Source organism: Streptomyces sp. NBC_00358 (genome assembly GCF_036099295.1).
GTDB lineage: Bacteria > Actinomycetota > Actinomycetes > Streptomycetales > Streptomycetaceae > Streptomyces.
On the sequence record NZ_CP107976.1, the window covers coordinates 802,419 to 859,114 of the forward strand.

At 71.1% G+C, this 56,696-nt stretch carries 52 protein-coding genes (2 of these 52 cut by a window edge); 8 read left to right on the forward strand and 44 right to left on the reverse strand.

Annotated elements, in window-relative coordinates; all coding sequences use genetic code 11:
* From OHT01_RS03260 to OHT01_RS03270, 3 genes are all read right to left on the reverse strand, one after another.
* Positions 1–987, reverse strand: the 5' portion of a protein-coding gene (locus tag OHT01_RS03260) for a hypothetical protein (protein ID WP_328551570.1). Its footprint begins 150 nt before the window's first position; 987 of the gene's 1,137 nt are visible here — the first part of the coding sequence; the start codon lies at positions 985–987; the stop codon falls past the left edge of the window.
* A 186-nt stretch (positions 988–1,173) separates the two neighbouring features.
* Positions 1,174–2,160, reverse strand: a complete 987-nt coding sequence (locus tag OHT01_RS03265) for a class I SAM-dependent methyltransferase (RefSeq protein WP_328551571.1) — start codon at positions 2,158–2,160, stop codon at positions 1,174–1,176.
* A 93-nt stretch (positions 2,161–2,253) separates the two neighbouring features.
* On the reverse strand, positions 2,254–2,847 hold the full coding sequence (locus OHT01_RS03270; RefSeq protein ID WP_328551572.1) for a helix-turn-helix domain-containing protein: 594 nt from the start codon (positions 2,845–2,847) through the stop codon (positions 2,254–2,256).
* Between the two features lie 392 nt (positions 2,848–3,239).
* Between OHT01_RS03270 and OHT01_RS03275 the strand changes: the two genes are divergently transcribed.
* Positions 3,240–3,881, forward strand: coding sequence for a tetratricopeptide repeat protein (locus tag OHT01_RS03275; RefSeq protein ID WP_328551573.1), 642 nt, complete (start codon positions 3,240–3,242; stop codon positions 3,879–3,881).
* Positions 3,882–3,984: 103 nt separating this feature from the next.
* Here OHT01_RS03275 and OHT01_RS03280 read toward each other — a convergent pair whose 3' ends face one another.
* The 8 genes from OHT01_RS03280 to OHT01_RS03315 all read right to left on the reverse strand — a co-directional run bounded on the left by OHT01_RS03280 (position 3,985) and on the right by OHT01_RS03315 (position 11,359).
* Positions 3,985–4,728: a methyltransferase domain-containing protein gene (locus OHT01_RS03280; RefSeq protein WP_328551574.1), complete on the reverse strand. Its 744-nt coding sequence runs from the start codon at positions 4,726–4,728 to the stop codon at positions 3,985–3,987.
* Positions 4,729–5,317: 589 nt separating this feature from the next.
* The gene (locus tag OHT01_RS03285) at positions 5,318–6,310 is read right to left on the reverse strand and encodes a patatin-like phospholipase family protein (RefSeq protein WP_328551575.1); all 993 of its coding nucleotides are present in this window, start codon (positions 6,308–6,310) and stop codon (positions 5,318–5,320) included.
* 323 nt (positions 6,311–6,633) lie between these two features.
* Positions 6,634–7,254, reverse strand: a complete 621-nt coding sequence (locus OHT01_RS03290) for a TetR/AcrR family transcriptional regulator (protein WP_328551576.1) — start codon at positions 7,252–7,254, stop codon at positions 6,634–6,636.
* 168 nt (positions 7,255–7,422) lie between these two features.
* On the reverse strand, positions 7,423–8,166 hold the full coding sequence (locus OHT01_RS03295; RefSeq protein ID WP_443043510.1) for an SAM-dependent methyltransferase: 744 nt from the start codon (positions 8,164–8,166) through the stop codon (positions 7,423–7,425).
* 169 nt (positions 8,167–8,335) lie between these two features.
* Complete coding sequence (locus OHT01_RS03300; RefSeq protein WP_328551578.1) at positions 8,336–8,566, reverse strand: DUF397 domain-containing protein; 231 nt, start codon at positions 8,564–8,566, stop codon at positions 8,336–8,338.
* Between the two features lie 708 nt (positions 8,567–9,274).
* Positions 9,275–9,466: a hypothetical protein gene (locus OHT01_RS03305; protein WP_328551579.1), complete on the reverse strand. Its 192-nt coding sequence runs from the start codon at positions 9,464–9,466 to the stop codon at positions 9,275–9,277.
* A 22-nt stretch (positions 9,467–9,488) separates the two neighbouring features.
* Positions 9,489–10,805 (reverse strand): alpha-amylase family protein, encoded by a 1,317-nt coding sequence (locus OHT01_RS03310; protein WP_328551580.1) that lies wholly within the window; start codon positions 10,803–10,805, stop codon positions 9,489–9,491.
* Positions 10,806–10,816: 11 nt separating this feature from the next.
* Positions 10,817–11,359: a MarR family winged helix-turn-helix transcriptional regulator gene (locus OHT01_RS03315; RefSeq protein WP_328551581.1), complete on the reverse strand. Its 543-nt coding sequence runs from the start codon at positions 11,357–11,359 to the stop codon at positions 10,817–10,819.
* A gap of 214 nt (positions 11,360–11,573) precedes the next feature.
* Here OHT01_RS03315 and OHT01_RS03320 point away from each other — a divergent pair, with 214 nt between their 5' ends.
* From OHT01_RS03320 to OHT01_RS03335, 4 genes are all read left to right on the forward strand, one after another.
* Positions 11,574–13,175 (forward strand): FUSC family protein, encoded by a 1,602-nt coding sequence (locus OHT01_RS03320; protein WP_328558010.1) that lies wholly within the window; start codon positions 11,574–11,576, stop codon positions 13,173–13,175.
* Between the two features lie 22 nt (positions 13,176–13,197).
* Positions 13,198–13,410: a hypothetical protein gene (locus OHT01_RS03325; protein WP_328551582.1), complete on the forward strand. Its 213-nt coding sequence runs from the start codon at positions 13,198–13,200 to the stop codon at positions 13,408–13,410.
* 85 nt (positions 13,411–13,495) lie between these two features.
* Positions 13,496–14,170, forward strand: a complete 675-nt coding sequence (locus OHT01_RS03330; protein WP_328551583.1) for an alpha/beta fold hydrolase — start codon at positions 13,496–13,498, stop codon at positions 14,168–14,170.
* A gap of 435 nt (positions 14,171–14,605) precedes the next feature.
* Positions 14,606–15,322 (forward strand): hypothetical protein, encoded by a 717-nt coding sequence (locus tag OHT01_RS03335; RefSeq protein ID WP_328551584.1) that lies wholly within the window; start codon positions 14,606–14,608, stop codon positions 15,320–15,322.
* A gap of 292 nt (positions 15,323–15,614) precedes the next feature.
* Here OHT01_RS03335 and OHT01_RS03340 read toward each other — a convergent pair whose 3' ends face one another.
* Together OHT01_RS03340 and OHT01_RS03345 are read right to left on the reverse strand one after the other, a co-directional pair.
* Positions 15,615–17,558 carry a glycoside hydrolase family 5 protein gene (locus OHT01_RS03340; protein WP_328551585.1) on the reverse strand — a complete coding sequence of 648 codons (1,944 nt, stop codon included), beginning with the start codon at positions 17,556–17,558 and terminating at the stop codon, positions 15,615–15,617.
* A 399-nt stretch (positions 17,559–17,957) separates the two neighbouring features.
* Positions 17,958–18,689, reverse strand: coding sequence for a TetR/AcrR family transcriptional regulator (locus OHT01_RS03345; protein WP_328551586.1), 732 nt, complete (start codon positions 18,687–18,689; stop codon positions 17,958–17,960).
* 62 nt (positions 18,690–18,751) lie between these two features.
* On the opposite strand from OHT01_RS03345, the gene OHT01_RS03350 reads away from it, so the two are divergent.
* Positions 18,752–20,212, forward strand: a complete 1,461-nt coding sequence (locus OHT01_RS03350) for a hypothetical protein (RefSeq protein WP_328551587.1) — start codon at positions 18,752–18,754, stop codon at positions 20,210–20,212.
* 165 nt (positions 20,213–20,377) lie between these two features.
* Here the strand turns inward: OHT01_RS03350 and OHT01_RS03355 are convergent, their stop codons facing one another.
* The 3 genes from OHT01_RS03355 to OHT01_RS03365 form a co-directional block, all read right to left on the reverse strand.
* Entirely contained in the window at positions 20,378–21,967 is a 1,590-nt protein-coding gene (locus tag OHT01_RS03355; protein WP_328551588.1) for a peptidoglycan-binding protein, read from the reverse strand.
* A gap of 540 nt (positions 21,968–22,507) precedes the next feature.
* Positions 22,508–23,110: a GNAT family N-acetyltransferase gene (locus OHT01_RS03360; RefSeq protein WP_328551589.1), complete on the reverse strand. Its 603-nt coding sequence runs from the start codon at positions 23,108–23,110 to the stop codon at positions 22,508–22,510.
* 205 nt (positions 23,111–23,315) lie between these two features.
* The gene (locus tag OHT01_RS03365; RefSeq protein ID WP_328551590.1) at positions 23,316–23,741 is read right to left on the reverse strand and encodes a Clp protease N-terminal domain-containing protein; all 426 of its coding nucleotides are present in this window, start codon (positions 23,739–23,741) and stop codon (positions 23,316–23,318) included.
* Between the two features lie 271 nt (positions 23,742–24,012).
* Here OHT01_RS03365 and OHT01_RS03370 point away from each other — a divergent pair, with 271 nt between their 5' ends.
* Entirely contained in the window at positions 24,013–24,477 is a 465-nt protein-coding gene (locus tag OHT01_RS03370) for a nuclear transport factor 2 family protein (RefSeq protein ID WP_328551591.1), read from the forward strand.
* A 90-nt stretch (positions 24,478–24,567) separates the two neighbouring features.
* Here the strand turns inward: OHT01_RS03370 and OHT01_RS03375 are convergent, their stop codons facing one another.
* The 27 genes from OHT01_RS03375 to OHT01_RS03505 form a co-directional block, all read right to left on the reverse strand.
* Positions 24,568–25,857 carry an MFS transporter gene (locus OHT01_RS03375; RefSeq protein WP_328551592.1) on the reverse strand — a complete coding sequence of 430 codons (1,290 nt, stop codon included), beginning with the start codon at positions 25,855–25,857 and terminating at the stop codon, positions 24,568–24,570.
* Positions 25,854–26,759, reverse strand: coding sequence for an alpha/beta hydrolase (locus OHT01_RS03380; protein ID WP_328551593.1), 906 nt, complete (start codon positions 26,757–26,759; stop codon positions 25,854–25,856). Before OHT01_RS03380 ends, OHT01_RS03375 begins: the two co-directional genes overlap by 4 nt.
* A gap of 17 nt (positions 26,760–26,776) precedes the next feature.
* A complete protein-coding gene (locus OHT01_RS03385; protein WP_328551594.1) occupies positions 26,777–27,334 on the reverse strand; it encodes an NADPH-dependent FMN reductase in 558 nt (185 codons plus the stop codon).
* The gene (locus OHT01_RS03390) at positions 27,331–28,407 is read right to left on the reverse strand and encodes a DMT family transporter (protein ID WP_328551595.1); all 1,077 of its coding nucleotides are present in this window, start codon (positions 28,405–28,407) and stop codon (positions 27,331–27,333) included. The genes OHT01_RS03385 and OHT01_RS03390 overlap by 4 nt, the downstream gene beginning before the upstream one ends.
* Before the next feature lie 63 nt (positions 28,408–28,470).
* Positions 28,471–30,243, reverse strand: coding sequence for an acetyl/propionyl/methylcrotonyl-CoA carboxylase subunit alpha (locus tag OHT01_RS03395; RefSeq protein WP_328551596.1), 1,773 nt, complete (start codon positions 30,241–30,243; stop codon positions 28,471–28,473).
* Positions 30,244–30,366: 123 nt separating this feature from the next.
* Complete coding sequence (locus tag OHT01_RS03400; protein ID WP_328551597.1) at positions 30,367–30,606, reverse strand: acyl-CoA carboxylase subunit epsilon; 240 nt, start codon at positions 30,604–30,606, stop codon at positions 30,367–30,369.
* An 11-nt stretch (positions 30,607–30,617) separates the two neighbouring features.
* Positions 30,618–32,183, reverse strand: coding sequence for an acyl-CoA carboxylase subunit beta (locus OHT01_RS03405; RefSeq protein WP_328551598.1), 1,566 nt, complete (start codon positions 32,181–32,183; stop codon positions 30,618–30,620).
* A gap of 86 nt (positions 32,184–32,269) precedes the next feature.
* Positions 32,270–33,238 carry an ACP S-malonyltransferase gene (gene fabD / locus OHT01_RS03410; protein WP_328551599.1) on the reverse strand — a complete coding sequence of 323 codons (969 nt, stop codon included), beginning with the start codon at positions 33,236–33,238 and terminating at the stop codon, positions 32,270–32,272.
* Entirely contained in the window at positions 33,235–34,143 is a 909-nt protein-coding gene (locus OHT01_RS03415; protein WP_328551600.1) for a 4'-phosphopantetheinyl transferase family protein, read from the reverse strand. Before OHT01_RS03415 ends, fabD begins: the two co-directional genes overlap by 4 nt.
* The gene (locus OHT01_RS03420) at positions 34,140–35,609 is read right to left on the reverse strand and encodes an MFS transporter (protein WP_328551601.1); all 1,470 of its coding nucleotides are present in this window, start codon (positions 35,607–35,609) and stop codon (positions 34,140–34,142) included. The genes OHT01_RS03415 and OHT01_RS03420 overlap by 4 nt, the downstream gene beginning before the upstream one ends.
* A 44-nt stretch (positions 35,610–35,653) precedes the next feature.
* On the reverse strand, positions 35,654–38,059 hold the full coding sequence (locus OHT01_RS03425) for an SDR family oxidoreductase (protein ID WP_328551602.1): 2,406 nt from the start codon (positions 38,057–38,059) through the stop codon (positions 35,654–35,656).
* A gap of 2 nt (positions 38,060–38,061) precedes the next feature.
* A complete protein-coding gene (locus OHT01_RS03430) occupies positions 38,062–39,003 on the reverse strand; it encodes an aromatase/cyclase (RefSeq protein WP_328551603.1) in 942 nt (313 codons plus the stop codon).
* 81 nt (positions 39,004–39,084) lie between these two features.
* Positions 39,085–39,870, reverse strand: coding sequence for a 3-oxoacyl-ACP reductase FabG (gene fabG, locus OHT01_RS03435; protein ID WP_328551604.1), 786 nt, complete (start codon positions 39,868–39,870; stop codon positions 39,085–39,087).
* 146 nt (positions 39,871–40,016) lie between these two features.
* Positions 40,017–40,289 (reverse strand): acyl carrier protein, encoded by a 273-nt coding sequence (locus OHT01_RS03440; RefSeq protein ID WP_328551605.1) that lies wholly within the window; start codon positions 40,287–40,289, stop codon positions 40,017–40,019.
* 125 nt (positions 40,290–40,414) lie between these two features.
* Positions 40,415–41,629, reverse strand: coding sequence for a ketosynthase chain-length factor (locus tag OHT01_RS03445; protein WP_328551606.1), 1,215 nt, complete (start codon positions 41,627–41,629; stop codon positions 40,415–40,417).
* A complete protein-coding gene (locus OHT01_RS03450; RefSeq protein WP_328551607.1) occupies positions 41,626–42,897 on the reverse strand; it encodes a beta-ketoacyl-[acyl-carrier-protein] synthase family protein in 1,272 nt (423 codons plus the stop codon). The genes OHT01_RS03445 and OHT01_RS03450 overlap by 4 nt, the downstream gene beginning before the upstream one ends.
* Positions 42,894–43,223 (reverse strand): TcmI family type II polyketide cyclase, encoded by a 330-nt coding sequence (locus OHT01_RS03455; protein ID WP_328551608.1) that lies wholly within the window; start codon positions 43,221–43,223, stop codon positions 42,894–42,896. The genes OHT01_RS03450 and OHT01_RS03455 overlap by 4 nt, the downstream gene beginning before the upstream one ends.
* A 76-nt stretch (positions 43,224–43,299) precedes the next feature.
* Entirely contained in the window at positions 43,300–44,790 is a 1,491-nt protein-coding gene (locus tag OHT01_RS03460; protein WP_328558011.1) for an FAD-dependent monooxygenase, read from the reverse strand.
* Positions 44,791–45,182: 392 nt separating this feature from the next.
* Complete coding sequence (locus OHT01_RS03465) at positions 45,183–45,887, reverse strand: O-methyltransferase (protein ID WP_328551609.1); 705 nt, start codon at positions 45,885–45,887, stop codon at positions 45,183–45,185.
* Positions 45,884–48,205 (reverse strand): tetratricopeptide repeat protein, encoded by a 2,322-nt coding sequence (locus OHT01_RS03470; protein ID WP_328551610.1) that lies wholly within the window; start codon positions 48,203–48,205, stop codon positions 45,884–45,886. The genes OHT01_RS03465 and OHT01_RS03470 overlap by 4 nt, the downstream gene beginning before the upstream one ends.
* Positions 48,206–48,633: 428 nt before the next feature.
* Positions 48,634–49,293: an antibiotic biosynthesis monooxygenase family protein gene (locus OHT01_RS03475; protein ID WP_328551611.1), complete on the reverse strand. Its 660-nt coding sequence runs from the start codon at positions 49,291–49,293 to the stop codon at positions 48,634–48,636.
* Between the two features lie 186 nt (positions 49,294–49,479).
* Complete coding sequence (locus OHT01_RS03480; RefSeq protein WP_328551612.1) at positions 49,480–51,072, reverse strand: MFS transporter; 1,593 nt, start codon at positions 51,070–51,072, stop codon at positions 49,480–49,482.
* Between the two features lie 66 nt (positions 51,073–51,138).
* Complete coding sequence (locus OHT01_RS03485; protein ID WP_328551613.1) at positions 51,139–52,116, reverse strand: DUF6081 family protein; 978 nt, start codon at positions 52,114–52,116, stop codon at positions 51,139–51,141.
* Between the two features lie 2 nt (positions 52,117–52,118).
* Positions 52,119–53,276 carry an acyl-CoA dehydrogenase family protein gene (locus tag OHT01_RS03490; RefSeq protein ID WP_328551614.1) on the reverse strand — a complete coding sequence of 386 codons (1,158 nt, stop codon included), beginning with the start codon at positions 53,274–53,276 and terminating at the stop codon, positions 52,119–52,121.
* A 48-nt stretch (positions 53,277–53,324) separates the two neighbouring features.
* On the reverse strand, positions 53,325–53,909 hold the full coding sequence (locus OHT01_RS03495) for an NADPH-dependent FMN reductase (protein WP_328551615.1): 585 nt from the start codon (positions 53,907–53,909) through the stop codon (positions 53,325–53,327).
* Between the two features lie 224 nt (positions 53,910–54,133).
* On the reverse strand, positions 54,134–54,598 hold the full coding sequence (locus OHT01_RS03500; RefSeq protein ID WP_328551616.1) for a nuclear transport factor 2 family protein: 465 nt from the start codon (positions 54,596–54,598) through the stop codon (positions 54,134–54,136).
* Positions 54,599–54,802: 204 nt separating this feature from the next.
* A complete protein-coding gene (locus tag OHT01_RS03505; RefSeq protein ID WP_328551617.1) occupies positions 54,803–55,486 on the reverse strand; it encodes a response regulator transcription factor in 684 nt (227 codons plus the stop codon).
* A gap of 435 nt (positions 55,487–55,921) precedes the next feature.
* On the opposite strand from OHT01_RS03505, the gene OHT01_RS03510 reads away from it, so the two are divergent.
* Positions 55,922–56,488 (forward strand): TetR family transcriptional regulator, encoded by a 567-nt coding sequence (locus OHT01_RS03510; RefSeq protein ID WP_328551618.1) that lies wholly within the window; start codon positions 55,922–55,924, stop codon positions 56,486–56,488.
* An 85-nt stretch (positions 56,489–56,573) separates the two neighbouring features.
* On the opposite strand, the gene OHT01_RS03515 is transcribed toward OHT01_RS03510, so the two are convergent.
* On the reverse strand, positions 56,574–56,696 hold the final stretch of the coding sequence (locus tag OHT01_RS03515; RefSeq protein WP_328551619.1) for a ScbR family autoregulator-binding transcription factor. The gene runs 555 nt beyond the window's last position; 123 of the gene's 678 nt are visible here — the last part of the coding sequence; the start codon falls outside the window, past its right edge; the stop codon is at positions 56,574–56,576.

Genomic DNA, 56,696 nt, shown 5'->3' on the forward strand with positions numbered 1-56,696 from the left:
GTCGATCGCCACATGCAGCATTTGACTCGCCAGGAGTCCCAGCACGGTCGCGCAGACCGTGCCCATCGCCATCGCCGGCACCGTGGTCCGGGTGAGCAGACCGGGCAGATGCCGCAGCGCCCACCACACCACGGCCAGCACGACCACGTCGGCGGCCCGGTACAGCAGCCAGTCGCCGAGCGGTGCCGTCGCCGGAGCCGACCAGCCACCGAGCAGCAGCCACTCCCGGAGCAGGTCGCCCGGCTCGGACAGCAGTCCTCCGCCGCCGGACGAGCTCTGGATCCGGGCCGCCACCGATTGGTACGACAGGATCACCAGCGACAGCGCGATCACCGCGGTTCCGGCGCTCGCGGCCAGGCGGGCCGCGCGTGGCGGCACGCTCTGCCGGGGCGAAGGGTCCTCACCCTTCGCGCTGATACGCGCCACGAGCACCGTGACCGGGGCGGTCAACAGCGCCGCGAACACCGGGACCGGCCCGCTCGACGCGATCACGGCCGCCAACTGCGACAGCACCCGGTAGTTGCCGTACCCCAGGGACGCGATCAGCCACGGCGCGGAAACGGTGACGGCCAGCGTCGCGGCCACCGGGCCCCACGCCCACAGCGCGAGCACCGTGGCCGGCGTACGGCCCTGGGTCGGTGGAATCCTGCGGATCAGCAGCAGCGCGCCGGCCAGGAAGAACACGGGGACCGCGACGAATCTGACCCGCATCGCGGTGCTGTAGAGCCCGGCGTTCTGGGTGCCTCCACTCAGCGCCGTCTCCCCGCCCGTGACAGCGCCGGCAGGTCCGCCGGGCGACAGTGCCGACGCGGGGTGATACGACCATGGTGCGAGCCATCGCCGAAGTTCGGCCGCGGACTGGGCGTCCAACACGCCTGTGGCCCCGCGGAGTTGCAGTGCCTGGGCGTTCACGCCCGCCCACCACAGCAACAACGTGATCAGCAGCGCTCCGGCCAGTGCCGGTATCACCGCCCGCCGGTACGTCATGTGCCTTCCCCCGCCTCCGCTGTATGCGTGAATCCCGATCAGCCGAAGAGTAGGGGGTGTTGATCGTTTACGGCAGACATCCGGTCACCCCGCGGACGCCGCCGAAGGTGAGCGGCGGTACGGGGGAAGGCGTCGGGCGCCGCCGTCATGGCCCACCGCGTCGACCGCTCGCGGAGGCGACGGGGGTCACGTCCGGCGGGCGGCCCACACCATGCGCTCGGTGCGCACCCGCAGGTCGGTTCGGCGCAGGACACCGTGCGGGCTGTCGGTGTCGAGCAGTCGGTCGAAAGCCGCCAGGTCCTCGCCGCTCAGGACGGATCCGACGCCGCCCCGCAGACGACGCAGACTGCCGAGGGCGTAGCGGCCCACCGCGTCGGTGTGGGGTGGCCCGATATCGACGGTGACGGTGCGTTCGCCCGCGACGGCGAAGCCCGCTTTCGTCAGCTTGTCTCCCCAGTCGGCGCCGCGGTGCGGCATCTCCTCGGCGTGCCGGTGGTCGAGTGCGGCGTGGCATCGCTCCTCAAGACCGGGCGCGCCATCCGGAGCGCCGTCGGGCAGGAACCGGGGGAAGCCGGCCAGCTCGACGACCGCGAAGAGCCCGCCGGGTGCCAGCAGGTCGTGGACCTGTCGCAGGGTGCGGTCGGGGTCGGCCATGTGGTGCATGGAGGCCGATGCCCACACCAGGTCCGGCGAACCGAGTCCGGGCCATGTCGGCGCGTCCAGATCGGCCTGGACGATGCGCACGCGGTCGGTGGCTCCGGCCGCGGCCGTCTTCTCCCTCAGGCGGTGCAGGTGGTCGGCGGAGTTGTCGACGGCGGTCAGCTCCGCGTCGGGGAAGCGGTCGAGCAGTGCGAGGGTGCCTGCTCCGGTTCCGCAGCCCAGATCCACGATCCGTCGGGGGGCGATCGCGACGGGCAGCCAGGCCGTGATCGAGGCCGTGTGCTCGGCGAGTACCTCCGCGTCCAGGTCGAGGATCTCCGCCTGGTCGCCCGCCTCGCGCCCGTGAGCGTGACCTTGGTCTTGGTCTTGGTCGTGACCTTGGTCTTGGCCGTGGCCTTGGCCGTGGTTGTGCTCGTGGATGGGGCCTTCCTTGTGGCCGCGATCGTCGTGGTGCCCGTGGTCGTGACCTTGGTGCGTGCCCTGGTGGGCCGTGTGACGGAAGGGGTGGTTCATGTGCCCCACGCTAAGCGGGTCGTCGGCTGACGGCGTGGCTCGTTCCGGAATGCGCAAGACGATGGCTGGTCCGGCTGCCGAACGCGCAAACGGTCACGGTGCCGGGCGGTCCGCCTTCCCGGCATCCTCGCCGCGCTGATGACCGCGGCGGGCGTCGCGGTCGAAGATGCCCAGGATCTCGCACGGTCCGCGCTCGGCGCCGATGGCGTGCGGAAGCATCGTGGGGAACTCCGCCGCCTGGTTGGTCTCGACGCGGAAGCGCCGGTTGCCCAGGAGCAGGATCGCGGTGCCGGAAAGGACGACGAGCCATTCGCGGCCCGGGTGAGCGCGCATCCGCGAGGGATTGTCGGGCGGTGGGTCGGTCATGCGCTGGCGTACGACGGTCATGCCGGGCTCGGCTTTGATCGGCCATCGCATCTGCCCGTGGGCTCCGTCGATCATCGGATTCGAGACGACGTCGTCCGTGGCCGTCTCGACCAGTTGATCGAGGGAGGTGTCCAGGGCGCGGGCGAGAGTGACGAGCTGGTCCAGGGCCAGGCGGCGCTGTCCCGTCTCGATGCGGCTGAGGGTGGACTGGCTGACCTGGGCACGGGTGGCCAGCTCCTCCAGGGACCAGCCCTGGGCCACGCGCAGGGCCCGGATGCGTTTGCGTACCAGGCTGTCCAGCTCGTCACTTTCTTGCGTCATGGGCAACAGCGTATGCCGTCACGGCAGCAGTGGTCGGCGTCGCAGGTGTCCGGGTCGCCTGCGGACCCTCGGCACCGTGGCTCAAAAAAAGGGGCCCTGCCCCGCAGAACGCGGGGCAGGGCTTCGACAGAGCGCCGGGCAGGCCTTGCACCTGCATCTCCCCGCAGGAAGCGGGACGTCTTTCCTTGGGCCACCAACGCATCGGGCACCGGCGCGACTTCCGCCGATCGACTCAAGATCAATACCGACGTACGGCTCCGCGGGCACCCCACACGAGCCGGGCCGGGGCTCTTCGAGACGAACTCGGCCACCCCGGCCGGAATCGCGAGGTCGCCCGACTACCTGCCGGTAGCCTCGCCGTTGGAGTCACACGACAGCGGGAGGGACAGCGGATGCCGGAGCACGACCGGATCGAACGGGCCCGAGAACTCTACGAGTTGGCGATGTTCGGCGGAGACACCAGCGCTCTGGTCACGGCCGACCACGAGCTGGACGCCGTCGAGGCACCGCTCGCCCTGGAACGCGGGAAGGTGCTGCACGTACGTTTCCTCAGCGATCGTCACGAGAACCCGCAGGAACTGGTCGACTTCGAGCGTGCCGCCGAGCTGTACCACCGCCTGGATGATGTCCGCGGTGAGGCCGACGCGCTTTTCTGGATCGGCTGTTGGCATCAGGTGGTGCGCGACGACAGCGCCACCGGAAGACCGTACTTCGAGAAGTCGTACGCGCTGGCACGGTCCGTCGGCGACCGGAAGGTCATGTCCTTCGCGGCACGCCATCTCGGTTTCGCCGAGAGGGAGGCGGGGCGGTTCGACCGAGCCCGCGAGCTGCTGACCGAATCGGTGACCCTGCGCCGCGACATCGGGTTCATGCCCGGACTGGCGGCGGGTCTGGTCGCGCTCGCCTACCTGTCCGCCGAGACCAACGACCGCGATGCGGCCCTCCGCCACCTCGACGATGCGCAGACCACCGCCGAACAGTGCTCCGCGAAAGCCGTGCTGGGCTGGATCGAGCAGGCGCGCGCCCAGATCTGACCCGAGCCCTGCACCGGCGCCGTGCCGCGTGGACCGCCTCGCGAGCGTCCGCCTGTCGTCGAGGGTCCGATGTACTGGCCGGGGGCCCGCGTACCGGCGCGGGTCAGGAGTCCGTCACCAGGAGTCGATAGCCGACGTCGATGGTGTCGAGCGCGAGCAGATCGGCGTGACGTCGGTGCCATCGGCCGGTCGCGAGGTCGTCGGTGAGCGCCGCGAGTCCGGGAGCGAGGGCGTCCGCTCCAGCCTGGGCGAACATGGAGATTCCGGCCCGCACTTGGGGGTCGAGGTAGGCGTGGGGACGGCGCCAGTACGCGGCGCCGAAGCCGTCGGTGCAGTCGTGCGGGACGTGAACGGGCTCCTGACGTGCCCCGCCGAGGAGAGCGGCCAGCCGGTCGATCGGGACGGCGCGGGTGTCGTCGAAGGCGGCGGCCTGTGGGAGGTAGTCGCGCACGAGCCAGAACTTCTCGCGGAAGATCTGCTGGTCCCAGGTCAGGATGACGATGCGGCGACGCGCGACCCGGCGGAGTTCGGCGATGCCGGCCGCGAGGTCACTCCAGTGATGGACGGTCAGCAGGGCCATGACGGCGTCGGCGGCGTTGTCGCGCACCGGAAGCTGTTCGGCGACCGCGCGCACGGCGGGCGCGGACCCGGGCGGTCGCTGGGCGAGCATGATCCTGCTGGGCTCGACGGCGAGAACCGTCCGGGGCGGCTCGTAGGAACCGGTGCCCGCACCGACGTTGATCACATCTACGGCGTCCCCGAGCGCGGCGTGGATCTGCGCGGTGATCCGCGGATCCGGCTGCCGGGTCCGGCCGTACGTAGCACCGAGCGTGTCATAGATGGCCATGCCCCTCAGTATGCGATCAAGCAGCCGGGCCGGGGGCCACCGCGCACAAGGGAGCCGACGGCCCGGCGGAGAGGGAGCGTCGCGTCCGCACCGCTGGAGGCCGGACAGCGGAAGACCCTGTCCCGCGGATAGCGGGACAGGGTCTTCATGGAGCGCCGGGCAGGCCTTGCACCTGCATTTCCCCGCAGGAAGCGGGGCGTCTTTCCTTGGACCACCAACGCATCGAGAGAGTCGGTGCGATGTCCGCCGACCAGCTCAAGATCAATCGTATCAGATGATCACCCTGGCTCCCGCGCATCGAGCGGGCAGGCGATGTCAGTGGGCGATGCGATGCTGACACCGGCAACAGCGATGACAGTGACCAGAAGGAGTCACTTGCCTGATGAACGATCAGGGCCCGACCTGCCCCCGGTCGTCGTCGACTCCGCGTCGAACACCGCTGGGCGTACCGGAACGGGCGGGGCGTACTCACCCGTCCCGGCGCTGAACCTGCTCAAGGAATTCGGGGACCGACTCGGTCCGGTCCACTACTACGGAGGGCTTCGAACTGCGGCCGACGGGCCTCGCCGCGGGCCGCCTCGGGCCGGCTTCAGGCAGGCGTTCCCGTGCCGTACAGGCTGGTGTACGTTCCGTGGACGGCGGTTCGGCCGGCTTCCAGGGCGGTTTCGAGGAGGTCGCCCTCGCGCGCCAGGCGGCCTACCGGCGGTGAGTCCGCGGCGGGGCGGATCGAGACCATCGCCGCGTGGTCGGCGAGAAGTGCGTCGTCCTCGGCCAGGCGGGTCTCACGGTCCAGGAACACCTGGCGCAGGGCTTCCGGTTCACGGCGCAGGAAGGTCCTGGCGATGAGCGGGGCGGAGCGCGACGGCCGCGCGACGTCGATCGCACGCCGGGACCGCAGCACCATGACATGGGTGGCGCCCTGAGCCAGCGCGGTTCGATACGGTACGGATTCGGAGACGCCCGCGTCGTAGAACCGGCGCCCGCGCAGCGTCACGGGTTCGCCCGCCAGGAGCGGCAGTGCGGCGCTGGCGCGCAGGGCGAGGCGCAGTTCCGCGGCGTCGTCTATGAAGGGCCGCAGGTCGATGGATTCCCCGGTCGCGGCGTCGGTGGCCAGGGGGTGGTACTCGACATCACTGGCCAGGATCGAGTCGAAGTCCATCGGAGCGCAGTCCTCGTCGCCGTAGCGGTAGAGCACCTCGTAGAAGGCGTGCAGGTCCACGAGCGGCCGGCCGCGCAGCGGGTTCGAGCGCCGGATCAGCGTCCTGGCGTACTTGGGGACCGCCCAGAAGCGCAGCGACTGCGGGCTCGTACTCAGCAGCCACGCTCCGGAGGCTGCGCCGGCCGAAGCCCCGTAGACGGCGTCGAAGCTGTTGGTCAGTCCGAGTTCGTGGAGCGCCAGGGCCATGCCGCCGGCGATGATGCCGCGCATCCCGCCGCCCTCGATGGCCAGGGCGACGCGGTGTCCGTCGGCGCGTGCGCCGGGGCGACTGCCGGCCCGCGCACGCTCGGTGAGCACGCGCCAGACCGGGTGCGGTTCGCCGGGCTCGGGCGTGGCGGCGGAGGTTGCGGCGGTCGTCGTCATCGCGGTCAGGGCTCCAGGGGACTGCTCGGGAGTGGAATCCGCACGCACGGGGTGGACCGGGGCGGCGCGAGCGTCCGCATCCTCGGATCACCTTCTCGCCGTATGGATCTACCGATTATTTTACCAGTCAACAGCCACTCACTAGCCGATGGCTAGTGAAATACGTGTCACATCCAGTCACATCCGGAAGGAGCGAGCCCGCACGGAGCGTGACCGCCCGGAGAGCGCCCGCCGGAGGGCGCCCGGCGCACCCGGACGAGGGCACGACCTCCGCCGACCCGGCCGCCGGTCGCCGGCCGACAGCGGCTGCCACGGACGACGGATCAGGTCTCGTCCGTCCCGGCGGCGCCCGGCACGGCCAGCAGGGCACGGACGGTCAGAAGGAGCGTGGCCCTCAGTTCGTCGTCCGAGAGATCGGAGAGCTCGCCGAGCCCTTCCAGCATCCACACGCACATCACGTAGGCCATGCGTTCCGCCGGCGTGGGCGAGCCGCCGAACAGCACCCTCAGAACGCGACGCCTTCGCCCGTCGTTCTCGGCGTAGACGCTGGCGGCCCTGATCTCGGGATCGTGCAGGAGCATGGTTCCGAGCTCGCGGTTGCGCACCAGGAAGTCGACCCAGCCGACCGCGTACGCCTCCAGCCTCTCCTGGCGGGATGCCATCCCCGCCAACTCGTCCAGGAGCACGGTCATTTCCTCCACCGCCGGATCGAGCGAGGCCTGGAGGATCTGCGCCTTGGTCCGGAAGTGGTAGTAGACCGCCGCTTTGGTGATGCCCATGTCGTTCGCGATGGCCTGCAGCGAGGTCGCTTGGTAGCCGTGGCCGGCGAACAGCCGCTGAGCGGTTTCGACGATCTGCTGCCGCGTCGCCGCCGCCTGGGCGGCTCGGCCGGCCGCCGGGGGATGCGGCTCTCGCTCGCTGACCACGCTCGCTCGCTCCCGCATGGATCGTGCCTTCGTCGGACCCTGGTGACCAACCCCTGAACAGCCACTTTACGCGTGCTGTCCGCCGCCCGGCCATCGGCCGGCCGACCGGCACCGGTGTGGGCACGGGACCGTACCGATGACGGGGCGGGCGCTCCGCCCGGTCCTCGGCGCCGGGAGCCGCCACCTCTACGGCTTGCGGGCGACACCCACGTACAGCGGGATCTGTTCGCTCTGGTTGTAGTGGCCGCCTCTCTGAGGGTGCCAGCGTGCTGCGAGTTCGATACCGGGGTCGAGAAGCTCAAGTCCCGTGAAGAACCTGGCGAATTCGGCGCGTGACCGCACCTGTGCCGTGGTTCCCCCCTTGCGGTAGACCTCGACGACCCGCTCCCACGCTTCGGGGTCGAAGTCCCCTGTCGCGTGGGAGAGAGCCAAGTGGCTGCCGGGAGCGAGGGACTTGAGAAATTCCGACACGATGCGGTGAGGGTCGTCCTCGTCGCCCACCAGGTGCAGAAGCGCCATCATGGAGAGGGCGACCGGCTGACTGAAGTCCAGGGTCTCGCTCGCCGCCGCCAGGATCTTCCCCGGTTCCTGCACGTCGGCCTGGATGTACGCGGTACGCCCCTCCGGGGTGCTGTGCAGAAGCGCCTCGGCGTGTCTGAGGACGATCGGATCGTTGTCGGCGTACACCACGCGGGCGTCGGGGGTGACGGCCTGGACGATCTGGTGAAGGTTCGGGGCGGTCGGAATTCCGGTACCGATGTCGAGGAACTGACGGATGCCCTGTCGCGCCAGCATTCGGGCGGCACGATGCATGAAGTCCCGGTTGGTACGCGCCATCTCCTTGACCGCGGGGAAGAAGGAGATGACCTGCTCGGCGGCCTTCCAGTCGACGGGATAGTTGTCCTTGCCGTCGAGGAAGTAGTCATACATGCGCGCCGACTGGGGTTTGCTGGTGTCGATGTCGTCGGCACCCGTTCCTGCGTGTGTCACTTAGGCCCTCCGCCACTACGGCGTGATCGTTGGAGTTGATTTCGGGTGTGCCGCGGCCGCTGTCGTCGTCCGGGTCCCGGGTCCGGTCACCGGCGTCGACGCCCCGGTCTCAGGTGATGAGGAAGTCCGCCCGTCCCTCCTTGGCGGCCCCCACGAACTCGGCGATGACCGAGGAGGCGCAGATGAGGGCCGGGCCGTCGGGGTCCGTCGACTGTCTGACCGCCACGATGCCGCCGCCGAGTTTCTTCATCTCGACGCAGGTGCCGTTGGCGCTCCCGCCCCACGGCTTGCGCCACCCGTGGGGCCCCAGTTCCTCGGCGGCGTTCATGGCGTGCTTCATCGTTCTGTCTCCTTGCGGACGTCTGCCAGGGATTCCCCGGCACGTCGTGCGGACATGACCTGGGTACTCGTCTGGTCGAACATCTCGGGGTACAGAGCCACGCGTCGGTCCGGCTCGACCCGGCGCGGGCCGGGGCGGTTCGGGCGCAGGGCGTCGCGGGCGGAGTCCTCGGCGGATGGAAACACCGGAACCGCACGGGTTCGTAACCGCGGATCCGGGCGGCCGGGTCCTTCGGAACGGAGTGCGCCATGGATCGCTGCGGCAGGACGTCGCGGTAACTCCGCCGCCGGCCGGGCTCGTCGGCGCGGCCCTTCGGAACGAGGGATTCCTGACGCGGTCCTCAGGGAACGTTCCGGGCCAAGAGGCGCTTCGCTCACGGCAGTTGCCGCAGCCGCCTGCCCGGCACCACCTGAACCACGGTCGGAGCAGACCGCGGTGCGCTCATGTCTCACGCCTCATCGACCCCCTGGACGCGCAGCAGTCTGCCATGCCCCTCGTGCTCACGGACAGCCCTGGTGATCACCACAGCGCGCGACGAGCGGAACTCCTCGCGCCGCCCGGGGCGGAATGGGCGGGTCGTCGGCATGTCGTCCGATTCGAGGGGAGAACCAGGTCCGCGGTCACGCGGACGAACGCGTGCCGGCCGGCTGAGGGCAGCCGGCCGGCCTCCGAACGTCCGGCCCTCGCGTCCGGCCGACCGGGCGGGTCCTACGACAGTCGGGCCATCGCGTCGATGCTGACGGTGGGCCGGCCGGAGGTGGCCTGGTTGACGGGTGCCACCCGCCAGGCGGCCAGGTTGAGCTTCTGCCAGGGCAGCATGGTGACGCCGGAGGGCGGCACACGGATCTTCCCGGCTGTGACCGTGTTGTAGTAGGCGTCGGTCCGACTCCGGGGAGTCACGGCCGCCCGGGAGACGACGGAGTCAGGAACGGCTTCCCGATGTCGTGGCCACGAGCCAGCCCATCGCCGGGAGCGAGACGGAACCGGTCGCGGAATCGACGGAGGCGTCACCCGCGGCAGGTCGCCAGGAAGCGGCCGGGACGCCGGCGGTGGCCGGAGCGGAGCCGAAGTTGAGGGCGACCGCGAGGGTGGCGTCGGACTCGGGCGCGTCGAGGGTGTAGCTGAGAACGTTGTTGTCGAGGGTGTGGACGCGGGTCCGGGCCCGTACGAGCCAGGGGTGGCGGCGCCGCACGCCCACCAGGGTCTGGTGGAGCCGCTGGACCGCCAGTCCGTCGGGGCCGAGACCGGACGGGGAGAGGGGAAACGCGGGGCGGACAGCGTCGTCCCCGCCCGCGCGGTCCTCCTTGACGCCCTCCCAGGCACGCTCGTCCCCCGCGTAGACGGAGGGGATGCCCCCGACGGTGAACAGCACGGTGAGCGCGTGCGCCACGTGACGGGGCTCGCCGAGCCGGCTGGCGAGGCGCGTGACGTCGTGGTTGCCGACGAACGTCTGGGGCGCGAAGGTGTCGATCATGGCGTTGTGCCGCTTGAGCGCCCAGGCCAGTTCGTGCGGGTTGCCGTCGTTGAGCGAGCTCCAGATCGCCTTCCACAGCTCGTACTGCGTCACGGTGTCCAGGCCGCCCTCGACGACGTACGACGCGTAGTCGCCATGGATCACCTCACCGCTGAACCACGCCTCGGGGTGACGGGACCTGACCCGGTCCGTGACGGTGCGCCAGAAGGGGCGGGGCACCGCGTAGGCCGCGTCCAGCCGCCAGCCCGCGATGCCGCGGTCGAGCCAGTGGCCAAGGACTTCGACGACATGGTCGGCGACCGCGGGGGACGCGTGGTTCAGGGCGACGAGATGACGGTGCCCCTCGAAGACGCGGAAGTCGTCGCCCTCGGGGACGAACCAGTCCGCGTACGGGGACGCGGTGCCGCGCCGCACCACGTCGGCGAAGGGGGCGAAGGACCTGCCGACATGGTTGAAGACGCCGTCCAGCAGGACCCGGACCCCGCGCGACCCGGCACGCTCGACCAGGTCGAGCAGGTCGGCCTCGGTGCCCAGGCGCGGATCGACGCGAAAGGGGTCGGCCGTGTCGTAGCCGTGGCTCTCGGCGGCGAAGACCGGCCCCAGGGCGAGGCCGTTGCAGCCGAGGCCGACCAGGTGGTCGAGCCAGTCGGCCAGCACCGGCAGACGGTGCCGCACGGGCGCTCCGGCGGGCAGCGCGGTCGGCTCCGCGCCCAGGAAACTCAACGGGTGGACGTGCCACCAGATCGCGTGGTCGGGCCAGGACACGGGCGCCTCCGTCAGTCGGATCGGGTCGTGGAGCCGGGCACGGTCGCCGGGGCGTCGGCGAGGCGGTTCATCAGACGGGCGGCGAGCAGCAGGACCTGACGCTCCGTCTCGGTGAGGTCGACGAGGGCGATGTCGAGCCATGCGTCGCGCTGCGCCATGTCGCGGGCGAGTGCCTCGCGCCCCGCTTCGGTCAGTTCCACCACGCGTTGCCGCCCGTCGTACGTGTCGCGCGTCCGGCTGATCAGGCCGTCCTGTTCGAGGTCGGCGAAGACCCGCGTCAGGGACTGCGGCTGCTGATGGTCGGCGGCGGCCAGCGCACCGGCCGACATGGGGCCGTTGCGGCGCAGGTGACCGAGGACGCTGCTCTTGTTGAGGCTGAGCCCGTCGGCGGGGCGCTCCGCGCTCAGCCTTCGCGCGAGCCGGATGACGCCCTGGCGGATCTCGGCGGGCGCCCGGTCGTGCCGTCCCTCGGCCGCGGGGGCCGGCCCCTCCCGCTCCTCGGCCCCGGAGCGCCCCGCGTCCCGACGCTCTGTTCGCTCTGTCTGCTCGCTCATCACTGCTAAGTTATCACTTACGATAACGATGCGAGCCGTATCGGTCGACGACTTGCTGCAGGGCTTGTTCAGAGCCATTTTGGAGCCATTCCAGAGCCCGCTCAAGGAAGGGTCTTGGCGGTAATCCTACGTGCTGCGTAACTTTTCGAAATCGACGTGTCGTGCGTTGCACTTCGATCCGCGAGGGGTACGCCTGCGCGCCGCGGCCGTGAGCATGGCCACCGTGCTGGGCGTGTACGGCTGGGCGCTGCTCGTCGAACACGAGGCCGGGCTGCGCGTGGACAGTGTGGTGCGGGCCGTGGTGATCGCCTCGGCGCTCGGTCGCGTACAACGCCTCCTCGACCGCACCGACCGACTGTCGGCCTGCGTCGTCCTGCCCTGCGCCGCGGCGACGGCCACGGAGTTGAGCACCTTGATCCAACGTCAACCCCTGGCAGGTGACGCGGTGTTCGTCCTGGGGGTCGCGGGATCGATCTGGGTGCGCCGTTTCGGAGCGCGCGCCGGCCGGGCGGGGACACTCGTGGTTCTGCCGTTGACAGCGGTGCTGGTGGTGCCCGCCGGGGCGACGCCCATGAGCGGACACGCGCCCACCGTCTGGGCGGCGGTGACGGCGCTGGCCGCGGTCGTCTGGGGAACCGTGGTGACGTGGGCGGCGCGGCGCACCGGTTTCGTAGCGTCGCCGCCTTCCGCGCGGGTGACGGCGCCGGCCCGCGACACGGGCCGCCACATGCCGGCGAGCACGCGGATGGCCCTGCAGATGGCGGCGGCACTGACCGCGGCGTTCGCGATCGGCCGGGGCCTGTGGCCGGACCACTGGGCATGGGTGGTGCTCACGGCGTTCCTCGTGTGCAGCGGCGCGCGCAGCCGCGGCGACGTGCTGGTCAAAGGGGTCTGGCGCACGCTCGGCGCGACCGCCGGCACGGTGGTGGCCGCGGCGGTCTCCGGACAGTTCGGACCACGGTCGGACACCGCGGTCGCAGTGATCTTCATGGTGCTCGCCGTGGCCACCTGGCTGCGCGAATTCGGCTACGCGTACTGGGCGGGCTGCGTCACCGCCGTACTCTCCCTGCTCTACGACTGGTTCGGGCAGAGTCCCGGAGACCTTCTGCACACCCGGCTGGCGGGCATCGGGGTCGGGGCGATTCTCGGTGTGGCCGCGTCCTGGCTGGTTCTGCCCGTCCGTACCGAGGCGGTGATACGGGCGCGCACCACGGCGGCGCTGTCGGGCCTGGGCGAGTTCATGGAGGCCGACTGGCGCGACGGCGGGGCCGTGAGTTCGGCGCAGGCCCGATTCGCCCACGGCGTCGAACAGTTGGGGGTCGCGACGGCTCCGATGCGGACTCTGGCGGCCCTTCCCTCACCCCGGACCCTGGCCACCCTGCCCTGCCTCCGCACCTTGGCCGCCCTGCCCTCACCCCGGATCACGGCCGCTCCGCCGTCGCCCCGCGCGCTACCCGCCCGACGCCGCCAGGACCACTTCTCGCTCCACTCCGTGTCGGCGCTGCGGCGCTGCGGCGAGCGCGTCGAAGACCTCGCGGGAGCGGTCAGGACCGCAGCGGACGCACTCACCGCCGATCCGGCCGTGCTGCGACGGCGTACCCAGGTCGCGGCGCACACCCGTACCGTGCGCCGGGCGATCGGCCGCCGCCCGGCCCAGCCCGCCACAACGGGATCGGCGCCGACCGAACAGGCGGGAACGACCGGACCGACCGCGTCCGCGCATCGGTCGGTCCTCGCCACCCTGGACGCGATCGACATCCAACTCGCCATGCTCGACGCTTTGTTCACCCTCTCACCCGACCCGCCTCGACCGTGACCGGAGCGCGAGGAGGGGTCACTTGTCGACCGGATACTGCCCGGACGTCGGCTCGTGGCCCTCCGTCGCGGACGCGCTGGACCGTGCCGGGGTCGAGCGTCCCCGTGCGTTCACCCACCCGGTCGTCTTCCGTCGTTGTGTGTCCTGCCAACAGGTCAATGTCGTGCGTGAGGGGGACTTCGTCTGCGTGTTCTGCGACGGCGCCCTGCCGTCCGGCTGGAACATCGACCGATGACGGTGCCGGTTCGTCACCGCGACCGATCACTTTCGTCGCTCGCGGCGGTCTGTCCGTCGTGAGAGCGCAACGGACGGAGACGAGGATGAGCGTGTTTGTCTTGATTCCGGGGGCCGGTGGTTCGGCCTGGTTCTGGCATCGTGTGGTGCCCGAGTTGCGGGCGAGGGGGCACGAGGCCGTCGCGGTGGATCTGCCGGGCGCCGACCCGTCCGCGGGACTGCCCGAGTACACCGACGCGGTGGTCGCGGCGATCGGTGATCGCGAGGACGTGGTGCTGGTGGCCCAGTCGATGGGCGGCTTCACCGCGCCCATGGTCTGCGCCCGCGTACCCGTAGGAGCGCTGGTGCTCGTCAATGCGATGGTGCCCCTGCCGGGCGAGACACCCGGGGGGTGGTGGGGCAACACCGGATCGGAGCCGGCCCGACTCGCAGCGGCCGAGGCGGGCGGATACGGCGCCGAATTCGACCTGGAGACCTACTTCCTGCACGACGTACCCGCCGAGGTCGCCGCCGACGGGGCGGATCACGAACGACCAGAGGCCGATGTCGCCTTCGGTCAGGCCTGCGACATCCGACGGTGGCCCGATGTGACCACGCGCGTGCTGGCCGGCGCCGGGGACCGGTTCTTCCCCCTGGAGTTCCAGCGCCGAGTGGCCCGCGACCGCCTCGGGATCGAGGCCGAGTCGATTCCCGGTGGGCACCTGGCCGCCCTGTCGCACCCGGGCTCGCTCGTCGACCGGCTCGTCGATCAGCTCCCCTGAACCCGCGCATCGGCTTGGGGTTCCATGGCGCCGCGGATGGCGATGGGGTGCTGACGACCTGCTCGCAGCTACCTGGCGCGCGGCACCGGTGGCCGGTCGCCCGCGCCCCCGGCCGGTCCTCCCGGCCCGGCCCGCCCACGACCTCACCCGGCCCTCCCGGGCCCTGTCCGCTCTTCCCGTACCCTCTCCGACCTCGCCGACCCCCGGTCTGCGGCCGACTCGTTCCTCATGCGCGGTACCCGTCGTCCGAGTGCCGAGCGACAGATCGTATCCCTCGGGCACGGAGCTCGTTGAAGTGGTCAACGCGCAAACGCCCCCGACGGATGCGCGTTCACGTGAGGGCCCGAATCCCTGCCCGGTCTCGGGCCCTCACCCCTCTCCCCGGTCCCCCGCTGACGTGGGGGACGCGGGCGGGCCGTGCCATGATCCGCTCTCATGAAGACGTCGCACCCGTCCCTGGTCCGGGCCGCCGCCCGCAACAACGCCGAGTGGTGTGCGGCGATGAGCCGATCGCACGGTGTGGCGGGCGAGTTCGGGGAGCAGGCGTGGACCGCCCCGGCCCGCACCCCGCCGTACTACCCGGACGTGGTGACGCTGGTGCCCGGCGCCGATCCGGCCGCGCTGGTGGCCCGGATCGACACCTCCGTGCCCGGCGCCTCCGTCAAGGACAGCTTCGCCGACCTCGACCTGACGGGGTCCGGATTCCAGGTGCTGTTCGACGCCCAGTGGATCCACCGCCCGGCCAACGGTCCCGGCAGCCCCTCGGGCCTTGTCTGGGACGTCGCAGGCGACCCGGACGCGCTGCGCGCCTGGGCGCTGGCATGGGACGACGGGAACGGCGACGCGGATCTGTTCCGCCCAGGGCTTCTCGACGACCCGGCCACCTTCGTACTCGCCGGGCACACCGCCGACGGACAGGTGGTCGCCGGAGCGGTGGCGAGCTGCGACCAGGTGGTCGGAATCTCCAACGTCTTCGCACGCGACGGCGGGCCCGACACCGCCTGGCCGGCCGTCCTGGACGCGGTCCACCGGCTGTTTCCCACCGTGCCGGTGGTCGGGTACGAGCACGGTGACGACCTGGCGGCCGCCGTGCGGCACGGCTTCGAACCGGTCGGCCCCCTGCGGATCTGGACCCATGTGGGACGGGACTGACCCAGGTACGTCGGGTCGGACGGCCGGTCTGTCCATCGGCCGGTCTGTCCGTCGGTCGGCCTGCCCCCGGCCGTCAGGTGGAGAGGGGACAAGGGACAGGGGACGAGGGACGGGGGACGAGGACGAGACGCGGTCGGGACCCCGGCCGACCGGTGAGTGCGGGCTCGGTCGGCCGGGTCCCATGACGGTGACGTTCGCGTGGCGGTACGTCGGTCACGGCACGGCACGGCACGTGCGGGGCGTCCTTCGCCCCGGCGCGCGAACCGTGTCTGTGCCGCTCGCCGAAGGGTGATCAGTTCAGCTTGCGGCACAGCAGGGCGGCCGGTCCCTGACTGGCGCCCAGGCGGGTCGTGTAGGCGATCCCGGCCGCGTACTCGTCGTCGGCGCACTGGCCCTTGTAGTCGCCGTTCGCGAAGTCGCCACCGGCAGCGCCCGCGGGACGGTTGTCGGACCGGTCGAACCAGACGGTTCGCCCGGCGCCCGCCAGGGATGAGCCGGCCGGAACGCACAGGGCCGCCGACATCCGGCCGCCCCGGCGGCTGTAGCCGATGAGGAAGTTCCCCGCGGGACACTGCACCTTGGTGTATCCGGAGGCCCAGTCACCGCCCGAAGGAACGTAGCGCTCGTCGGTGACGACGGTCTGGGTGTTGCCCGGGGAGCGAAGGTCACCGGTGGAGACGTCGCTGCACAGGGCGCGCACACCGCTGTGGCCGAGCCCGATCAGTCGCTCACCGTCGGGGCAAGTGGCCTTGGACGCACCCGAGTTCCAGTCGCCGCCCGCGCGGACCCGGAGCGACTGCACGTAGTCACCGTGATCGGTGGCGAGCATGTGCCAGCTCGGGACCGGGGCAACGGACCCGGTGCGGGCCGGGGCGGTCATCAGCCGGTTCCACGCGGTCCCGCGCCAGTCGGACGGGTCGAGGATGCCGTACCGGTTGCCCGAGGTGTCGTAGCGCAGCAGGGACCAGTCGTCGTGGCCCTCCCAGCCGACGAGCGGCCAGTAGGCGAAGTCGACGTCGTGGTCGGCGAAGTAGTCGGTGATGTTGCCGAACCAGGTGCGCGCCGCGGTGCCCGTCTCGCCCGCCCCGATGCCGAACTCGCTGATCCACACGGGCGCGGTGAAGTGCTGGTTCTGCTCCGAGGAGACGAAGAACGCCTGGTCGTTGAGGACTTGGTAGAGCTGGTCGCGGGTGAGGTCCTGGTACCGGGCGTCGTGGGTCTCGCCGACCCCGGTGGCGCCACTGTGGTTGGGGCCGGTGTAGCCGTAGAAATGGGCGGAGTACACCAGTTTGTGAGCGGCAAGGAGGGTGTGCGAGAGGTTGCGCACGGGGGTGAGGGTGGGGCGGCCGTGCGGCAGCCCGTCGACGGGCAGACCGGTCCAGTTGATGCCCTCGATGACGATGAGGAGGTCGGGATTGGCCTCGGAGAGGATGCGGTCGGCGGCGAGCTGGGCGGCCGCGTACCAGTCGTGGGCGTCGCCCAGGCCCCAGTTGGGATCGTCGAGCACGTCGCGGCGGACTTCGTTGTAGAGGTCCGCGCCCACCACCCGCGGATCACCGGCGTAGCGGCGGGCCATGAAGACCCAGTCGTCCGCCCACTGCTGGGTCGACTGGCTGCTGTTCCAGCGCTCGTTGCCGTCGACGCCACAGCACCAGCGGGAGGTGTTGGTGTGGTTGTTGAGGATGACCGCGAACCCGTCCTGGGTGAGGGCGGCGACCACGGCGTCGTAGACCTGGAGGGGGGTCTTGCCGCGCAGACCCGGGTTGGCCGTGACGGCGACGTCCGGAACGGGCGACGTCGCATGGATCATCTCGTTGGAGAAAGGCAGCCGGATGCTGTTGATGCCCAACTGGTGGAAATCACTGAGCAGTTGAGGCAGGGAGGCGCGGTCGAGGCCGAGGGGTATGCCGTAGGAGTCCTGGCCCGCGTGGTGGTTGGCCGGGTCGGCGGCGCTGCCGCTGCCCGCCCAAGAGCCCTGCGCACCGTCCCAGTTGGCCGACTTCAGCCGGAAACGGTTGCCTGCGGCGTCCACGATGTACCGCCCGCGGGTGGACAACGGCGGTTGCCAGGTCTCGGCCGCCGGAGCGGCGACGGAAGCCGTCGGTGCGGTCATGGAGGCCGTCGGCGTGCCGCCCGCCGGATCCGCGGTGGCGGCGACCGCCCCGGGAGCCGTGGCCAGCAGCAGGAGGGCCGCCGTCGCCAATGTCAGGTACTTGCCAAATCTGAGGGTGGGCATCGGACCTCTGTGAGTGGATGTCGGCGGCTGCGCCACGGGGGTTTCGTCCTTCCCGCCGATCGCAGGAAGGGACCCGAGCGTAGCGGGAGGGCCGGGCCCCGGGCGAGGGTTCCGGACAGGCGCGACACGCGGCACCGAAGAGGTCCTCCAGGACCTCCAGCTCGTGTCAACTGCCCATGATTCAGGCGGGGTTCGGAGACTCGCCGCCGCGAGGAGCGGGGCGGCCCGCGGCTTTCGGGCGGGGTGGATTCCGGCGCTCACGCGACCAGCGGCGCGCCGTCGCACGTCCCGGAGGGTGGCGCCGCCGCCCCCGGAGGCCGCACCGCCCGGAGGGTGGCGCCGCCGGCCCGGAGGCGCGCCCCCGCCTACGCGGGCGGCGACCCCGCTCCCCGGGGAGTCTCAGCGGCTCAGCTCGGCCTCGATGCCGTCGAGCAGAAAGGTCAGGCTGATCTCGAACTGCTCGTCCATGTCCGGCCCCGTCGGTGCCTTCATCCAGCGGGCGAGCAGTTCATGGCCGCCCTGTTCCGCGAGCCCTTGGGCCGCGGTGACGGCCTCGGTGAGCCTCTGCGGGGTGTCCAGCCCGAGCCGGCGCCGCATCGCGTGCTCCTCCGCCACTTGCTGCGCGCTGCCCAGGACATGGCGGTCGAGGAGTGCCGCGAAGGCGACGGCCCGTCCGAGATCCGCGCCCCGCTCCACCAGCAGGCGGAGCAGGAACTCGGTGCGGCGCAATGCGTGCGGGCCCAACGGAGGCCGGGTCGGGGCCAGTTGGGCGTACCAGAGGTGTCGCTTGGCCATCGCCCACGTCTCCATGGCCACCGCCCTCAGGTCCGGCCATCCACCGCTCCCCGACGCCTGAGGCAGCGGGATCTCCGCGGTGGCCGCGTCGAGCATGAGATCGACGAGTCCGTCCTTGCTGAGCACATGGCGGTAGAGCGCCATGGGGGTGTACGGGCCCAGCCGTCCGGCCACGGCAGACATCGTCAGGGCTTCCGCGCCGCCCTCGTCGGCGACTGCCATCGCCGCTCGCACGATGTCGTCGCGCTCCAGCGGGCTCTGCCTGCGCCGGGGCTCGGACCGGGTCCAGATCAACGGTACGCCGGTCTCCCCGGCCGGTCTCCGCGCTTCGTCCACAGGCATAGTTTATATCATCAGCTACAGTTTATGACGTATACGTAAGCGTGGAGGGAAGCATCATGGAGCGGGAAGCAGACCCGGCCGGCATCCGGCTGGGGATCGGCCGGGGCATCAGCTACGGCCTGTTCGGTGAGCCGGACGCCTTCGTGCCGCAGATCCGGGCACTCGGCGGCACGCTCGTACGGGTCTACGTCTACTGGGCGCAGGTCGAGCCCGAGCCCGGCCGCTACGACTGGACGGCGGTGGACGCGGTCCTCGGCCAGTTGGACCCGGCCGCCGAGACCTGGTTCACGGTCTGCTCCAGCTCGCCGTGGGCCACGCGTACACCGTCGGGCTTCCTGCCGTCGTCCCCGGCGAACGACGACGCACGGTACGCGGAGTTCGTCGGCCGCCTGGTGTCCCGATGCCGTGGCCGTGTCCTCTACTGGCAGTGCGACAACGAACCCAGCAACACCGGTCTCCTCTGGGCCGGCACCGCGCCCGAGTACGCCGCACAGCTCGCCACGTTCGCCCGGACCGTGCGGGAGGCGGACCCCGCGGCCCGCGTGGTCCTCGGCGGCTGCGGCTACGACGTACTGTCCAGCCCGCAGGGCAGCCCCGCCAGGGCGTTCTTCGACCATGTGGTGGAGCGGGCCCGCGACGACTACGACCTGTTCTGCGTGAACCTGTACGGCGATCCGCACGACATCCCGGTGTACGTCGAAGAGGCCCGCGCCATGATGCGCGGTCACGGCTACGAGCGGCCCGTGGTGGCGGGTGAGTACAACGGCCCGACGCTGTTCGAGTTCCCCGAGGCGCAGGCCGCGTTCCAGCGGGAGATGACAGCGGTCTTCACCGCTCCCTCCCCCGGTCCGGAGGCGGAACCGCCGGACCGCCGAACGATGCGCGCGCTGTACGACCATGCGGCCGAACTCCCCGACACCCTGCGGATGTTCATGGAGGACTGTCCGCCGGAGCTCGGCGCACGACGGGACCGGATCAACCGCCGGCAGATCGTGACCCGCAACATCCTCGCCCTGGCCGCGGGTGTCCGCCGCACGGTGTGCTGGAACCTCGCCCCGGAGATCCCCGGCTACCGCGACCGGCTCAACCTGATGGGATTCCTCTTCGGCAAACTGGCCCTGCTCGACTACGACGGGACCGAGCTGACCGTCCGCCGCCCTTCGGCCGACACGTTCGCGCTCCTGACCGCACTGCTGGACGGTGTCGATCGCGTGCGCCGCATCGGTGCCGGGCACGGTCCCGGCCGCTACGTCTTCGATGTGGAGCGGCACGGGCGCGGCGCCCTGGAGGTCATGTGGACCACCGGTGACGTGTTCGCGGGTGAGGAAGAGCCCGCCGTACGTGTCGAGCGGCCCTGGCCCCATGCGCAGGCCCACGCGGTCGACGCGTTCGGCGCACCCGTGCCGGTGGAACGCGACGGCGCGGTGGTCGCCCTGCCGGTCTCGGTGACACCGGTCTTCCTGTCCGCCGAGCCCGTACCGGTAGCCGAGGCAGCACCCTGGCGGGCCTCGACGTGACCGGGTGCCCCGTCCCGATGCTCCGGGGGCCGGCCGGCCGTGACTCATCCGGTGGTGACCGATGGATCATGGCCGGCCGGTTCGCCGGCAGAACCGCCTCTCCCGGCGGGATCCGGCGTCAAAGACACGGACTCCGGCCGCCGGGCACCGGTCGCCGGCGCCCGCTCAGCGGACTCGGATGAAGATCACGTCGTATCCGCTGCTCGTGCCGCGGGTCTTGACGTAGACGCCGTCCGATCCGCCGTTGGGGTTGCCGGTGTTGCCTTCGACGGTGGTGAAGCTGGAACCGCCGCTCACCGTCCGCACGATGCCTATGTGCTCATGGCCGCCGGTGTAGTTGTTGCCACCGTCCCAGTCGAAGGCCACGATGTCGCCCGGCTGGGGGTTGGTCGTCACCGAGAGGTGGTAGTTGCCGGCCCGTGCCTGGTTGACCCAGCCCGAGACGTAGGTGTTGCGGTAGGAGGTGGCGCCCGTCTGCTTCGCCACCCAGCTCACGAAGGTCGCGCACCATGCGTAGTTGCTGGTGGACATGGACAGACCCACGGCCGAACCGTAGCTGTTCGCCCGAGCGCTGCCCTCGACCGTGCCGACCTCGGCCGCGGCCACATCGAGGATCTTGCTGTAGCCGCCACCGGGCGCGGGCGACGACGGCGGGGTGACCGCGCCGTACAGAGCGGCCTTGGTGTTCGCGCCCACCTGGCCGTCGACCGACAGACCCTTCTCGGCCTGGAAGTCGCGTACCGCGCTGTCGGTCATCGACCCGAAGTCGCCGTCGACGGCGAGGTCGGCACCGTGGTGGTTGAGCAGGCTCTGCAGTTCGGTGACGCAGCCGCTCTTCTGGCCCTTCACGATGTTGCTCGGGCACGAGCTGGAGTTCAGGTTGATCGGTGCCGGCGCCCCGCTGCCGCCGCCGGTGCTGATGTTCGAGTAGAGGGCGGTCTTGGTGTTCGGGCCGACCTGTCCGTCGACGGAGAGGCCCGCCGAGGACTGGAACGCCTTCACGGCCGTCAGGGTCAGGGGCCCGAACTGGCCGTCCACGTCGAGGTGTTGCCCCTTGCCGTTGAGCAGGGCCTGCAGCGTGGCGACGCAACCGCCGCTCTCCCCCTCCACGATGTTCGAGGGGCAGGACGCCGATCGCAGGTCCAACGCCGTCGACGCCGACTCGTCGGTGTTGTACAGCTCCCGCTTGGTGTTCGTGCCGACCTGTCCGTCGACCGACAGGCCGTGCGAGGACTGGAAGCTTCGGACCGCGCTGTCCGTCCCCGACCCGAAGTCGCCGTCCACGTCGATGTCGTAGCCGAAGTGGCGGAGCAGCCGCTGCAGTTCGGTGACGCAGCCGCTCTTGTTGCCCTGGACGATGTTCGCCGGGCACGACGAGGAGTTGAGGTTGATCGGCGCGGGCGCCGAGCCCCCGGTCGCGTACAGCTTGCCCTTGGTCTGGGGGCCGACCTGCCCGTCCACGGCGATCGCGACGGAGGACTGGTACTCACGCACCGCGTAGAGCGTGTTCGCCCCGAAATTGCCGTCCACCGTCAGCCCGGCGCCATGGGCGTTGAGCAGGTTCTGCAACTCCGTGACACAGCCGCTCACTTGACCCTGCAGGATCACGCTGGGACAGGACGAGGAGGTCAGCTTGATCGCCGCCGGCGCCGCCGACGCCGGATTGGCGCCGAGCAGGGTGCCCGCCGAGAGGAGCGCTGTCGTGGCGGCGAAGACCCCGACGCGGACTCTCCATCCCGATCTCGCGCTCATCATGCCCGGATGCGGGGTGTGCGCTTTGTCGGCGTGAACACCAAATGAACTCTTTCTCATGACTGCGAAACATCTCCTTCGATGGATCTGCGGATTACCGTCGGCCCGGAAGGCCGCCCCCGAACCCGCACCGTGCCGGGATTTTCCGTTCATGGAAGGGGTCGCCCACCCCGCACAGACGCCTCCCCCAGGCGCGGATCCGGTAAATGGCGGAGAAATTGGCATTTCGACCGCGTCGACGTGTGTGGGCACCAACGGCCGTACGTGACAACGAAGTTGAGGTTCGTCGAATGTCATGATCGGGCTGTCATTCCGCGCACGACGGTGACAGTTCACGCCCCTGCGCACAATATCGCGCCACACAACTGGCTGGATTCGACCGATACTCGTGGCCGGTAAAAATGCTCGCTCGACACCCTCAGAGAATTGGGTCCTTTTCGGCGGTGTGTCTCATTGAGACCTTTCCCACCTCATTTTGTGCGGCCCGAACGGAAGGCGAGGGCCGCCTGGACTCCACCCGGTTAGCGCGCGTTCGCCGTGCGGTCAGGCGTCCCAGGCGCGCGGGCGGGTCAGCGCTTCCCACTCGGGACGGAGCAGGGAGAGCACCGCGATGTCGTGGCGCCGGCCGCGGTGCAGGCAGGCGGCGCGGCTGACACCCTCACGCACGAAGCCTGATCCGGCGAGGACGGCCAGGGCCGGGGCGTTGTCGGTGTGCGTCTGTGCCACGAGCCGGTACAGCGGGAGTTCACCGAACGCCAGATCCACCAGAGCGTCGAGGGCGGCCGTGCCGTGACCGTGGCCCCGATGACGCGGGTCCAGCATCAGCTCGACCTCCGCGGTGCCGTCGACCATGTCCTGACCGGTCAGGGCGATGTGGCCGATCGGGGTGCCGTCCGGGAGGAGGACGAGGTAGTCGTCACGACAATCGTCGTCCGCGTCGCGCTCGACCCGCTCGCGGAGCGCGGTGAGCGAGCTCGGCCAGAGGCCGAATTCATGAGCGGCCACCGGGTCGGACCGCCAGCCGTGCAGGAGCTCGGCGTCGTCCACGTCGACCGCCGCGAGGCCGACGGACTCTGCGCGCCACGCGAGCCGTCTTTCAGGCTCCTCGTCACGCTCGCCCTCCGCGATCCCCGAGTCCTCGTTCATGATCGGATCCTACGGACGCCTCCGGACCGGAACCAGCGGATTTCCCTGTTCGGCGGAGCGTCGGGGCGTGAGCGGCGAGGGTGTGGTCGCCGACGGAGTTGGCGGGACGGGCTCGGCGGTTCCGAGCCCGCTCCGGGGAGCCGTACGGCGCGGCGGTCATCCGGGCGGCGGCGGGTGGCACGCCGGCCGGACGACCGGCGCGGGGTCACACGGCCGAGTTCTTCCTCAGCGAGTCGAGACTCTTGCGGACCGGAGCGTAGGAGAGCCCGAAGACGGACCAGGCACCTTTGCCGGGTCGGTACTTGAGCGCCGCGAGCAGCAGATGCTCGGTGCCGAGCCGGCTGTCGCCGATCTCGCCCATCTCGGCGACCGCGCCCTCCAGCAGGGCCGCGTGCTCCTGACTCGGCCGGAGGTCGTCCGCGGACGTCCGCGACACCGGCGGAATCATCTGCTTGCTGCGGTTGGCGGAGAATTCGTGGAACGCCTTCAGATCCACGCCGTTGGCGACCAGCAGCGCCGAGAAAGTGGAATCATCCTGCGCACTCAGCGTGGTGAGCAGATGGATGGTGAATAATTCGGGACTGCGCTGAGCGGCGGCAAGTTCGCTCGCCGTCCGCACGGCAGCCGCCATACGATCGGTGTACTGCACCGTCATAAGGAATTCCCTTCACTCCGTGTCGTCTTTCCGACGGCCGCTAGGTCGCCGCTTCGCCCCTCCGACGCACGTTGCCGAGCTGGTCAAGCACCGTGCGGCAGACCGGATATGACGTCCTGTCGGCCATGGAAGCGCGTTGTGATCATAGACCGCATTCCGAGCCTACTACCAATCCCACCTGATCTCGACAGCCGCTGACCAAATAGTCACTTGACGGTTCATCGGTCATGAGTGGCAGTCTTTACGCATGACCACTCAAGACGACGCCAGCGCAATCACTGTACTCATCAGCCGGTTTTTCCGTACGCTCAATGAGCGGCGCTTCGAAGGGGATTGGGGCAAGGAATACTTCACTGACGACGTAAAGGCCGAGAGCCCGCACGGAACCGCCGTGGGCACCGAGGCCGTACGGCAGTCGCAGCAGGCCGTCGAGGACTGGGCCGTGATCCAGTACATGAACACGGACATCCTCGTCGACGTCGACGTCGACACCGACAGCGCGACGGCGTCGTGGAACTCGCTGATGACGCACATCCATCACGAGTCCACCCTCAAGAAGCTCGGTGAAGGTCTCGATCCCCTGTTCACCGTGGGCGGTGTGTGGGACGTGGACCTCCGCCGCACGGCCGACGGCTGGCGCTTCTCCCGGACCTCGGTCCGGCCGATATGGATGTCCGGAACGGCACCCCAGCTCCCGGCCGCGGCCGAGTGAGCCGGCGGATCCCGGCGTCCCCGTCGGGGCGCCGGGATCCGCTCCCACCCGTCGATCGGAGCCCGCCACCGGGACCGCACCTCCAGGACGTCACCCGTCGCGCGCACGGGCATCGTCCGTTCCCGGCCGAGCAGCGCGGATCGTGAGAAAGGCCAGCGCGGCGAGGCCGGTGGCCAACGAGACCAGACCTCCGGCCACCAGAGCCGCACGAGCCCCGTACCGGGCGGCGAACCGGCCCGTCAGAAGCGCCCCGAAGGGCGTCGATCCCTGGAGGAGCAGGGTGTAGAGCGCCAGGATCCGGCCGCGGAGGCCCGGGGCCGAGCCGAGTTGGACCCGGTGGTTGACGGCCTGGGTGAAGTAGAGGGCCGTGAAGCCCGTGACAGCCAGCAGGACCAGTGCCCCGCCCTGCCCCGGAGCGAGCCCGGTCAGCGCCTCCGCCGTACCGAAGGCGACCGCCGCACCGGCCACCAGCGGTGCCGACGGCCGACCCTCGCGTCGCGTGCCGGCCAGGGCGCCGAGCAGCGATCCGGCGGCGACGGCGGAGGTGAACAGCCCGAACGAACCGGCGTCGGCGTGGAAGACCGTCTTGGCCAGGAGCGGCAGGGTGAGCTGGAAGTTCAGGCCGAACAACGCGACGAGGGCCACCGTGAGGAGGGGCAGGAGCAGATCGGGGCGGCCGGCGACGTAGCGCAGGGCATCGCGGGTACGCGCGTCGCGAACGGTGCCGCTGCCCCGCAGCAGTTCCGCGGGACGCATCCTCAACAGCGCCGCCACGGTGGCCAGATAACTGACGGCGTTGAGCACCGACACGGGTCCGATGCCGAGCCAGGTGATCGCGAGACCGCCCAGCGCGGGTCCGAGGATGCGCGCCAGGTTGAAGTAGGCGGCGCTCAGGGCCGAGGCGTTGGGCAGGAGTTCGCCGCCGACCATCTCGTGCACGAAGGACATCCGGGTCGGTGTCTCGATCGCGTTGACGACGCCGAGGCAGAAGGCCAGGGCGCACACGTGCCACACCCGTACGGCTCCCGTGATCACCAGCGGAGCCAGGGCCATCGACAGGGCACCCGAGACGAGGTTGGCCACGACGAGGATCGACCGCTTGTCATGACGGTCGGCGAGCCGGCCCCCGTAGAGCGACAGAAACAGCATCGGTGCGAACTGCAGAGCGGTGACCAGGCCGAGAACGGTGGCCGAGTCGTCGGACAGGGACAGCACCAGCCAGTCCTGCGTGACGATCATCATCCAGGTGCCCATCACCGAGATGAGCTGGCCGGTGAAGAACAGCCTGAAGTTGCGTACGGCCAGGGACCGGCCGATGGCCCTGACTCCGGCGTCGGGCCCGGCGATCCGGGCGGATCGCCGGGCCGCCTGCCGGTTCACGCGCCGACCTGCCCGCGCCGCGCGAGCAGTTCCTCCAGGAAGGCCAGGACCCGCAGATGGTAGGAGCGGGCGGCCCATCCGAGGCTGATGTTGTGGCCCGCGTCCGGCTGCCTGTGCACGGTGACGGTGGTCTCCCGCAGATGGCTCATCATGTCCGCCAGGGCCTCGGCGTCGTGCAGCCACCAGTTCTCGTACTCGGCGAAGGTGAATCTGACCGGGACCCGGACCCGCGCGGCGACGCCCGGGAAGGACTCCGACCACTGCCGCAACTCCTGCTCCTCCACGGCGGGCATGGGCGCCAGCAGCGGACGGCTGAAGCGGAAGCTGTTGGGCGGGTAGAGCCGCAGGGGCCCCCAGTGCCACTTCCAGGAGTCGCGGGCGAGGACGCCGGGCGGCTCCCTCGTCTCGGTGGCGTAGCGATGCCCGCAGCCGGAGATGTCGAGGCCGATGAGCCGGCCGCACACGTCGTCGGCCGCCGCCGTCAGCGCCACCTTGCCGCCGAAGGAGTGCGCCACCAGCAGAAAACCGGCGCCCGTCGGGAAACGCCGCGCGTAGTCCTCCAGGGCCGCGTGCAGGGTGGCCGACTGCTCGGTGAGGCTCTGGCCGAGGGGTATCTCGCGGGCGGACCGGCCGTAGCCGGGCCGGTCCAGACTCAGCACGGCGAAACCGAGGCTTGCCCCGAGACCCAGCAGCGACACACTCGGATGCGCCTGCCCGTCGAAGTACCCGGCCGACATCCCGCCGCCGTGCACGGCCACGACGACCGCCCGGGGCGACGGACCGGGCGGCTCGATGTGCAGTCCCGACAGGGTGATGCCGCCCGCGTCGAGGGTGACGTCCGTGACCCCGGACGTCCTGGTCGCGCACGTCCGCTCCATACCCGGGGTCTCCCGCCTTCCCACCGTCTCCTCCTCGGCGTTCACGCCGCGTACGGGCGTCGCTCGCGCGCCTGTTGGAGCGCGGCGGCCCACCACACCAGCTGTCCGAACATGGTCTTCACGGCCGCGTCGAGACCGGTGGCGTCCCTCGGGTTGCCGTCCTCGTCGAAGTGGCCGCGCGCGTCCGCGAGGCTGACACCGTCGCGCAGGGTCGCCACATGGAGTTCGGCGAAGGTCTGCCGCAACTGCTCGACCGCCCGGAGTCCTCGGGAGCGGCCTCCGTACGAGACGAAGGAGACCGGCTTGCCGCGCCACTGCGTGGGATGCCAGTCGATGACGCTCTTCAGGACGGCGGGGCAGCCGTGGTTGTACTCGGCGGTGACGATCACATAGGCGTCGGCCGCCTCGATCCGCGTCGCCACGTCATCGAGCCGGTCCCGGGCCTGCGCGGCGCGGGCCGGGGAGACCACCACCGGCAGATCGGCCTCGACGGCGTCGATCACGTCGACGCTGAACACGCCGAACTGCTCGGCCTGTCTCGTCAGCCATCGGGCCACGACGGGACCCGAACCGCTCTCCGGTGGACTGCTGGTGATCACTGCGAGACGTAGGGGCTCTTCGTGCATGACCGGCCTCTCGTGGCATCGGGACTCTCTCTTCCATGGGCTGACAGGCAGGGCACGCGCTCCCCCGGGGAACCGCGCGGCACCCTGGCCTCCTCGGGCGAGGGCCGCGGCACACCGGCCGCCCCGGCCTCCCCCACCGCCACGGGAGAAGCGCGCGGCGCCCCGGCGGCCATGAGGACGGACCCCCGGGGGCGCTCGGTGCCTTCACGGCCGGCCCTGTCCCGGACCAGCGCCACCAGTCCGACGGCCGCCGTCGTCGCGGCCACCGCCACCAGCACAAGTCCGGGGACCCCGTAGCGGAAACCGTCGTCCATGGCGGCGACGCCGATCAGGGACGCGACGACCGGATTGACCAGCGTCGCCGTCACCAGCGGCACGCTCAGACCCGCCTCTCGGTACGAGGCCTGGGACGCGGCCAGTCCGGCCACGGCCAGCACCGCCGTGAGGCACAGGCCCACCGCCTCGGCCCCGGTGCCGAGGACGCCCCAGCCGTCCACGACCGCCTTGATGTGGAACGAGGCCACACCGAAGGCCACACCGGCGGCCGCGGCGAGCAGCGCGCTCCGCCCCACGGCCCGCGTCACCCGTGTCGCGGCGACGGCCAGGAGGACGACACCGGCGATGCCCAGTGCGGCGATCACCGGCTGGTCCCGGACGGGCAGCGCGCTGTCCGGTCCGGTGTCGACCATCGCGGTGAGCACGGCCAGACCGCCGGCGACGAGCCCCACCCCGGCCCACGCCGTCCGCCCTGCCCGCCCCGTCCCTCGGCCGGGGCCCAGCGCGGACAGCGGCAGGGCGAACACGATGGTGAGCGCGCCCAGCGGCTGGACGAGGGTCAGCGGCCCCCAGCGCAGGGCGAGTACGTGCAGCAGTCCGCCCCCGCCGTTGAGCGTGAGCGCGGTCCACCAGAGGCCGGAGCAGAGCGTCGCGTGCACGGCCGGCCGCCGTGCCGCGACGGCCACGCGCTCCTGGAGCATCGCCCCCACGGCGTAGCAGAGAGTCGACACCAGACACATCAGCACCGACAAGGTCAGGGCACTCGTCACCCCCGCCTCCGATACCGCTCGGGCGCTGTGCCCCGGACCTCGTGATGGGACGTCGTCATCCGTTCAGTCCTTGATTTCGCAGATGGGGGCGCCGGAGGTGACGGAGGCGCCGACCTCGGCGGTGAGGCCCTTGACGGTGCCGGAGCGGTGGGCGTTGAGGGGCTGTTCCATCTTCATGGCTTCCAGGACGACGATCAGGTCGCCCTCCTTGACCTCCTGGCCCTCCTCGACGGCGACCTTGACGATGGTGCCCTGCATCGGGGAGGCGAGGGTGTCGCCGGTGGCGGCCGGGCCGGACTTCTTCGCGGCGCGGCGTTTGGGTTTGGCGCCCGCGGCCAGGCCGGTGCGGGCCAGCGACATGCCCAGCGAGACGGGCAGCGAGACCTCCAGGCGTTTGCCGCCGACCTCGACGACGACGGTCTCGCGGCCGGGCTCGTCGTCGGTGTCGGTGTCGGCCGGGGCGGTGAAGGGCTTGATCTCGTTGACGAACTCGGTCTCGATCCACCGGGTGTGGACGGTGAACGGGTCGCTGGAGCCGGTGAGTTCGGGGGCGAAGGCGGGGTCGGTGACCACCGCGTGGTGGAAGGGGATCGCGGTGGCCATGCCCTCCACCTTGAACTCCGCCAGTGCGCGGGCGGCCCGTTGCAGGGCCTGCTCGCGGGTGGCGCCGGTGACGATCAGTTTGGCGAGCAGGGAGTCCCAGGCCGGGCCGATCACAGACCCGGTCTCGACGCCCGCGTCCAGCCGGACGCCGGGGCCCGTGGGGGGTGCGAACAGGGTGACGGTGCCGGGGGCGGGCAGAAAGCCGCGGCCCGGGTCCTCGCCGTTGATCCGGAACTCGATGGAGTGTCCGCGCAGTTCGGGATCGCCGTAGCCGAGTTCCTCACCGTCGGCGATGCGGAACATCTCGCGCACCAGGTCGAGGCCGGCGACCTCCTCGGTGACCGGGTGTTCGACCTGCAGGCGGGTGTTGACCTCCAGGAAGGAGATCGTGCCGTCCGTGCCGACCAGGAACTCCACCGTTCCCGCGCCGACGTAGCCGGCCTCCTTCAGGATCGCCTTGGACGACGCGTACAGCTCGTCCACCTGCGCCCGGGACAGGAAGGGGGCGGGGGCCTCCTCGACCAGTTTCTGGTGGCGGCGCTGCAGCGAGCAGTCCCGGGTGGAGACGACGACCACGTTGCCGTGGCTGTCGGCCAGGCACTGCGTCTCCACATGGCGGGGCTTGTCGAGGTAGCGCTCCACGAAGCACTCCCCGCGCCCGAACGCCGCGACGGCCTCACGCACCGCCGACTCGTACAGCTCGGGGACCTCTTCGAGGGTCCGGGCGACCTTCAGGCCGCGGCCGCCGCCACCGAACGCGGCCTTGATCGCGATCGGCAGCCCGTGCTCCCGCGCGAACGCCACGACCTCCTCCGCACCCGAGACCGGGTCCGGGGTGCCCGCGACGAGCGGGGCGCCGGCGCGCTGCGCGATGTGCCGGGCGGCGACCTTGTCGCCCAGGTCACGGATCGCCTGCGGCGGCGGGCCGATCCAGATCAGTCCCGCGTCCAGCACCGCCTGGGCGAAGTCCGCGTTCTCCGAAAGAAAGCCGTAACCGGGGTGGACCGCGTCGGCCCCGCACTCGCGTGCGGCACCCAGCACCTTCTCCGCGTCCAGATAGCTGGTGGCCGGAGTGTCCCCGCCCAGCGCGAACGCCTCGTCCGCGGCGCCGACATGCACGGCGTCCCGGTCCGGCTCCGCGTACACGGCGACGCTCGCGATCCCGGCATCCCGGCACGCCCGGGCCACGCGGACAGCGATCTCACCGCGGTTGGCGATGAGCACCTTGCGCACGATGATCCATCCTTTGCTCACTCGAAGTCGGGTCGTAGGTCGATGGTTGGTCGGTCGTGGTCGGTCGGTCGGCGGCCGATGGTCGACAGCCGATGGTCGACGGCCGGTCGGACGCAGGCCGGTTCAGGGTCGGCGGGCGTCCTCCCGTCCGGGTGCGGAGCGCCAGCTCAGCGGGCTGCCCGCCATGGGACGGGTGCCCGCCCTGCTCCAGCGCGGGGCCTGCGTCCGGCACTCGTCGGCGCGGACGTCGCACGCGGCACGGTGGAGCAACACCGCGGTGAGCGCGGCCAGTTCACTGGGGCCGGCCGAGCCCTTCTCGACGCGGAACAGCGGTTCGGGGGATGCGAAGGGGGCGGTGGTCATCGGAACACTCCTCATTGCGGCGGATTCCCGTGCTTGCGGGAGGGCAGGTCGGCGTGCTTGGCCCGGAGCATCGCCAGGGACCTGATCAGCACCGTTCGCGTCTGCCGCGGGTCGATGACATCGTCGATCAGGCCGCGTTCGGCGGCGTAGTAGGGATGCATGAGCTCCGACCGGTATTCCTCGATCTTCCGCTGCCGTACGGCGTCGGGGTCGTCGGAGGCGTTGATCTCCCGGCGGAAGATGACGTTGGCGGCACCTTCCGCGCCCATCACCGCGATCTCGTTGGTGGGCCAGGCCAGGGCGAGATCGGCGCCGATGGAACGGGAGTCCATGACGATGTACGCGCCGCCGTACGCCTTGCGCAGGATGAGGGAGATGCGGGGCACGGTGGCGTTGCAGTACGCGTAGAGGAGCTTGGCGCCGCGCCGGATGATGCCGTTGTGCTCCTGGTCGACGCCGGGCAGGAAGCCGGGGACGTCGACCAGGGTGACCAAGGGGATGTTGAAGGCGTCGCAGAGCTGGACGAACCGGGCCGCCTTCTCCGAGGACTCGATGTCGAGCACGCCGGCCATGGAGGCGGGCTGGTTGGCCACCACGCCCACGACGTGACCGTCCAGCCGGACGAACGCCACGACGATGTTGGGCGCCCAGGTGGCGTGCACCTCGAAGTACTCGCCGTCGTCGACGATCTCCTCGATGACGGCCCGGACGTCGTACGAACGGTTGGCGTCGGCCGGCACCAGGTCGAGCAGGGCGTCCGTGGTCCGGTCCGCCGGGTCCGTGTTCGTCTCGACCGGCGCCGTCTCGCGGTTGTTGGAGGGCAGCATCCCGAGCAGGTGGCGTACGTCCTCCAGGCAGCTCTCCTCGTCGTCGTACGCGAAGTGCGCGACGCCGCTCTTCGCGGCGTGGACATCGGCGCCGCCGAGGCCGTTCTGGGTGATCTCCTCGCCGGTCACGGCCTTGACGACGTCGGGTCCCGTGATGAACATCTGCGAGGTGTCCCGGACCATGAACACGAAGTCGGTCAGCGCGGGCGAGTACGCCGCGCCGCCCGCGCAGGGGCCGAGCATCACGCTGATCTGCGGGATGACTCCGGAGGCTCGGGTGTTGCGCTGGAAGATGCCGCCGTAGCCCGCGAGCGCGGTGACGCCCTCCTGGATGCGGGCCCCGGCGCCGTCGTTGAGGCTCACGACGGGGGCACCGGCCGCCTCTGCCATGTCCAGGATCTTGTGGATCTTCTGCGCGTGCGCCTCGCCCAGCGCGCCGCCGAAGATGCGGAAGTCGTGGGCGTAGACGAACACGGTCCGGCCGTCGACGGTTCCCCAGCCGGTGACCACACCGTCCGTGTAGGGCTTCCTGGCCTCCAGGCCGAAACCGGTGGCGCGGTGTCGGCGCAGGGGCTCGACCTCGTTGAACGAGCCCTTGTCCAGCAGCAGTTCGACGCGTTCCCGGGCGGTCAGCTTCCCCTTGCCGTGCTGGCGCTCGGTGGCCGCGGGGTCCGGTCCCGCCAGGACCGACTCCTTGATGGCCTCCAGTTCGTCCAGGCGTTCCTGGATGGTGTTCCCGGTGGCGGGCATGGTTTCCCCTCCTTGACTTGACGTGACGCGTGGTTGGGCCGAGGGCACGTGACCGGACCGGCCGGCGTGTGGTGACCGGTCGGCGGTCAGACGGTGGTGACGGTGTCGTCGGCCCCGGCGAACAGGTCCAGGGCCGACATGAGGTGGTGGGCGTCGTGCGTGGGATGGGCGGGCACGGCCGGCGCGATCCGGCGGCACAGACCGGAGAGGACCTTGCCCGGACCCACTTCGAGGAGGCGGTCCGTTCCCTCGTCGGCGATGCGGGTCACCGTCTCGGTCCACCGCACGCGGCCCGTCAGTTGGCGGCGCAGGGTGTCGACGACCTCCCCCGCACTCGTCAGGGGTGCCGCCGTCACCGCGGAGATCACCGGGACGGCCGGGTCGCGGAACTCGGTGCGCAGCAGGGCCTCGGTGAACTCCGCCTCCACCGGCGCCATGAGGCTGCTGTGGAAGGGCGCGCCGACCTTCAGCGCGAGGGCACGGGTGGCCCCCGCCGTGCGCGCCGCGGTGATCAGTTCGTCCACGGCTCGGGCCTGGCCCGACACGACCGTCTGGGCGAATTCGTTGTCGTTGGCGACCTCGACGACCTGGCCGCTCGACTCCCTCACGGTGACGCAGAGTTCCTCGACCGTCCGCAGGTCAAGGCCCATCACCGCGGCCATCTTTCCGGGCACCGACTCGTTCACGGCGGCCATGAGCCGGCCGCGCAGCCGGACCAGGCGCAGGGCGTCGCGCCAGTGAAGGACATCGGCCGCGACGAGTGCCGCGTACTCGCCCAGGCTGTGTCCCGCGACCAGGGCGGGCCGGATCCCGTGGCGCCGCAGGACGTCGAGGGTGGCGACGCTGGTCAGCAGGATCGCGGGCTGGGTGATCGCGGTGTCGGCGAGCGCGTCCGCGGGGCCCCGCAGGCACAGTTCGGCGAGCGGGAGTCCGAGGAGTTCGTCGGCGGGCCGGTAGTAGGTGTCGAGCAGATCGGGCCATCGGGCGAGCAGTTCCTGGCCCATGCCGACGCGTTGTGAGCCCTGGCCCGGGAAGACGAAGGCGGTGGTGGTCATGTCGGTGTCTCCTTCACGGGAACGGCCGTGGTCAGGTGCGCGATCTCCGCGAGGACGCGGGCCGCGTCGGCTTCGTACAGCCACTCGGCCGGCAACGGACGGACCGTGCAGGGGTCTTCGGGGGTGCCCAGCACGGCTACGGCGGCTCCGTGCGCGGGCCCGCAGGGCAGATCGAGGACCGTCCAGCCCGCGGGCCTGAGCCGGGGTTCGCGAACTGATGAGCCCAAGTAGTCGGCGTGCAGCGGGCGTTCGAGGCCGGTTCCGAGGCCTTTGAGATAGGCCTCCTTGCGGGCCCACAGCTGTCCGAACGCTGCCCCGCGCTCGCCGGGCGGGAGTTCGTCGAGTTCGGCGCGCTCGCCGGGGTGCAGCAGCCGGGTGCAGACGTCCGTGGTCTCGGCCGAGGGCATCCGCTGGATGTCCACGCCGACCGGAACGGCCGCCAGGGCCACCAGCGCCCTTCCGCTGCTGTGGGACAGCGAGAAGTGAAGGGTGGGTTCGGGGCCGCGGGCTCCGGGGGCGGGCCGCAGGGCGGGTCTGCCGTGCGGTCCGCCGCATCGTGGGCAGGGTTCACGGACGTACGCCACCTCCCTCGGCGCGAGCCCGAGGGCCCCCGCGAGCAGTCGGCGCAGGGCGATGTGGGCGGCGGTGAAGAGCAGGGCGTCGCGGGGCCGCGGCAGGGCTCCGGCGCGGGCGCGCTCCTGGTCGTCGAGTTCGGCCACGACGAGCCGGCGGCCCGCGCCGTGCGGCACGGGGTGGCGCACCAGCCAGAGGTCGACGGCCACGCGGTCGTCCGCGGCGCTGTCCGCGGCCCTGTCCGCGGGCCGCCGGGAGGACCCGGTGCCGTGCGACGCGGCAGGTGGTGACGGGACTCGTGACACGGCGGGGTCCTCCCTTCGGGTCGTCATGGCGTGCTCGGTGCGGACGCGCGGCGCGGCAGGGCGCCGGTCACCGAGACCGCGAGCCCCGCGACGCCGACGGCGGTGACGAGCAGCAACGCGGGGTGGTAGCCGGCCAGAACGGCCGCGGCGGACGCGCCGGGCGCGGGGTGGTGCGCCGCCATCAGCGCGGCCACCAGGGCCAGCACGATCGCGGCGCCGAACTGGACGGCTGTCTGGTACACGCCGCTCGCGATGCCGGGTTCGGCCTTCGGGGCCGCGGTCAGGGCCTGCATGTGCAGCGCCGCAAAGCACAGGACGAACGCCAGACCCAGGAGCAGCAGAGTGGGCAGCAGGTCGGTCGCGTACCGGGTCGGCACCGACGCCCGCAGATAGAGGGCGTAGCCCAGCGGTGGTGCCAGCCAGCCCACGGCGATCAACCGGCGCGTCCCGAACCGCTGCACCATCCGCCCGGAGTACGCGGCGGACAGTGCCAGCGGGAGGGCGGCGGGCAGAAGTGCCAGTCCGGTCCTGGCCGGTGACCACCCCAGCAGCGTCTGGAGATGGAAGGTGACGACGAACAGCAGTCCCAGGTACGACCCGTTCAGTGCCGCGGCTCCCAACGCGGCCCGTCTGAGGGCTGGTTGGGCGAGCACGCCCAGGGGCAGCAGCGGATGCTCGGCCCGGCGCTCCCGGACCACGACCAGGACGGCCAGCGCTCCGGCGAGTGCGAAGGCGGCGAGGGTCCCGGGCGCCCGCCAGCCGTGTCCGGGCACGTGGCCGATCCCGTACACCAGGGCCAGCAGCGCGGCGGGCAGGCCGAACGCGGTCGGCAGCTCGTAGGAACGGCCGCCCTCCGCCCGGCTCCTGCCGCGCTGCTCCGGTACGAGCCGCAGCCCGAGCAGGAGCAGCAGCGCGGCGACCGGAGCCGGGAAGGCGAAGGTCCAGCGCCAGCTGACCTCGGTGAGCAGCCCCGAGAGCACGAGGCCCAGGGAGAAGCCGCACGCTCCGAAGAGGCTGTACACCGCGACGGCGCGGTTGCGGGCGGCGCCCTCCGGAAACGTACTGGTGATGATCGCCAGTCCGGTGGGGGCGGTGAGCGCCGCGCACACGCCCTTGACGACGCGGGTGGCGATCAGGAACCACGCGGCGCCGGCCAGCGCTCCGGCGAGTGAGGCGACGGCGAAGACGGTGACGGCCGCGAGGTACACGCGGCGCCGTCCCAGCCGTTCGACCAGCCGGGCGCCGAACAGGATCATGGCGCCGAAGCCCACGGCGAAGCCGCTCATGACCCACTGCAGTGAGGTCGGGTCCGCCCCCAGGTCCCCGCCGATCGACGGGAGGGCGACCACGGCCACCGACACCTCCAGGGCGTCGATGAGCATGTTGCCCGCCAGCACGAACAGCAGCGCCCACAGGCGCGGGCTCCATCGGCCGTTCGCGTCGCCGCCCTCCGCGGGCGGTTCGGCGACCGGTCGCGCGGTCGTCGGTGTCATGATCCTGTCCCCCGTCTCGTCCTGTTGCCCGTCGGCTCGTGTGCTCAGCCGACGAGGGTGCCCCCGCTGGCGTCGATGAACGCGCCGGTGATCCAGCGGGCGTCGTCGGAGGCGAGCAGCGCGACGATGTCGCCGACGTCCCGCGGTTCGCCGACCCGGTCGAAGACCGACAGCCGCGCCATCTGCTCGACGGCCTCGGGGATGTCGAAGACCGGGTTGTCGTTGCGGGTGATGCCGGGCGCGACGCTGTTGATCGTGATGCCGCGCGGGCCGAGGTGCTTGGCGAAGTGCAGGGCGAGCATCTCGACGGCGCCCTTGCTCATCGCGTACGCGATCTCCTGGGGGTTGGCGACCTTGGTGAGGCCCGTGGAGATGTTGATGATGCGACCGCCGTCGGGCATGATCGACAACGCGCGCTGGATGATGAAGAACGGTGCCTTGGCGTTGACCGCGATGACCCGGTCGAACAGTTCGGGAGTGGTCTCCTCGGGAGTCACGCCGCCCATCACCCCGGCGTTGTTGACCAGGATGTTCAGCTCGGTCGCGCCGGTGCGCTCCTTGAGCCCCTGCTCCAGCCCGAGGAACAGCTCGTGGACGTCTCCCGGGACGCCGAGTTCGGCCCGGACGGCGAAGGCCCGGCCGCCCTCCTTCTCGATCGTGCGGACGACGTCGTCGGCCGCCTCCTGGTTGCTGGTGTAGTGGACGGCGACGAGTGCTCCCTCGCCGGCGAGGCGCAGGGCCGTCGCCCGGCCTATGCCTCGGCTCGATCCCGTGACCAGTGCGGTCTTCCCGGTGAGCGTTCCCATCGTGGTCCTCCTGTGGTTGCCGTTGTCGGCCGGTGTGGCGGGTGTCTCGGTCGGTGTTGCGGGTGCGGTGGCGCGTTTGCCGGGGTCCGTGGGGGCGGGGGCTCCGGGTGGTGTGCCGAACCAGCGGTGCAGGGCTGTCGTCAGGTCCGTGGTGCCGGGGGCCGCCGCCCAGCCGACGTAGCCGTCCGGGCGCAGCAGGACGGCCGTGGTGTCGGCGAGGTCCGCGGCGTCCCCGCCGTCGCGGAGCCGCGCGGTCACGAGGGACACCTGCCCGGCCCAGGGCCGCAGGGCGGCGGACCACTCCGCCCGGCGCTCGGCGTCCGCCGAGAGGTCGAGCAGGACACCGCGGCCGGCCCGCAGCAGTTCGGCGACCGTGCCGGGGCCCTCGGGCGCGGTCAGCGGCAGCGGTGGAAATCGCCTGCCGAGGAGCGGACGGCCGACGCCTCCGCGGCCGTCGTGCCCGCGGTCGTCGTGGCCACCCTCGCCGCCGTCGGTGCCGGAGATGTCGTACGCGATGTCGAGTCCCGCGATCATCGAGGCGAGGTGGGCCCGCGCGGGCGGCAGCGAGACCAGTTCCCCGAACACCTCGCGGACCGCCTCGACCTCCTCGCCGCCGAGCAGCAGCCGCGCCTGGGTCCTGATGTTGCCGAGGACCCGGCGGCCGACGGGGTGGCGTTCGCCGTGGTAGGAGTCGAGCAGGTCGTCGCCGGCCCGGCCGGTCACCCGCGCGGCGAGCTTCCAGCCGAGGTTGACGGTGTCCTGGAGCGCCAGGTTGAGGGCCTGGCCGCCGATCGGCATCTGCCGGTGGGCCGCGTCCCCGGCCAGCAGGACGCGCCCCCTGCGGTACTCGGTCGCCTGGCGGGAGGCGTCTCCGAAGGAGTTGACCCACAGCGGGGTGCCGTGGCCGATCTCCTCGCCGGTGACCCGGCGCCAGACGGCGGCGATCTCGGTGAAGCCGGGCTCGGTGGTACGGGTGCGGGCGGGGCTGCCGAACTCGTGCACCATGACCCTGGTGACTCCGTCGGGGCGGCGGGCCGCGATGGCCAGACCCCGCGGCAGCCGCTGGAAGCGCCGGTTCAGGATGTCGATGCCCGCCACGTCGGCCCGGATCAGCTCCCGCCCGGCGTCCTCTCCGGCGAAGTCGAATCCGCCCAGCCGTCGTACGGCGCTCCGCTCCCCGTCGCACCCCACGACGTACTCGGCACGGATGCTCAACGGCCCGTCGGCGCCGACCAGTTCGGCCTCGACGTGGTCGCCGGTGGGGGTCAGCCCGCGCAGCTCGTGGCCGCGCAGCAGCACCGCGCCGAGGCCGGTGCTCCACTCCTGCAGGACCCGCTCGACGTCTGCCTGAAGGATCTTCCACTGCCCCGGGTGGGTGCCGGGGAGCGTCAGGTCGAGCGGGATGCCGCCGAAGTGGCCCATGGGCTCGTTCGGCGGAGTGCCGAACCGCTCCAGCAGGCCCCGGGCGTCGAGGGTCTCCATGGTCCTGGCGTGCAGGGTCGAGGCCCGTGACTCGGTGGTGGGGGTGTCCAGCCGCTCCGCGACGAGCACTTCGGCGCCGCCGAGCCGCAGTTCCCCGGCGAGCATGAGACCCGCCGGGCCGGCCCCGACCACCAGTACCTGGGTGTGCTGGGTGCGGGACATGGTCAGCGCGCCTCGGCGTAGGCCTTGGCGTGGCCCAGTGTGGCGCGGCTGTTGGTGCTCAGCGCGGTGCGGACGTACTCCCGGGCCTCGGCGACGCCGGCGTCCGGTCCGAGGATCCTGGTGATGTTCGCGGTGTTGAGGACCACGGTGTGCTGGGAGGAGGCGGTCGAGCCGTCCCCGTCCTCGGCGAAGGTCCAGTAGCCCGTGTGCAGGGTCATCAGCGCGGGCAGGGTGACCTGCTTGTAGGAGATCTTCCGGCCCTCGAAGCACACCCGGTACGACTTGGTCAGATGCGTGGACCCGTCCTTGGCGCGGGTCTCCATCTCCAGGGTCTGCAGGCCCGGAACGTCCTCGTCGAGACGGACGGAGGCGACGTGCGGCAGGCGTTCCTGCCACAGGTGCGCCTCGTTGATGAAGTCGTACGCGTCCTTGGCCGAGCCCTCGATCCGGACGGTGTCCTCGAAGGAGAACGTCACCTCCTCGGCGGCGTGGGCCAGTTCGACGTTGGTCTTCAACGCGGCCAGTTCGGAACGCGAGTTGCGGTCGACCGCCTCGTCGATCCAGCGCAGGCCGTCCGGGTCGTCGTCGACGGCACGGTAGTCGTGCAGCAGCCGGATCCGGGACGTGCCGGCGTCGAGCGGCTCGATGATCCAGGCGCCGCCCATGGCGGCCACCGGCGGGGTGGAGACCTCCTGGCGGAACTCGATCCGCAGGGCGGCCGGGTCCAGGACGCGGCGGGAGGTCCAGTTCTTCGCCTCGCCGTTGGCGGTGGCCCAGATCCGGATGCGTTCGGTGTCCCCGTCACGCTCCAGGTGGTCGACGTAGATGGTCGGCGGGAAGACGCGCGGCCAGTTCTCGACCTCGGCGATCAGACGGTAGACGGCAGCGGCCGGGGCCGAGACCGTGATCTCGTGCTCCACCTCGCGCAGGCCGGGCTGCGACATGCTCAGGCTCCTTGGATGAGTGCGTGGTCGGCGGACGGGTGTGGGGGGTGTGGAAAGCGGTGGCGGCGGGGTGCGGCGGGCTCAGAAGTTGCCCAGACCGCCGCAGACGTTGAGCGCCTGGGAGGTGATGGAGGCGGCCGTGTCGGACGCCAGGTAGCCGACCAGGCCGGCGACCTCCTCGGGCGTGGAGTAGCGGCCCAGCGGGATCTTGGACTGGAACTTCTGCAGGATCGCGTCCTCGGTGGCGTCGTACGCCGCGGCGTACCCGGCCCGCACCTTCTGCGCCATCGGCGTCTCGACGTAGCCGGGGCACACCGCGTTGACGGTGATGCCGGTGGGGGCCAGTTCGTTGCCGAGCGCCTTGGTGAAGCCGACCACGCCGTGCTTCGAGGCGGAGTACGGGGCGCCCAGGACGACACCCTGCTTGCCCGCGGTGGACGCGATGTTGATGATGCGGCCCCAGTCCTTGTGGCGCAGGCCACCGGTGTTCAGGACCGCGCTGGTGAGGCGGAAGACGCTGTTGAGGTTGGTGTCGACGACGTCGTCCCACAGCTCCTCGTCGAGGTCGGCCGTGACGCCTCCGCCGCTGCGGCCCGCGTTGTTCACCAGGATGTCGACGGTGCCGAAGCGGTCGACGGCGGCCTGGACGAAGGCGCGGGCCGAGTCCGTGGAGCGCACGTCGAGGGTGGTGCCGTCGGCGTCGATGCCCTCGCTCTGGAGCTGCTTCACCGTCTCCGTCACGTTCTCGGCGTTGCGGGCGCCGATGAACACCTTGTGCCGGGCGCCGCCCAGGAGCCGGGCGACGGCCAGACCGATTCCGCTCGTGGCGCCGGTGACCAGGGCGACCCGGCCGTTCTGCTCTGTCATGTGCGTCTGTCTCCTTGTGCGGGGAGGGTCGAGGGAGGTGACGGGCCCGCGGGTGGCCGGGGCCGGGGTCGGAGCGGGCCGGGCCGGAGGGGGAATCCGTCCCGGCCCGCTCGGTCGACCTGACCGGGGCCAGGCCGAGTCGGGGGTCAGGCGGCGGCGACGTCCACGGCGAGGAGCTCGTTGACGGCCGTGACGAGGGCCCGCGGGGTGGTGATGTCGGAGAGGTTGACGTCGTCGAGGCTGACGCCGAACTCGCGCTCGATACGGCCGCCGGTCTCCAGGAGGGCGAGCGACTCGTAGCCGAGCTGCTCGAAGTCGGTGTCGGCGATGTCGCCGTAGAGGTCGATGCCCTCTTCCGCGCCCGCGCTCTCCAGCAGGATGCGGCGCAGGTCGTCGAGGGTGAACGTCCGGTCGGACATGGGGTCTTCCTCCAGTGCTGAGGGTGTGTACTGCTGAGGGTGTGTGCCGCCGGGGCGTCGAACGCCGGCGCGGCTGTGCCGCCGAGGCTCTGGTGGTACGGCTCTGGTGGTGCGGGGGCGGCGGGTCAGCCCGCGGCGCGCACGACCACCGCGGAGTTGAAGCCTCCGTAGCCGCGTGCGATCACCAGCGCGGCCCGTACGGACGCCGTGCGCGGGTTCCCGGTCACCAGGTCGAGGTCGTACTCCGGGGCGAGTTCCACGTTCGTCGTGGCCGGGACGATTCCGTCCTGGATCGCCAGCAGAGCGGCCGCGACGTCCAGGGGCGCGGCGCCCGAGTAGAGCCGTCCGGTCATCGTCTTGGGCGCCGTCACGGGTACCCCGCGCGGCCCGAAGACCTCGGTGATGGCCTCGGCCTCGATGCGGTCGAGCTCGGGCACGGCCGCCGCGTCGGCGAAGACCACGTCGATGTCACCGGGCGCCACGCCGGCGTCGTCGAGGGCGGCGCGGATCGCCTGGCGCAGAGCGGGCTCCCGGCCGCTGCCGGGCTTGGGGTCGAAGGTGGCCCCGTAGCCGGCGATCTCGCCGTAGATCCTGGCGCCGCGGGCGCGGGCCGCCTCCAGGTCCTCCATGATGAGGATCGCGCCGCCCTCCCCCGGTACGTGCCCGGCGGCCTGCGGGTCGAAGGGCAGGTACGCCCGGTCCGGATCGTCCTCATGGCTCAGCCGTTCGCCGGCGAGCTGGGCGACCCAGCCCCACGGGCAGATCGAGGCGTCGATCGCGCCGGAGACGATGAGGCGGGTGCCCTTGCGGATCTGCCGCCGTGCCTGGGCCAGGGCGTCGAGGCCGCCGGCCTGGTCGCTGACGACGACTCCGCTGGGGCCCTTCATGCCGTTGCGGATCGAGATCTGGCCGGTGTTGACGGCGTAGAACCAGGCGAACGACTGGTAGGCGCTGACGAATTGACCGCCCTTGCTCCACAGCTTCTGGAGCTCGTTCTGCCCGAACTCGAAGCCTCCGGAGGAACTGGCGGTGACCACGCCCATGTCATAGGCGTTCAGCTCCTGCGGTACGACCTCGGCGTCCTCCAGCGCCCAGTCGGTGGCGACCAGCGCGAGCCGGGTCATCCGGTCGGTCTGCGGCAGGAGCCGGCCCGGCAGATGCTCCTCGGCGACGAAGCCGGGTATCTCCCCGGCCAGCCGCGCCGGATACTGGTCCGGCGTGAAGCGGGTGACGGGGCCGATGCCGGTCTCGCCCTGCAGCGTGGCCGCCCAGAAGTCCTTGGTGCCGAGGCCGTTGGGAGCGGCGATGCCGAGACCCGTGACCACTACCGGGGTCGTCATGCGATGCTCCTGTCGGGTCGCGCGAGCACCATGGCGCTCTGGAATCCGCCGAAGCCGCTGCCGACGGTCAGGACCGTGTCGGTACGCCACTCCCGCGCCGTGATCGGCACGTAGTCGAGGTCGCACTCGGGGTCCGGGGTGTGCAGATTGGCCGTGGGTGGGACCACGTTGTTCTCCATGGCCAGCGCGGAGGCCGCGATCTCGATGGAGCCGATCGCACCGAGCGAGTGGCCCACCATCGACTTGATCGAGCTCACCGGCGTCCGGTACGCGTGGTCGCCGAGGACGCGCTTGAACGCGGCGGTCTCGTGACGGTCGTTCTGCTTGGTGCCGGAGCCGTGCGCGTTGATGTAGTCGATCGAGTCCGGGTTCACCCGCGCCTCGCCGAGCGCCACACCGATGGCCTCGGCCATCTCGGCGCCGTCGGGGCGCAGACCCGTCATGTGGAAGGCGTTGCAGCGGGAGGCGTAGCCGGCGATCTCCGCGTAGATGTGCGCTCCGCGGCGCTTGGCACTCTCCAGCTCCTCCAGGACGAACACCGCCGAACCCTCGCCCAGGACAAAGCCGTTGCGGGTTCCGTCGAAGGGACGGGAGGCGTGCTCGGGGTCGTCGTTGCGCGAGGTCGTCGCCTTGATGGCGTCGAAGCAGGCGACCGTGATCGGCGAGATCGGGGCGTCCGAGCTGCCCGCGATCATGACGTCCGCGGTGCCCTCGCGGATGATGTCCACGGCGTGGCCGACCGAGTCGAGGCCGGAGGTGCAGCCGGTGGAGACGACCGTGGAGGGCCCCTCGGCGCCCACCGCCCAGGCGACCTCGGCCGCGAAGGAGCTCGGCACGAAGTGGTTGTAGAGGTGGGGCACCGCGTAGCGGTGGTCGACCAGGTCGAGCCGGCCGCCGTCGCTGACGACGCGGTACTCCTGGTCGAGGCCGGTGGTGGCGCCGACCGCGCTGCCGATCGTCACCCCGGTGCGGTAGGGGTCCAGTTCGGCCAGGTCGATACCGCTGTCGGCGACGGCCTCCCGGGTCGCCACGACGGCGAGCTGGGCCGCGCGGTCCATGCGGCGGATCTCCTGCGGACTCAGCCCGTGTTCCTCGGGGTCGAAGTCGATCTCCGCGGCGACGCGTGAGCGGAAGGGCGTGGGGTCGAAGAAGGTGATGCCCCTCGTCGAGGTCCGCCCCTCACTGAGCAGATTCCAGAAGTTCTTGGCGCCTATTCCGCCCGGCGCGAGGACTCCGATTCCGGTGATGGCAACACGACGGCCGGTCACGAGGAGGCTTCCCAGTGGTAGAAGGACTTGGCCATGGCGTCGGCGGGTGAACGCCAGGTGGCGGGATCGTAGGCCTGGATGTACGGCTTGAGGTCCTCGCTTATGCTCACGAAGCGCGGATCCGTTTTCGCCTCCTCGATGATCTCGCCACCGTTGTCGGTGTCGAATTCCTGGAGGTGGAAGTAGAGACCCTTGTACTGGAAGAGCTGGCGCCGCCGGGTCCCCATGATGTGCGGCATTTCTGTTCCGTCGAACTCCTTGAAGAGCCTGGCGACGTCATAACGCGCACCGGGTTCCATCCGGGCGACAATCAGTGTGCTATGCATGCTCTTTTTCTTCTCCTTCGCGGCGAGCAGGTCCGGTGGAGCCGCAGGGGCCCCGGAATGCGGATCGGAGGGGCGGTCAGCGCTGCCGGTCCGCCCGGGAGGGGCCGAACCAGCGCTCCAGCGCCATGGGCAGGTCGTGGTGGCTGCCGGGGGCCGCCCAGGCGACGTAGCCGTCGGGGCGGACGAGGATCGCGGCCGTGCCCGCCAGCGGGCTGTCGGCGGACAGGCCGACCGGCGCCGCCGTCACGATGTCCACGCGGTCGGCCCACGGCTGTGCCCGCTCCCGCAGGACGGCGGTGTCCTCCAGGTCGAGCAGCACGCCGCGCCCGGGGTTGAGCAGGTCGAAACTGGTGGTGGTCCGCGCGGCCGAGGCCGTCGCCAGCTCCAGCCGCGGCATGCGCCGACCGAGCAGCGGATGCGCGCCGGAGCCGACGTCGTAGCGGATCTCCAGCCCGCTGACCATGCCGGCCAGATGACGGGACACCTCGGGGTAGGCGATGAGCTCGGAGAGCACGTCGCGGACCGGCTGCACCTCTCCTCCGCTGAGGAAGAGCAGGCCCTGCGCCCGGGTGTTCATCAGCAGGCGCCGGCCGACCGGGTGCCGTTCGTCGTGGTACGTGTCCAGGAGCGCCTCCGGCGCCCGGCCCTGGACCACCGCGGCGAGCTTCCAGCCCAGGTTCACGGCGTCCTGGATGCTCGTGTTCATGCCCTGCCCGCCGGCGGGCAGATGGATGTGCGCGGAGTCCCCCGCGAGCAGGACACGCCCGTCGCGGTACCGGGTCACCTGGCGGGTGGCGTCGCCGAAGGCGCTGACCCACACCGCCTCGCCGTGCGAGATGTCGACGCCGGTCAGCCGCTTCCAGGCCGCCGCGACCTCCTCGTACGCCGGTGCCTCGGTGCGCCGCTGCGGGGGCGTGCCCCGCTCGCAGACGATCAGGCGGGTGATGCCGCCGGGCAGATGACCGACCATCACCATGCCGCCGGGCAGGGTCTCGCCGATCATGCGCGGTTCGAGATCGAGACCCCGCACGTCGGCGAGGTACATCTCCAGTGTGGAAGCGGTCCCGGGGAAGTCGAAACCCACCGCCTTGCGGACCTTGCTGCGTCCGCCGTCGCAGCCGATGAGGTACTGGGCGCGCAGCTCGTGCACGCCGTCCGGGCCACGCACCTCCACGAGCGTGCTGTCGCCGTCGTCCTTGACGGAGAGCACCTCGTGGCTGCGGCGGATGTCCGTGCCGAGGTCGGTGACCCACTGCTCCAGCACGGTCTCGGTGTGGGACTGCGGCACGGTCTTGGCCGCCTGGTGGGCGCCGTCGAGAATGCTGAAGTCGACGGGCAGGCCACCGAAGTGTCCGAAGTCGCTGACCTCGATCTCGCCGAACCGGGAGAGCAGCCCGCGCTGGGCGAACACCTCCATCGTCCGCGCGGTGAATCCCAGTCCGCGCGACTCACCCGTACGTTCGGCCAGTCGCTCCAGAAGGACGACCTCCACTCCGGCGAGCCGCAATTCGCCGGCGAGCATCAGTCCTGCGGGACCGGCTCCCACGACTATGACTTCGGCGTCCATGCCACTCTCCTCGGTCATCCTCGGGAAAATATCCAAAAGTTCTGCATTCACGGCACCGACGGCACGACGACTCCATTCGGGAATCCATGGCCGTCTGGTGTAAGGCGTCCGCTGGGACTGCCTCCGGAAGACAACTGAATAGTCCTTCGAACTGACCGGCCGGTTCAAGGTGATTCCGGTGGAACCTCGTCAGGTGTGTGCGAAGTTTCGTCAGGTCTTTGTGAGGTGACACCCTGAAGATTGCGGAACTGTTTCCGCCGAATTGATTCGCGGGCACGGCACGGATCCGGATCGTGGCCCGCGCGACACCACGGGCGGCCGGCGCGGCCGGTTCCTCCCACGCGCCGCGCGGAGCCGGATCGTTCCGGCTCCGGCGGGCGGGAGAGGCCGGATCATTCCGGCCAGCGGCCGACTTCGAAACCGCAGGCGTCCACCGGGAGCGTCGTCGTGGCGACGGCCCCGTGGTCCTTGGTGAACGCGGCGTAGTCGCGCAGGTCCCAGGCGAAGACCGGGTGGCACACGTCATGGGCGATCACCAGCGCGCCCGGCGCCAGATGAGGCAGCCAGCGTTCCAGCACCCGGGCGTATCCGGACTTGCGCGAACCGGGTACGTCGATGTCGATGAGCAGCAGGTCCCAGGGACCTTCCGCGCCGTGCTGGGCGGCGTCGAAGGCATCGCCCACGACCGCCTCGGCGCCCGGCGCGAACCCGGCCCGCCGCAGGTTGTCCGAGGCGGTCGCCACCGGCTCGGCGGCCACGTCAAGCCCGAGGGATCGTCTGCCGGGATAGAGCGGCCGGGGCCCGAAGCCCGGTCCCGAGGTCCAGGCCATGAGGTTGCCCGCGAAGCAGCCCAACGTCGCTATCGTGGCGGGCCGGTGAGCCGCCGCCAGGCCGTACAGAACGCGTGCGGCGAGCGGGGTGAGCGTGGTGGTCGGGACCTCGAAGGAGGAGACCAGGTGCGCGCGGAACGCGTGGTATTCCGGCCAGGAGACGGCGGGCGCATCCGGGGCGAGCACCCCGGCGGCACGGCAGTGGTCCAGGAACCGGTCCGCCAGCGCGTCCGCCTGAGGACTCGTCAGCCGAGGGAGCGCGCTCACCGGCGGCCACCCGCCGTCGCGGTCCCCGCCGGATCGAGCACGCCCCTCGACGGAACCCCGGCAGGGTGGTCGCCGCTCCCCCGGACAGCCGCAACCGCCGCTACGGGCGCGCCCGGTGGCAGGACGGCCGCTTCCCGGCTGACCGAAACGGCTTCTGCGGCAGGAGACTTCGCCGAACCGGAACTGCCGTCCAAGGAAACGGAGTTCGCCTCACCGGGCCCGCCACCCGGCCCCCTGGATGCCGCCGCTCCGGAACCGCCGCCCGGCCCGGCCGATGTCACCTCACCGGAACCGCCGTCCGCGCCAGTGGATGTCGCCGCTCCGGAAGTACCCTCCGGCGTACCGGACTTCACCGAGCCGGGTGCGCCTTCGGCCTCAGCGGACGTCGCCCCGCCGGTGGCACCCCCCGTCCCCTCCCCCAGCAGCCGGCCCGGGTTCTCGCGGGCCGTGATGCCGGCCAGGAAACGGTTGAGGTCCCGGTCGGGCAGGCCTTCGAGGTCGACTCCGGCCAGGTACGAGGGCAGTTTGGACGAGGGGGGCGCGATCTCCGCTCCCGCGTGCGTCAGGGCCTCGGCCAGCTCCTCGCCGCCGGCCCCGCGGTCGTACGCACCGGCCGCCTCCGGGTACCAGACGCGGGCCGCAGACACGGTGTGCCGGTCCCAGCGGGAGCCGCCCAGCGTCAGGGCCCACAGCAGCCCCGCCAGGTCCTGGGCGAACGCCTGCTCGTCGCAGAGCCGGCGGGCGGTACGGGCCGCGTCGCGGTAGTGCCGGGCCGCACCCGCGTGATCGCCCCGCCGCAGATCCGTGTATCCGGCGGCGGCGAACAGCTTCTCCAGGTGGAAGGGGTCCCGCAGCTCCCCGGCGACCCGGACGGCCGCTCCGAAGGAGGCCGCGGCCTCCTCGTGGCTTCCCCTGCGCAGTTGGAGAACGGCGATCGCGTAGTGGTGCGGCACGAAGAACTCGGGCCTGCCGGTGCCGAGCATCGTCGCCGACACCGAGCGCAGGAAGTCCTCCGCCTGCCGGTGCCGACCGGTGATCTGGAGCAGGAAGGCCAGATTGTGGCTGAGGTTGTAGCGCAGGTAGAAGGCGCTGTCGCCCGGCATCTCGCGCACCATCCGGAAGGCCTCGAATTCCAGCTCGAACGCCTCCTTGAACAACGCGTCGCGGCGCTCGGTGTCGCCGGTCCCCCGGGCGTCGATGGCGGCGGCGAGCGCCAGGCCGTTGAGGATCCAGGCCTTCTCGACCTGCGCGTCCACGCCCGGCGCGTCGAGTGCGTCGATGCACTCCAGGCCGCGCAGGTAGAAGGCGCGCGCTGTCTGTGTGTCGTCCTTGCGCTTGGTGACCAGGAGGGCGACGAGGTAGTTCAGATGGGCCCTCAACTCGGGCTTCTCCGCCAGGGTCAGGGACTGTTCCAGCTTCGCCACCGCGGCGTCGATCCGCCCGGTCTGCGCCTCCGAGATGGCCTGGAGCCTGATGAGGTCGGCCAGGTCGTCGGCCCGGCCGCCCTCCGCACCGACGGCTTCCACATGGGCGGCGATCAGGAGGTCGGCCCGCTCGAAGTTCTGCAGCGCGATCGCGTCGCCGATGGCGCGGAGCGGGCTGGCGGCTCCCCCGGAGTGCCATGCCTCGACGTCGAGAGCGGGGGCGCCGCGTGGGGCGTCCGGCACCGGGGGCAGCCCCGTGCACACACGGACGGCGCGCAGCCGGGCGAGGCGCTCCAGGAACAGGGTGCCGCCGTCCCTCAGCACCCCCCGGACGGTGAAGCCCCCGCCCTGCTGGTCCGCGATCAGGACGGCCCGGTAGAGGATGCGGACCGAGATGCGGTCCCAGTGGTCGAAGGCGCGCAGGACGAGGACGGGCCGTTCGCCCAGCGCGGGCAGGGCGTCGGCGAGGAATCGCGCCGCGCGGTCGATCCAGCCGGCGGTGATGTGGGATTCCCGGCTGATGCGCCGGGTGGTACCGAGCGACGCGGTCTCGGACACGGGCACGAACCGGCCCCGCCGTCCGGCCCCTTCGCCGTCCGGACCCTCCGGCCCGGTGAGCAGGTCCACGACGTCGGCATGCCGCTCCAGCACGCCCGGCAGGGTGATGCGCGCCGCGGGCAGCAGTACGGCCAACAGCTCCTGGAGTCCGCACAGATGGTCGTAGCCGATCGCGGGCGGGCCTATGTCCACGGCCGGTTCGACGGTGTTCGGGCCCAGACAGTCGGCCGGGCCGTGGGGTTGGGCGCAGAGCACCAGGCCGCGTACGGCGGGACGCCAGGCGAGGGTCGGATCCTGCAGCCAGAGGGGACGGGGTGCCACGGCACCGGAGGTCATGGCGCGCTCCTTTTCCGGGTGGGAAGTCGGACGGGACGACGGACGCCCCGCCGGATGCGGACGGCGGGGCCGGCATCGGACGGAGGACATCCGCGTGAGGAAAACGCCGGCCCCCGCTGCGGAACAGCGAGGGCCGGCGATGTGGAGACCATGGGCTACCAGGTCTCGTTGCCCAGGGCGAGCTCGAACTCGCTCTCGGTCAGCTCGTTCTCGGCCGAGAACGTGGCGAGGACCTCGTCCAGAGCGGCGCTCAGTGCGGCGTCGGTCATGGGTGTCACCTCCTTCCGCGGGTGTCGTGGTGGCTGGTGGACTCCCGGTCACACCCGGCGCTCGCTCGCTCGGGGCGGGCGGTGCGCGGGGCGCGTGCGGGAGGGTCTGTGGTGTGCGGGCGACGTGTGCGGGACCGCGGGTCCCGGACCGTCAGGTCCTCAGACCTTCGTCGCCTCGGTGATGTACGCGATCTTGAGCGTGTACTCGCGTACGTCGACGCCGTCGAGCGCGGCGGGCTTGGCACCCCGGGTGTCGCGCTCGGCGCGGAAGGCCCGGTAGGCCTCCTCGCTCTGCCACTGCGCGTAGCTGACGACGGCCTCACCCTCGAAGTCCCGGTGCACGGTGTGGGATATGTAGCCGGGTGTGGCGTCGAGCGCCGCGTTGGGCTGTGTCACCGCTTCGAGGAGCGTCTCCTGCTGGGACCTGGAGCGGGTCCGGGCCACCTCGATGACCGTGAACACGTCCGGCCGCTCCGAGATCTCGATCGCCGTGTCGTCCAGCGACGGGTTCTGCCCGGTGTGGACGACCTCGCAGTGGATGCTGTCGAACGTGGCGAAGGTCAGGACCTCTTTGAAGCGCTCCTGCCGGCCGGGGTCGACGAGGATGTTCTCCCAGGCGGCCTTGTCGCGCCACTGTATGTAGCTGATGACGGAGTTGCCGTCGTGGCTCAGGTGCGCGTTGACCGACACGAGTCCGGTCCGCTCGTCCGCGGCGCCGAGACTCTGCCAGATGTCGATCAGCCGGTGCTGGTGCTCCGGGGACGTCTCGAAGATGTTGACCAGTGTGTAGTACTGGTCCTTGACACTGATCCTCGTCATGCGAGGAACCTCCTTGTCGTTCCCGGCATGCCGGGGGCTGGGTGGTCCGGGCCGCCTGTCAGGCGGACCGGACCGGCGGGAGGACCGGAGTCCGGCCGGCGCCGGGGGCGGGGCTCGGCGAGTGGCGTCGGCACGCCGACGTGCGCGCCGAGCCCCGCGTCCGCGGCAGGGTCCGCCGGCCGGCGGCTAGTTCTGCGCGCCGGTGGGCACGGTCTCCTCGACGGCGCCCGCCGTCTGCGGCTCGGGCTGGGGCTCGGCGGTCGGCGCGGGGAGCGCCTTGCGCAGCAGTACGGCGACCAGCGCGGCCATCGCGAGGAGTACGCCGATGGAGACGTAGGAGGCGACCTCCATACCGTGGGCGAAGGCGTCGTGCGCGGCGGCACTCAGCTCACCACCGAGCTTGCCCGGGAGGTGGCCCGCCACGGCGGCCGCCTCGGAGACGCTGTTGCGGGCCGCGTCGTGGGCCGATCCGGTGACGCCCGAGGGCAGGTGGTCGTCGAGGGTGGAGCCGTAGACAGCGGTCGCCAGGCTGCCGACGAGGGCGATACCGACGGCGCCGCCCAGTTCGTTGGTGGTGGAGGCCAGCGCGGAGGCGGCGCCGGCCCGCTCGACGGGGGCGGCCTGGACGATGGTGCCGATGCCCAGCGCCATCACCGGGGCGAGACCGATGAACATGATCGCGGAGGAGACGACGGCCAGCGCGGTGCCGGAGTTCCCGTCGATCTGCGTCAGCACACCGAAGCCGACGGAGCCGACCAGCAGACCGGCGATGAGCACCGGCGGTGTGCCGATCTTCTGGGAGACGCCGGTACCGACCACGGCGGCGATGATGCCGGGGATGATGACCGGGAGCTGCCACAGACCCGCTTCGGCCGGCGACATGCCGAGCACGACCTGCATGTAGGTGGCCAGCAGGTACTGGATGCCCATCATCAGGCCGGTGGTCAGCAGCAGGGTGCCGACGGAGACGGAGAAGGCGGCGCGGGAGAACAGCGTGATGTCCATGAGGGGCACGGACAGGCCGCGCTGGCGCAGGACGAAGGCCACACCGAAGGCCAGGCCGATCACGAGGCTCAGGGCGGGCCAGATCTCGAATCCGTTGCGGGCCAGCTCCTTGATGCCGTAGACCGCGGGCAGGATCGCGGCCAGCGACATCCCCACGCTCAGCAGGTCGACACGGCCGCCGGCCGGGTCCTTGTACTCGGGCAGCAGCAGCGGTCCGGCGATCAGCAGCAGCACCATGACCGGCACGGCCAGCAGGAAGGGCGCGCCCCACCAGAAGTGGTCGAGCAGCAGCCCACCGGCGATCGGGCCGACGATCCCGCCGATCATGAACGACGTGGTCCAGATGGTGACCGCGTTCGTGCTCTCCTTCTCGTCCCGGAACATGACGCGCAGCAGCGACAGGGTCGAGGGGGCGAGGGTGGCGGCCGAGATGCCCAGCAGGGCCCGGGCGCCGATCAGCATCTCGGGGCTGTTGGCCTCGGCCGTCAGCACCGAGGCGATTCCGAAGAACACGGCTCCGATCATGAGCAGCCGGCGGCGGCCGATGCGCTCGCCGAGGGTGCCCATGGTGATGAGGAAGCCGGCGATGAGGAAACCGTAGATGTCGCTGGCCCACAGCAGCTGGCTGCTGGAGGGGTTCAGGTCGGCCGTCAGCTTGGGGACGGCCATGAACAGCAGCGTCAGGTCCATGGTCGTGAGCAGGGCGGGCAGGCAGAGGACCACCAGGCCGATCCACTCACGGCGGCCCGCCTTCGCGGGCGTTACTGCATTCACAACGAATTCCTTTACAACTGAATGGGGATGGCGGAGTTATCAGGTCGTCCGGGGCCGGGGCCGGCCTCAGACGGCTGCGACCGAGACGTCGCGCACGTTCAGCGCGACGCCCTGGCCCCAGAGGCGGTTGGCGGAAATGCTCTGTTCGTCGAGGAACTTCTGCGGCCAGGGCTCACCGGACCGCGGGTTGACGTAGTGGGCGGGCGCCGAGTCGATGCGCACCAGGCCGGTGCCCTCGGCGTCCAGAGCGCCGTCGAGGAGGGTGAACATGCCGATGCCGGTGATGAGTTGGCGCGGTGAGACGCCCTCCGGCTCGCCGGCGTGGTCGAGCAGCAGGTGCGCGCGGTCCAGGACCGGATGTCCGATGCGGTCCACCGACAGCACCTCCCGGCCGTTCACCTCCCATGTCACCGTGGCGCGTGCGCGGTTCACGGTGATCCGCAGCATGTCGACGTCTCCGGGGGCCCGTTCGGCGACCGGCACGGCGTAGGTGTAGGCCGCGTAGGTGGTTCCGGGTATGCGCAGCCGCTCGTAGTTCGCGTACACCTGGGTGTTGGTGACGAAGAATCCGAATATCGACGCGCTCTCCAGGTCCGCCGTGATCATCGATCCGCAGGCGAGCCGTGGATCGGCCTGCGCGTCGGTGACGGCCGCTCCGAAGGGGTGGTCCTCCGTGCCGTAGGTGGAGACCGCGAGGGTGGTGGTGCATTGGAGTGCGCCGGTCGCCGGAATGTCGAAGCCGGGCAGTCCGGTCCCCGCCGTACGGTTCGGCATGGCCGTCCACTTGACGTGGTCCCTCGTGCCCTCGCCTCCGTCGGCCTGCTGGCCGGTCGTCGAGACGAAGGCGGGGGCGCCGGTGCGCGGGTTGACTCCCGTGGGCACGACGGCGAGGCCGAGCGCCGACGCGTGGGCGACCCCGTCGCCGCCCGCGACCCCGGCGACGTCCTGGGTGTGCCAGGCTGCGTCAGCGCCGGTGGTGGTGAAGCCGTTCTCGAAGGTCTCGTGGAACAGTACGCCGTTCTGCACGGCTTCCGCGGTGCTCATGATCACGCTCTCTTCTCGGCTCGGGCGGCGTCGAGGGGGCCACGGGTGAAGGCCAGCGCGGCGGGTTCGAACTGCAGCACCATGTGGCTGGCGGCGGAGTTCACGTCCCTCCAGACGCGCTGCAGCGGGTCTGACGAGGACTGGCTGCGGGTGCCGCCGGAGCGGAAGAGGGTGTCCACGGCGCCTACGAGGAGCCGGGTGGCCAGCGCGCAGTCCCGGCGGTTGCGGACCAGGACGTCGTCGGTGGCCGGGGCCCGGTCGACGCTCTGCGCGGCGCGGGTCAGCAGCAGGCCGGCCGCGTCGATCTCGCCGGCCGCCCGCGCGTGGGCTATCCGCTGGGTCTCGCTCGGTTCCGTGCCGCGGGCGGCCTTGTCGGCGAGTGCGCGCGCCGACAGTTCCAGCGCGCCCCGGGCGGAACCCAGGACCGGTGCGGCGAAGGTGAGGCCGTTGACGGCGAACAGCGGCTGTGAGTGCCGGAGTTCGTCCGAGACCGCGCCCCGGCCCGCGAACATGTCGTCCATGGGGAAGGTCCGGTGCGCGGGGACGAGCACTTCGTCCAGGACGAGTGTGTGGCTGCCGGTCGCCCGCATCCCGACCGTGTCCCAGGTCTCCTCGATCCGGTAGGCGCTACGGGGTACGGCGAAGAAGCGGGCCTGGGGCCTGTCGTCCGCCCCCGGCACCATGGCCATCACCAGGGCCCAGTCGGAGAATTCGACACCGCTGGCGTAGGTCCAGGACCCGGACAGATGCCAGCCGCTGTCGGCCGCCTCGACGGTGGTGGCGGTGGAGACCAGGGAGCTGACCAGCCGGCTGTCCGGCCCGTCCGCCCAGATCTCGGCCTGCCCCTCGGCGGGCAGATAGGCCGCGAAGCGGGCGGTGTACGCGAGCAGCGAGCCGATCCAGGCGGCGGAGGCGCAGCCCTCTCCGACCGCGGCGACCGCCTCGGTGAGCGTGGCGAAGTCCGTCGGCTCGCCGCCATGAAGGGCCGGGACCAGCGCCCTGCTGAAGCCGGCCTCGACCAGGGCCTCCACCACGTCGGCGGAGAGCCGTCGTTCGCGGTCGGCCCGGGCCGCGTCGTGGCCCGCCGGCACACCTGCGGCCCGTGCGGCGGACACGAAGGTGTCCGAAGTGGTGCGGGGAGCGAGAAGCATCCCGGTCATGGCTGTCTCATTTCATGAACGTCTCGGCTGAGTGCGGGGCGGGCCGGCTCAGGCGCGGTAGGGGCGCTTGGCGCGCGCCTCGCGCAGCGCGGTGCCCCACCACACGAGCTGGTCGAGCATGGTCTTGGTCGCGGCGGAGCAGCCCGCCGGCTCCTTGGGGTTCCCGTCCGCGTCGAACGTGGCCGCGGCGCCGTGGAAGCTGACCGTGTCGCGCAGGGTCACGGCGTGCATCTCGGCGTAGACCTGGCGCAGTTGCTCGACCGCGCGCAGACCTCCGGAGAGGCCGCCGTAGGAGACGAAGCCGATGGGCTTGGCCTGCCACTGCGTGTAGTTCCAGTCGATCGCGACCTTGAGCGGTGCGGGGAAGCTGTGGTTGTACTCGGGGGTCAGGACGACGAACGCCTCGGCCGCCTCCAGGCGGGCGCTGAGGGCCGCGGCCGTCGCCGCGTCCGCCGGGGCGGGGGCGTCGGTCACCGCCACCGGCAGCGGGTAGTCGGCCAGGTCGACGATGTCCAGCCCGATGGCGTCGTTCTGCCGGGCCTCTTCGGCGAACCACTTCGCGATGGTGGGTCCGAACCGGGTGGCGCGGGTGCTCCCGATCACCAGGGCTACTCGAAGGCTTTCCTCGGACATGGGGATCCTCACGGTCGAAGGTGTGCTGTGCGGAGGGTGGTTCACCCGGGCGGTCCGTCCGGGTGCGGCGGACCGGTACGCCTCCGCGTCGGGTCCGGGTGGAGTGCGGTGCGGTGCGGCGGGCCGTCCCCACGTCACCGCCGCACCGCCCCGGCACCCGCTACCGGTACGACCGTGGCCTCCGCTACTGCCACGGCCGCACCGGGGTCGGTACGGGCCGGAGGTCAGACGACCTGGCGCCGGGCGCCGTCGGCGTCGCGCGGTGACCACCACAGCGCGGTGGTCTCGGCACCGGCGCCCAGTACGGTCCAACGGCCTTCGACGATGCGGCCGTTGCTCCAGCTCAGCAGGTGCAGGGCCTCGACGGCGAAGGTGTCGTAGGGAGAGGTGCTGTCCGCCGCGGCCCCGGCGCGCACCGCCGATATGCGGTTGACGTCGACCGAGTAGCCGGCTTCGGCGTTCACCAGGACGGTGACGTTGTCGCCGTGCATCGTGCCGCCGGAGAGCCGGAACATGTTCCCGAAGAACTCCAGGAAGGCGTCGAGACCTTCGTACCAGCCCGAGTAGGCGTGCAGTCCGGGCACCTCGAAGCGCACGTTCTCGTCCCAGAATTCGGTGATTTTCTCCCGGTCGCCGGTTCCGAGGGAGGCCCAGGCGGCGCCGACGCGCTCGGCTGTGAGATCAGACATGGTTCTTCGTTCCTTTCGAAGTTCTTCTGTTCGGGCGGCAGTCGGTGCGGTGGCACGCCGATCGGCGCGCCGGCCGCGGCGTCGAGGTCGGTTCCGCTCAGCACGGGGCCGAGGGCACATCGGCGCGCTCCGCGAGGGAGAACTCACCCGCGGGCGCCGCCAGTCAGCGGCTGAGGAGCCGAACAGGGCCGTGAATGGCCGGAGTCAGCAGTCGCCGGTGGGTTCGAAACAGAGTCCGACACCGCGGATCGTCGTGATCCATTCGTCGGGTCCGAGCTTTCTGCGCAGGCTGGCCACATGGGTGTCGATCGTGCGGCTGGGCGGCGACCAGTGCTCGCCCCACACCTGGCTCATGAGCCGGCGCCGCGACACGACCGAGCCCGGCTGCGAGGCCAGCAGGCACAGCAGGTCGAATTCCTTGCGGGTGCACTCCACGCGCCTGCCGCGCAGCGTGACCTCCCGCAGTTTCATGTCTATGCGCAGCGAACCCCACTCCATGACGTCCTGCGCGCGGTCCTGGCGCAGGCTGCGACGCATCACGGCGCCGATCCGCGCCGTCAGCTCCCGCAGGTCGTACGGCTTGAGGAGGCAGTCGTCGGCCCCCGCCTCGAGAACGAGCACCTGGTCCCACTCACTGCGGCGACAGGTGAACGCGATGATGGGCGTGTCCCCCGCCGCCCTGATCGCCGCGCACACGTCGAGGCCGTGCAGGTCCGACAACTCCAGGTCCAGCAGCACCAGATCCGCGTGCTCGTACATCTCCAGCGCCTTGCCGCCGCTGTCGACACTGACAACGTCGCAGCCCTGCCGTCTGAGACTGTGGGCGATCCCCCGTTGTGCGTTCACATCACTTTCCACCACGAGCACACGCCACGTCACGTCAGCCACGTGTACTCCCGACCCGAGAACCGGCCCTTCCCACGATGCGCCGCGTTGCGCACCGGAAGTGCGATGACGGTGATGCATGCCGCGTGTTCTGTGCCGAACTGTGCCCGGCTGGCTCATGCGACGTCCCCCTGTTCCTGCGTGGACTCCCACGCCGAAATCGTTCAAGCATCGCCAGACTACAAACCGACACGCATGTATGTCAACGCGCCGCGAGTGGCTTGGAGCACACCTTCCGGGGCGTGAGTGACACCGGAAAATCGGTCATAAGCCATCGAAACGGTCACAGGTCACTCGGAGTCGCTGGACCCGACGGCCGATAAAAGCCCAGTACGAGCCGGGTAAAGATACAGGCGTGAATGTTATATTCACCTCCCTTGCGGCGCGGACCCGGATCCGAAGGACCGCAAGCCACCTGCACGAACGTGAGGAGTCGGCATGAGAGACAAGGCGGCCCGGACCCGCTCCCAATTGATACGTTCGGCCGCGACGGTCTTCGCCGAACACGGCTACTCAAGAGCGAAGTTGTCCACCATCTCCGCGGACGCGGGAGTGAGCAGAGGGGCACTCCACTTCCACTTCCCCAGGAAGGAGGCCCTGGCGGACGCGGTGGAGGCCGCCGCGGCCGAACGCTTCACGGAAGTGACGGGCGAGCCGGGGGAAAACGCCGACGGGGACCTTTCGCAGGCCGTACGGGCCTTCGCCGAGCTGTACAAGCGTGATGTCACCTTCCGCGCCGGAGTACTCCTGAGCTGCGAAAAGGACCGGAAGTCCACGGTGAACCTGCTCCAGCGATGGGAGGAGTACGTGACGACCGCCGTCGCGGCCGCGGAGCACGGGACACCTCGTTCACGCCCGGGAACGGCGAGGCACGCCTCCAGCGCGATCGTCGCCCTGACCGTGGGACTGGCGTTCCTCTGGCACGAGAACGATCAGTGGCTCGCCGAGTCAACCGTCAGCGGAGTATGGAATCTGCTGCCACCTCTTGTCGGCCGTATGGGCTGAGGAAGCACCGAAGGGCCGGGGCCACCACCGCGAGGGTGGACCCCGGCCCTTCGACGTTCGTTCGGCGAACCGAACGCGCGGAGACTCAGCAGTCGCCGGCTTCGCCCTCCCCGGCCTCCCGCGCCGCCGCCAGCGCGCTGAGCTCCTCCCCGACCTTGAGCCCGCGCTCCGGGCCGAGGTCGAGCTGCACCAGGACCGAGGGCTCCGC

Bases quoted from the DNA above. Each gene is read 5' to 3' on its own strand.
- OHT01_RS03265 (WP_328551571.1), bottom strand. From the start codon at position 2,160: ATGAACCACCCCTTCCGTCACACGGCCCACCAGGGCACGCACCAAGGT.
- OHT01_RS03270 (WP_328551572.1), bottom strand. From the start codon at position 2,847: ATGACGCAAGAAAGTGACGAGCTGGACAGCCTGGTACGCAAACGCATC.
- OHT01_RS03275 (WP_328551573.1), top strand. From the start codon at position 3,240: ATGCCGGAGCACGACCGGATCGAACGGGCCCGAGAACTCTACGAGTTG.
- OHT01_RS03280 (WP_328551574.1), bottom strand. From the start codon at position 4,728: ATGGCCATCTATGACACGCTCGGTGCTACGTACGGCCGGACCCGGCAG.
- OHT01_RS03285 (WP_328551575.1), bottom strand. From the start codon at position 6,310: ATGACGACGACCGCCGCAACCTCCGCCGCCACGCCCGAGCCCGGCGAA.
- OHT01_RS03290 (WP_328551576.1), bottom strand. From the start codon at position 7,254: ATGCGGGAGCGAGCGAGCGTGGTCAGCGAGCGAGAGCCGCATCCCCCG.
- OHT01_RS03295 (WP_443043510.1), bottom strand. From the start codon at position 8,166: ATGTATGACTACTTCCTCGACGGCAAGGACAACTATCCCGTCGACTGG.
- OHT01_RS03300 (WP_328551578.1), bottom strand. From the start codon at position 8,566: ATGAAGCACGCCATGAACGCCGCCGAGGAACTGGGGCCCCACGGGTGG.
- OHT01_RS03315 (WP_328551581.1), bottom strand. From the start codon at position 11,359: ATGAGCGAGCAGACAGAGCGAACAGAGCGTCGGGACGCGGGGCGCTCC.
- OHT01_RS03320 (WP_328558010.1), top strand. From the start codon at position 11,574: ATGGCCACCGTGCTGGGCGTGTACGGCTGGGCGCTGCTCGTCGAACAC.
- OHT01_RS03330 (WP_328551583.1), top strand. From the start codon at position 13,496: ATGAGCGTGTTTGTCTTGATTCCGGGGGCCGGTGGTTCGGCCTGGTTC.
- OHT01_RS03335 (WP_328551584.1), top strand. From the start codon at position 14,606: ATGAAGACGTCGCACCCGTCCCTGGTCCGGGCCGCCGCCCGCAACAAC.
- OHT01_RS03340 (WP_328551585.1), bottom strand. From the start codon at position 17,558: ATGCCCACCCTCAGATTTGGCAAGTACCTGACATTGGCGACGGCGGCC.
- OHT01_RS03350 (WP_328551587.1), top strand. From the start codon at position 18,752: ATGGAGCGGGAAGCAGACCCGGCCGGCATCCGGCTGGGGATCGGCCGG.
- OHT01_RS03355 (WP_328551588.1), bottom strand. From the start codon at position 21,967: ATGATGAGCGCGAGATCGGGATGGAGAGTCCGCGTCGGGGTCTTCGCC.
- OHT01_RS03360 (WP_328551589.1), bottom strand. From the start codon at position 23,110: ATGAACGAGGACTCGGGGATCGCGGAGGGCGAGCGTGACGAGGAGCCT.
- OHT01_RS03365 (WP_328551590.1), bottom strand. From the start codon at position 23,741: ATGGCGGCTGCCGTGCGGACGGCGAGCGAACTTGCCGCCGCTCAGCGC.
- OHT01_RS03370 (WP_328551591.1), top strand. From the start codon at position 24,013: ATGACCACTCAAGACGACGCCAGCGCAATCACTGTACTCATCAGCCGG.
- OHT01_RS03400 (WP_328551597.1), bottom strand. From the start codon at position 30,606: ATGACCACCGCCCCCTTCGCATCCCCCGAACCGCTGTTCCGCGTCGAG.
- OHT01_RS03405 (WP_328551598.1), bottom strand. From the start codon at position 32,183: ATGCCCGCCACCGGGAACACCATCCAGGAACGCCTGGACGAACTGGAG.
- fabD (WP_328551599.1), bottom strand. From the start codon at position 33,238: ATGACCACCACCGCCTTCGTCTTCCCGGGCCAGGGCTCACAACGCGTC.
- OHT01_RS03415 (WP_328551600.1), bottom strand. From the start codon at position 34,143: ATGACGACCCGAAGGGAGGACCCCGCCGTGTCACGAGTCCCGTCACCA.
- OHT01_RS03420 (WP_328551601.1), bottom strand. From the start codon at position 35,609: ATGACACCGACGACCGCGCGACCGGTCGCCGAACCGCCCGCGGAGGGC.
- OHT01_RS03425 (WP_328551602.1), bottom strand. From the start codon at position 38,059: ATGTCCCGCACCCAGCACACCCAGGTACTGGTGGTCGGGGCCGGCCCG.
- OHT01_RS03430 (WP_328551603.1), bottom strand. From the start codon at position 39,003: ATGTCGCAGCCCGGCCTGCGCGAGGTGGAGCACGAGATCACGGTCTCG.
- fabG (WP_328551604.1), bottom strand. From the start codon at position 39,870: ATGACAGAGCAGAACGGCCGGGTCGCCCTGGTCACCGGCGCCACGAGC.
- OHT01_RS03440 (WP_328551605.1), bottom strand. From the start codon at position 40,289: ATGTCCGACCGGACGTTCACCCTCGACGACCTGCGCCGCATCCTGCTG.
- OHT01_RS03445 (WP_328551606.1), bottom strand. From the start codon at position 41,629: ATGACGACCCCGGTAGTGGTCACGGGTCTCGGCATCGCCGCTCCCAAC.
- OHT01_RS03455 (WP_328551608.1), bottom strand. From the start codon at position 43,223: ATGCATAGCACACTGATTGTCGCCCGGATGGAACCCGGTGCGCGTTAT.
- OHT01_RS03460 (WP_328558011.1), bottom strand. From the start codon at position 44,790: ATGGACGCCGAAGTCATAGTCGTGGGAGCCGGTCCCGCAGGACTGATG.
- OHT01_RS03470 (WP_328551610.1), bottom strand. From the start codon at position 48,205: ATGACCTCCGGTGCCGTGGCACCCCGTCCCCTCTGGCTGCAGGATCCG.
- OHT01_RS03475 (WP_328551611.1), bottom strand. From the start codon at position 49,293: ATGACGAGGATCAGTGTCAAGGACCAGTACTACACACTGGTCAACATC.
- OHT01_RS03485 (WP_328551613.1), bottom strand. From the start codon at position 52,116: ATGAGCACCGCGGAAGCCGTGCAGAACGGCGTACTGTTCCACGAGACC.
- OHT01_RS03490 (WP_328551614.1), bottom strand. From the start codon at position 53,276: ATGACCGGGATGCTTCTCGCTCCCCGCACCACTTCGGACACCTTCGTG.
- OHT01_RS03495 (WP_328551615.1), bottom strand. From the start codon at position 53,909: ATGTCCGAGGAAAGCCTTCGAGTAGCCCTGGTGATCGGGAGCACCCGC.
- OHT01_RS03500 (WP_328551616.1), bottom strand. From the start codon at position 54,598: ATGTCTGATCTCACAGCCGAGCGCGTCGGCGCCGCCTGGGCCTCCCTC.
- OHT01_RS03510 (WP_328551618.1), top strand. From the start codon at position 55,922: ATGAGAGACAAGGCGGCCCGGACCCGCTCCCAATTGATACGTTCGGCC.